The 54,062-nt window shown below is 68.1% G+C and carries 59 protein-coding genes (2 of these 59 running past the window's edge); 20 read left to right on the forward strand and 39 right to left on the reverse strand.

All coding sequences use genetic code 11. The features are described from left to right. Window positions 1–292: the 3' portion of a sugar kinase gene (locus tag ACIQTX_RS16345; RefSeq protein WP_402974048.1), read on the forward strand. 629 nt of this gene lie to the left of the window's left edge; the window shows 292 of its 921 coding nt (coding positions 630–921); the start codon falls outside the window, past its left edge; its stop codon occupies window positions 290–292. Between the two features lie 101 nt (window positions 293–393). Here ACIQTX_RS16345 and ACIQTX_RS16350 read toward each other — a convergent pair whose 3' ends face one another. Genes ACIQTX_RS16350 through ACIQTX_RS16370 form a run of 5 tightly spaced genes read right to left on the reverse strand, consistent with a single transcriptional unit; the run spans window position 394 to window position 5,892 of the window. Further along, window positions 394–1,260: a MurR/RpiR family transcriptional regulator gene (locus ACIQTX_RS16350; protein ID WP_105527353.1), complete on the reverse strand. Its 867-nt coding sequence runs from the start codon at window positions 1,258–1,260 to the stop codon at window positions 394–396. 14 nt (window positions 1,261–1,274) lie between these two features. After that, window positions 1,275–2,786, reverse strand: coding sequence for a glycoside hydrolase family 3 protein (locus ACIQTX_RS16355; protein WP_402974051.1), 1,512 nt, complete (start codon window positions 2,784–2,786; stop codon window positions 1,275–1,277). Further along, complete coding sequence (locus ACIQTX_RS16360) at window positions 2,783–3,616, reverse strand: carbohydrate ABC transporter permease (protein WP_028502208.1); 834 nt, start codon at window positions 3,614–3,616, stop codon at window positions 2,783–2,785. Before ACIQTX_RS16360 ends, ACIQTX_RS16355 begins: the two co-directional genes overlap by 4 nt. Then, entirely contained in the window at window positions 3,613–4,587 is a 975-nt protein-coding gene (locus ACIQTX_RS16365) for a carbohydrate ABC transporter permease (protein WP_028502207.1), read from the reverse strand. Before ACIQTX_RS16365 ends, ACIQTX_RS16360 begins: the two co-directional genes overlap by 4 nt. 15 nt (window positions 4,588–4,602) lie before the next feature. Further along, entirely contained in the window at window positions 4,603–5,892 is a 1,290-nt protein-coding gene (locus tag ACIQTX_RS16370) for a sugar ABC transporter substrate-binding protein (protein WP_402974055.1), read from the reverse strand. Window positions 5,893–6,042: 150 nt separating this feature from the next. Between ACIQTX_RS16370 and ACIQTX_RS16375 the strand changes: the two genes are divergently transcribed. From ACIQTX_RS16375 to ACIQTX_RS16390, 4 genes are all read left to right on the forward strand, one after another. Next, window positions 6,043–7,314: an LCP family protein gene (locus ACIQTX_RS16375; protein ID WP_402974057.1), complete on the forward strand. Its 1,272-nt coding sequence runs from the start codon at window positions 6,043–6,045 to the stop codon at window positions 7,312–7,314. A gap of 31 nt (window positions 7,315–7,345) precedes the next feature. Beyond that, window positions 7,346–8,206: a spermidine synthase gene (locus ACIQTX_RS16380; protein ID WP_402974060.1), complete on the forward strand. Its 861-nt coding sequence runs from the start codon at window positions 7,346–7,348 to the stop codon at window positions 8,204–8,206. Between the two features lie 163 nt (window positions 8,207–8,369). After that, window positions 8,370–8,897 (forward strand): hypothetical protein, encoded by a 528-nt coding sequence (locus ACIQTX_RS16385; RefSeq protein WP_105527358.1) that lies wholly within the window; start codon window positions 8,370–8,372, stop codon window positions 8,895–8,897. Window positions 8,898–8,943: 46 nt separating this feature from the next. After that, on the forward strand, window positions 8,944–9,432 hold the full coding sequence (locus tag ACIQTX_RS16390; protein WP_105527359.1) for a SprT-like domain-containing protein: 489 nt from the start codon (window positions 8,944–8,946) through the stop codon (window positions 9,430–9,432). A 7-nt stretch (window positions 9,433–9,439) separates the two neighbouring features. On the opposite strand, the gene ACIQTX_RS16395 is transcribed toward ACIQTX_RS16390, so the two are convergent. The 11 genes from ACIQTX_RS16395 to ACIQTX_RS16445 all read right to left on the reverse strand — a co-directional run bounded on the left by ACIQTX_RS16395 (window position 9,440) and on the right by ACIQTX_RS16445 (window position 19,147). Continuing rightward, entirely contained in the window at window positions 9,440–9,859 is a 420-nt protein-coding gene (locus tag ACIQTX_RS16395; RefSeq protein WP_402974063.1) for a DUF3054 domain-containing protein, read from the reverse strand. Window positions 9,860–9,951: 92 nt separating this feature from the next. Beyond that, window positions 9,952–10,611 carry a 2-phosphosulfolactate phosphatase gene (locus ACIQTX_RS16400; protein WP_402974066.1) on the reverse strand — a complete coding sequence of 220 codons (660 nt, stop codon included), beginning with the start codon at window positions 10,609–10,611 and terminating at the stop codon, window positions 9,952–9,954. A gap of 18 nt (window positions 10,612–10,629) precedes the next feature. Beyond that, window positions 10,630–12,090, reverse strand: a complete 1,461-nt coding sequence (locus tag ACIQTX_RS16405; protein WP_402974069.1) for an FtsX-like permease family protein — start codon at window positions 12,088–12,090, stop codon at window positions 10,630–10,632. Continuing rightward, complete coding sequence (locus tag ACIQTX_RS16410) at window positions 12,087–12,848, reverse strand: ABC transporter ATP-binding protein (protein ID WP_028502198.1); 762 nt, start codon at window positions 12,846–12,848, stop codon at window positions 12,087–12,089. The genes ACIQTX_RS16405 and ACIQTX_RS16410 overlap by 4 nt, the downstream gene beginning before the upstream one ends. A gap of 104 nt (window positions 12,849–12,952) precedes the next feature. Next, window positions 12,953–13,588: a response regulator transcription factor gene (locus ACIQTX_RS16415; RefSeq protein WP_028502197.1), complete on the reverse strand. Its 636-nt coding sequence runs from the start codon at window positions 13,586–13,588 to the stop codon at window positions 12,953–12,955. Next, window positions 13,585–14,757 carry a sensor histidine kinase gene (locus tag ACIQTX_RS16420; RefSeq protein ID WP_402974073.1) on the reverse strand — a complete coding sequence of 391 codons (1,173 nt, stop codon included), beginning with the start codon at window positions 14,755–14,757 and terminating at the stop codon, window positions 13,585–13,587. Before ACIQTX_RS16420 ends, ACIQTX_RS16415 begins: the two co-directional genes overlap by 4 nt. A 61-nt stretch (window positions 14,758–14,818) precedes the next feature. Then, window positions 14,819–15,610 carry a class I SAM-dependent methyltransferase gene (locus tag ACIQTX_RS16425; RefSeq protein ID WP_402974076.1) on the reverse strand — a complete coding sequence of 264 codons (792 nt, stop codon included), beginning with the start codon at window positions 15,608–15,610 and terminating at the stop codon, window positions 14,819–14,821. A gap of 22 nt (window positions 15,611–15,632) precedes the next feature. Continuing rightward, window positions 15,633–16,787: an AMP-binding protein gene (locus ACIQTX_RS16430; protein WP_105527366.1), complete on the reverse strand. Its 1,155-nt coding sequence runs from the start codon at window positions 16,785–16,787 to the stop codon at window positions 15,633–15,635. A gap of 30 nt (window positions 16,788–16,817) precedes the next feature. Then, entirely contained in the window at window positions 16,818–17,738 is a 921-nt protein-coding gene (locus tag ACIQTX_RS16435) for a 1,4-dihydroxy-2-naphthoyl-CoA synthase (RefSeq protein ID WP_402974080.1), read from the reverse strand. 79 nt (window positions 17,739–17,817) lie between these two features. Then, window positions 17,818–18,813, reverse strand: coding sequence for a permease prefix domain 1-containing protein (locus ACIQTX_RS16440; RefSeq protein WP_402974083.1), 996 nt, complete (start codon window positions 18,811–18,813; stop codon window positions 17,818–17,820). Window position 18,814: 1 nt separating this feature from the next. Next, window positions 18,815–19,147, reverse strand: a complete 333-nt coding sequence (locus ACIQTX_RS16445) for a PadR family transcriptional regulator (protein WP_036274178.1) — start codon at window positions 19,145–19,147, stop codon at window positions 18,815–18,817. A gap of 179 nt (window positions 19,148–19,326) precedes the next feature. Between ACIQTX_RS16445 and ACIQTX_RS16450 the strand changes: the two genes are divergently transcribed. Continuing rightward, window positions 19,327–20,310 carry an o-succinylbenzoate synthase gene (locus ACIQTX_RS16450; RefSeq protein ID WP_402974086.1) on the forward strand — a complete coding sequence of 328 codons (984 nt, stop codon included), beginning with the start codon at window positions 19,327–19,329 and terminating at the stop codon, window positions 20,308–20,310. 6 nt (window positions 20,311–20,316) lie between these two features. Here the strand turns inward: ACIQTX_RS16450 and ACIQTX_RS16455 are convergent, their stop codons facing one another. The 3 genes from ACIQTX_RS16455 to ACIQTX_RS16465 are packed head-to-tail and all read right to left on the reverse strand — an operon-like array spanning window position 20,317 to window position 22,965. After that, window positions 20,317–21,567, reverse strand: a complete 1,251-nt coding sequence (locus ACIQTX_RS16455) for an MFS transporter (protein ID WP_402974088.1) — start codon at window positions 21,565–21,567, stop codon at window positions 20,317–20,319. Next, on the reverse strand, window positions 21,564–22,307 hold the full coding sequence (locus ACIQTX_RS16460) for a TetR/AcrR family transcriptional regulator (protein ID WP_402974090.1): 744 nt from the start codon (window positions 22,305–22,307) through the stop codon (window positions 21,564–21,566). Before ACIQTX_RS16460 ends, ACIQTX_RS16455 begins: the two co-directional genes overlap by 4 nt. A 31-nt stretch (window positions 22,308–22,338) precedes the next feature. Further along, the gene (locus tag ACIQTX_RS16465; RefSeq protein WP_402974092.1) at window positions 22,339–22,965 is read right to left on the reverse strand and encodes a helix-turn-helix domain-containing protein; all 627 of its coding nucleotides are present in this window, start codon (window positions 22,963–22,965) and stop codon (window positions 22,339–22,341) included. A gap of 78 nt (window positions 22,966–23,043) precedes the next feature. On the opposite strand from ACIQTX_RS16465, the gene ACIQTX_RS16470 reads away from it, so the two are divergent. Then, window positions 23,044–24,474 carry an MFS transporter gene (locus ACIQTX_RS16470; RefSeq protein ID WP_402974094.1) on the forward strand — a complete coding sequence of 477 codons (1,431 nt, stop codon included), beginning with the start codon at window positions 23,044–23,046 and terminating at the stop codon, window positions 24,472–24,474. On the opposite strand, the gene ACIQTX_RS16475 is transcribed toward ACIQTX_RS16470, so the two are convergent. After that, a complete protein-coding gene (locus ACIQTX_RS16475; protein WP_028502189.1) occupies window positions 24,461–25,084 on the reverse strand; it encodes a TetR/AcrR family transcriptional regulator in 624 nt (207 codons plus the stop codon). The two genes, ACIQTX_RS16470 and ACIQTX_RS16475, sit on opposite strands and share 14 nt — an antisense overlap. A 131-nt stretch (window positions 25,085–25,215) precedes the next feature. Here ACIQTX_RS16475 and ACIQTX_RS16480 point away from each other — a divergent pair, with 131 nt between their 5' ends. From ACIQTX_RS16480 to ACIQTX_RS16490, 3 genes are all read left to right on the forward strand, one after another. Next, window positions 25,216–28,020, forward strand: a complete 2,805-nt coding sequence (locus tag ACIQTX_RS16480; protein WP_402974096.1) for an MMPL family transporter — start codon at window positions 25,216–25,218, stop codon at window positions 28,018–28,020. After that, a complete protein-coding gene (locus tag ACIQTX_RS16485) occupies window positions 28,017–29,990 on the forward strand; it encodes a YhgE/Pip family protein (RefSeq protein WP_402974099.1) in 1,974 nt (657 codons plus the stop codon). Before ACIQTX_RS16480 ends, ACIQTX_RS16485 begins: the two co-directional genes overlap by 4 nt. 147 nt (window positions 29,991–30,137) lie before the next feature. Then, window positions 30,138–30,728 carry a 2'-5' RNA ligase family protein gene (locus tag ACIQTX_RS16490; RefSeq protein WP_402974102.1) on the forward strand — a complete coding sequence of 197 codons (591 nt, stop codon included), beginning with the start codon at window positions 30,138–30,140 and terminating at the stop codon, window positions 30,726–30,728. A gap of 37 nt (window positions 30,729–30,765) precedes the next feature. Here ACIQTX_RS16490 and ccsB read toward each other — a convergent pair whose 3' ends face one another. The 5 genes from ccsB to ACIQTX_RS16515 form a co-directional block, all read right to left on the reverse strand. Beyond that, window positions 30,766–31,740, reverse strand: coding sequence for a c-type cytochrome biogenesis protein CcsB (gene ccsB, locus ACIQTX_RS16495; protein WP_105527743.1), 975 nt, complete (start codon window positions 31,738–31,740; stop codon window positions 30,766–30,768). A gap of 4 nt (window positions 31,741–31,744) precedes the next feature. Continuing rightward, window positions 31,745–33,541, reverse strand: coding sequence for a cytochrome c biogenesis protein ResB (locus ACIQTX_RS16500; RefSeq protein WP_402974106.1), 1,797 nt, complete (start codon window positions 33,539–33,541; stop codon window positions 31,745–31,747). A 52-nt stretch (window positions 33,542–33,593) separates the two neighbouring features. Then, window positions 33,594–34,379: a cytochrome c biogenesis CcdA family protein gene (locus ACIQTX_RS16505; RefSeq protein ID WP_402974109.1), complete on the reverse strand. Its 786-nt coding sequence runs from the start codon at window positions 34,377–34,379 to the stop codon at window positions 33,594–33,596. 16 nt (window positions 34,380–34,395) lie between these two features. After that, the gene (locus ACIQTX_RS16510; protein WP_402974112.1) at window positions 34,396–35,046 is read right to left on the reverse strand and encodes a TlpA family protein disulfide reductase; all 651 of its coding nucleotides are present in this window, start codon (window positions 35,044–35,046) and stop codon (window positions 34,396–34,398) included. 63 nt (window positions 35,047–35,109) lie between these two features. Then, window positions 35,110–35,514 (reverse strand): MerR family transcriptional regulator, encoded by a 405-nt coding sequence (locus tag ACIQTX_RS16515; protein WP_105527747.1) that lies wholly within the window; start codon window positions 35,512–35,514, stop codon window positions 35,110–35,112. Between the two features lie 6 nt (window positions 35,515–35,520). On the opposite strand from ACIQTX_RS16515, the gene ACIQTX_RS16520 reads away from it, so the two are divergent. Continuing rightward, window positions 35,521–36,477: an NAD(P)/FAD-dependent oxidoreductase gene (locus tag ACIQTX_RS16520; protein ID WP_402974115.1), complete on the forward strand. Its 957-nt coding sequence runs from the start codon at window positions 35,521–35,523 to the stop codon at window positions 36,475–36,477. A gap of 81 nt (window positions 36,478–36,558) precedes the next feature. On the opposite strand, the gene ACIQTX_RS16525 is transcribed toward ACIQTX_RS16520, so the two are convergent. Both ACIQTX_RS16525 and ACIQTX_RS16530 read right to left on the reverse strand, forming a co-directional pair. Next, window positions 36,559–37,188: a histidine phosphatase family protein gene (locus ACIQTX_RS16525; protein ID WP_402974118.1), complete on the reverse strand. Its 630-nt coding sequence runs from the start codon at window positions 37,186–37,188 to the stop codon at window positions 36,559–36,561. Window position 37,189: 1 nt separating this feature from the next. Then, window positions 37,190–37,564 carry a DUF5684 domain-containing protein gene (locus ACIQTX_RS16530; RefSeq protein ID WP_028502178.1) on the reverse strand — a complete coding sequence of 125 codons (375 nt, stop codon included), beginning with the start codon at window positions 37,562–37,564 and terminating at the stop codon, window positions 37,190–37,192. Window positions 37,565–37,710: 146 nt separating this feature from the next. Here ACIQTX_RS16530 and aspS point away from each other — a divergent pair, with 146 nt between their 5' ends. Next, window positions 37,711–39,492, forward strand: a complete 1,782-nt coding sequence (gene aspS, locus ACIQTX_RS16535) for an aspartate--tRNA ligase (RefSeq protein WP_105527751.1) — start codon at window positions 37,711–37,713, stop codon at window positions 39,490–39,492. Window positions 39,493–39,628: 136 nt separating this feature from the next. On the opposite strand, the gene ACIQTX_RS16540 is transcribed toward aspS, so the two are convergent. After that, a complete protein-coding gene (locus ACIQTX_RS16540; RefSeq protein WP_402975565.1) occupies window positions 39,629–40,414 on the reverse strand; it encodes a sulfite exporter TauE/SafE family protein in 786 nt (261 codons plus the stop codon). A 123-nt stretch (window positions 40,415–40,537) separates the two neighbouring features. Between ACIQTX_RS16540 and ACIQTX_RS16545 the strand changes: the two genes are divergently transcribed. From ACIQTX_RS16545 to ACIQTX_RS16570, 6 genes are all read left to right on the forward strand, one after another. After that, window positions 40,538–41,053, forward strand: coding sequence for a GNAT family N-acetyltransferase (locus tag ACIQTX_RS16545; RefSeq protein WP_105527752.1), 516 nt, complete (start codon window positions 40,538–40,540; stop codon window positions 41,051–41,053). 135 nt (window positions 41,054–41,188) lie between these two features. Beyond that, the gene (locus ACIQTX_RS16550; RefSeq protein WP_402974123.1) at window positions 41,189–42,328 is read left to right on the forward strand and encodes an ABC transporter substrate-binding protein; all 1,140 of its coding nucleotides are present in this window, start codon (window positions 41,189–41,191) and stop codon (window positions 42,326–42,328) included. Next, complete coding sequence (locus tag ACIQTX_RS16555; protein WP_402974125.1) at window positions 42,325–43,263, forward strand: ABC transporter permease; 939 nt, start codon at window positions 42,325–42,327, stop codon at window positions 43,261–43,263. Before ACIQTX_RS16550 ends, ACIQTX_RS16555 begins: the two co-directional genes overlap by 4 nt. Further along, the gene (locus tag ACIQTX_RS16560; RefSeq protein ID WP_402974128.1) at window positions 43,260–44,054 is read left to right on the forward strand and encodes an ABC transporter permease; all 795 of its coding nucleotides are present in this window, start codon (window positions 43,260–43,262) and stop codon (window positions 44,052–44,054) included. The genes ACIQTX_RS16555 and ACIQTX_RS16560 overlap by 4 nt, the downstream gene beginning before the upstream one ends. Continuing rightward, the gene (locus ACIQTX_RS16565; protein ID WP_402974131.1) at window positions 44,051–45,142 is read left to right on the forward strand and encodes an ABC transporter ATP-binding protein; all 1,092 of its coding nucleotides are present in this window, start codon (window positions 44,051–44,053) and stop codon (window positions 45,140–45,142) included. The genes ACIQTX_RS16560 and ACIQTX_RS16565 overlap by 4 nt, the downstream gene beginning before the upstream one ends. A gap of 91 nt (window positions 45,143–45,233) precedes the next feature. Further along, window positions 45,234–45,410: a YegP family protein gene (locus tag ACIQTX_RS16570; RefSeq protein WP_081663082.1), complete on the forward strand. Its 177-nt coding sequence runs from the start codon at window positions 45,234–45,236 to the stop codon at window positions 45,408–45,410. A 74-nt stretch (window positions 45,411–45,484) separates the two neighbouring features. On the opposite strand, the gene ACIQTX_RS16575 is transcribed toward ACIQTX_RS16570, so the two are convergent. From ACIQTX_RS16575 to ACIQTX_RS16620, 10 genes are all read right to left on the reverse strand, one after another. Beyond that, window positions 45,485–46,240: an amino acid ABC transporter ATP-binding protein gene (locus ACIQTX_RS16575; RefSeq protein WP_105527757.1), complete on the reverse strand. Its 756-nt coding sequence runs from the start codon at window positions 46,238–46,240 to the stop codon at window positions 45,485–45,487. After that, the gene (locus ACIQTX_RS16580; RefSeq protein ID WP_028502169.1) at window positions 46,237–47,034 is read right to left on the reverse strand and encodes an amino acid ABC transporter permease; all 798 of its coding nucleotides are present in this window, start codon (window positions 47,032–47,034) and stop codon (window positions 46,237–46,239) included. Before ACIQTX_RS16580 ends, ACIQTX_RS16575 begins: the two co-directional genes overlap by 4 nt. Before the next feature lie 34 nt (window positions 47,035–47,068). Beyond that, window positions 47,069–47,887, reverse strand: coding sequence for a basic amino acid ABC transporter substrate-binding protein (locus tag ACIQTX_RS16585; protein ID WP_028502168.1), 819 nt, complete (start codon window positions 47,885–47,887; stop codon window positions 47,069–47,071). A gap of 172 nt (window positions 47,888–48,059) precedes the next feature. Then, entirely contained in the window at window positions 48,060–48,362 is a 303-nt protein-coding gene (locus ACIQTX_RS16590) for a Dabb family protein (RefSeq protein ID WP_402974136.1), read from the reverse strand. Then, window positions 48,359–48,655, reverse strand: coding sequence for a glutaredoxin family protein (locus ACIQTX_RS16595; RefSeq protein WP_028502166.1), 297 nt, complete (start codon window positions 48,653–48,655; stop codon window positions 48,359–48,361). Before ACIQTX_RS16595 ends, ACIQTX_RS16590 begins: the two co-directional genes overlap by 4 nt. Further along, window positions 48,652–48,954 (reverse strand): rhodanese-like domain-containing protein, encoded by a 303-nt coding sequence (locus ACIQTX_RS16600; protein ID WP_028502165.1) that lies wholly within the window; start codon window positions 48,952–48,954, stop codon window positions 48,652–48,654. The genes ACIQTX_RS16595 and ACIQTX_RS16600 overlap by 4 nt, the downstream gene beginning before the upstream one ends. Before the next feature lie 78 nt (window positions 48,955–49,032). After that, window positions 49,033–49,131: a 30S ribosomal protein bS22 gene (locus ACIQTX_RS16605; RefSeq protein ID WP_003792170.1), complete on the reverse strand. Its 99-nt coding sequence runs from the start codon at window positions 49,129–49,131 to the stop codon at window positions 49,033–49,035. A gap of 157 nt (window positions 49,132–49,288) precedes the next feature. After that, window positions 49,289–49,480 carry a helix-turn-helix domain-containing protein gene (locus tag ACIQTX_RS16610; protein WP_017204627.1) on the reverse strand — a complete coding sequence of 64 codons (192 nt, stop codon included), beginning with the start codon at window positions 49,478–49,480 and terminating at the stop codon, window positions 49,289–49,291. Between the two features lie 75 nt (window positions 49,481–49,555). Next, the gene (locus ACIQTX_RS16615; RefSeq protein ID WP_402974141.1) at window positions 49,556–50,479 is read right to left on the reverse strand and encodes a cyclase family protein; all 924 of its coding nucleotides are present in this window, start codon (window positions 50,477–50,479) and stop codon (window positions 49,556–49,558) included. Between the two features lie 39 nt (window positions 50,480–50,518). Beyond that, the gene (locus ACIQTX_RS16620) at window positions 50,519–51,451 is read right to left on the reverse strand and encodes a TetR family transcriptional regulator (RefSeq protein ID WP_028502163.1); all 933 of its coding nucleotides are present in this window, start codon (window positions 51,449–51,451) and stop codon (window positions 50,519–50,521) included. Between the two features lie 103 nt (window positions 51,452–51,554). On the opposite strand from ACIQTX_RS16620, the gene ACIQTX_RS16625 reads away from it, so the two are divergent. Together ACIQTX_RS16625 and ACIQTX_RS16630 are read left to right on the forward strand one after the other, a co-directional pair. After that, entirely contained in the window at window positions 51,555–52,448 is an 894-nt protein-coding gene (locus ACIQTX_RS16625; RefSeq protein ID WP_402975568.1) for an ATP-binding cassette domain-containing protein, read from the forward strand. Beyond that, window positions 52,445–53,272 carry an ABC transporter permease gene (locus ACIQTX_RS16630; protein WP_402974144.1) on the forward strand — a complete coding sequence of 276 codons (828 nt, stop codon included), beginning with the start codon at window positions 52,445–52,447 and terminating at the stop codon, window positions 53,270–53,272. The genes ACIQTX_RS16625 and ACIQTX_RS16630 overlap by 4 nt, the downstream gene beginning before the upstream one ends. Window positions 53,273–53,434: 162 nt before the next feature. On the opposite strand, the gene ACIQTX_RS16635 is transcribed toward ACIQTX_RS16630, so the two are convergent. After that, a protein-coding gene (locus tag ACIQTX_RS16635; RefSeq protein WP_402974147.1) for a DUF2071 domain-containing protein crosses the window boundary here: on the reverse strand, window positions 53,435–54,062 show its 3' portion. It continues 83 nt past the right edge of the window; 628 of the gene's 711 nt are visible here — the last part of the coding sequence; its start codon lies off the right edge, out of view — the gene reads right to left on this strand; the stop codon is at window positions 53,435–53,437.

Genomic DNA, 54,062 nt, shown 5'->3' on the forward strand with positions numbered 1-54,062 from the left:
TGCGGAGGCCGTGTTCGGCACGAGCGATCCACAGCAGTTGCGCGCCCTCTTCCCGCAACCGCGGTATCTGCTCGTCACCGATTCGAGCGGCGCCGTCGCGTTCGACGGCACGGAGACCGCGGAGAGCGACGCGCTCGATGCCCCGGTGGTGGAGACCATCGGAGCGGGAGACGCCTTCGCGGCCGGCTTCCTCGCCGGAGTCCTCACCGGGCTGTCGCTCACGGGAAGCCTTGCGCGAGGACACCGCATCGCGACACGCGCCCTGGTGAGCACCCGCGACCACGTCGACTGAGCACATCGCCCCAGGCGGAGAACTCGCCGTGGGGAGGAGCGCCTGCGCGCGCATCACCGCCTGAGACGGAGAACTCCGCCCGACGAAGCGGATGCCGAGGATCAGGTGCGACGGCGTGCGGGCACTGCGTCGTGGGTCCGCTGCAGCGAGACGGCGACCGGCTCGCCACGGTGCTGCACCACACGCACGAACAGCACATCGACGAGGGCGAGCTGCGCGATGCGACTCGACATCGCCGCCATCCGGAACGGGGATTCGTGCGCATGCGTGAGCAGCACGACCTCCGCCGCCAGCGCCAACGGCGAGTCGGGCGCGCTGGTGACCGCGACGGCGAGTGCTCCGGCATCTCGCGCGACCTCGAGCGCACGCAGCGTCTCCGCGGTCTCGCCACCGTGCGAGAAAGCGATCGCCACGTCGTCGGCGGTCCGCAGCGAGGCGGTGGTGACTGCGAGATGCGGATCCGGCGAGTGCGAGACCGAGCATCCGATCCGCGAGAGCTTCAACAGCAGATCCTGCGCGGTCAGCGACGACGCGGCCTGTCCGAAGAGGTCGATGTGCCGCGCGGCGACGACCGCACGGGCGACCCGATCGAGGGCGACCGCGTCGAGGGCGAGTGCGGTCTTCTCGATCGCATCGATCTCCTGCGCGGCGAGCTTGGCGGCGATCGCCGTCGGCCCGTCGTCGGGATCGATCGCCGTGGTGTCGAGACCGAATCGCGCCTGCTGCGCCTGGGCGAGCGTGATCGCGCGGGCGACCGCGACGCGGAGCTCGCGATAGCCGGTGTACCCGAGTGACTGGGCGTAGCGGGCGACCGTCGACAGCGAAGTGTGGCAGAGCTGGGCGAGATCGTTGATCGCGAGGTCTACGACCAGCGTCGGGTCTCCCAGGATCGTCTCCGCGACGCGCGCCTCAGCAGCGCTCACCTTGGGGAGCGAGCGTCGCACCCGAGCGAGAACGTCATCGTCCATGGAGGGATCCTGTCTCAGCCGGCGCTGGTCATCCTCTGCTGCACCGTGAAGTGCCCCAGGAGTGCTTCGCGCGCCATCTGGGCACCGAGCCTACTGGCTGCGGCGACCTCGATCGTCGGCAGCGGCAACGGGTTCACCGTGGGAAGGCCGACATTGACGACGACCGCATCGGGGTCGCGCAGAGCAGCACGTTCGACGAGCGAGCGCTGCGCGGCGTCCGTATCCGGCCTGTCGATCAGCAGCACGGTGGTCCCGGCAGCAGCCGCGACCTCGTCGAGTACGCGGTCCTGTTCGGACACCGGGGTGGAGGCCACGTCCAGGCGCTCCCGCAGACCGTCGCCCGCAAGCGCACTCGCGACGTAGGAACCCGCACTGTCCACGGCGAGCGTCGACCGGCGACGAGCATCGATCACGGCGAGCTCGGATGCCGCTTCCGGCGCTTCGCCGGAGACGCGGACCAGACGACGCACGATCTCGGCGGCGTCGAAGTCGTCGGTCGGCTCGTGGTCGCGGTCAGCCGCGGCACGGAGCTTGACCGCGAGATTCGCGACCCGGCCGGCAGCCTCCTCGACGCGAGCCCTGGAGAGCGAGCCGTCACGGAGAGCTGCGACGATCCCGTCCCTCGTGGCGCGGAAGTCCTGCTCGTCCTGATCGGGAAGCGCAGCATCGCCAGGGTTGGTCGGATTCCCGATGCAGAGCAGGTCGGCGCCGGCCGCGAGGGCCAGTGCTGCTCCCCCGCCGAGTCCGACCGTCTCGCGGATCGCGGCCATGTCGAGCGCGTCCGTGATGATGACGCCGTCGTAACCCCAGTCACGCAGGATACCCAGCACGCGCGGGTTGAGCGTGGCAGGCTGCTCGCCCCACGCCGGGACCACGATGTGCGCGGTCATCACGGCATCCACACCCGCATCGATCGCGGCGCGGAACGGCTCCAGGTGCACGCGTTCGAACTCTTCGAGGTCGAGCGTGATCTCCGGAAGCGAATGGTGCGAGTCCATATGGGTGTCGCCGTGGCCGGGGAAGTGCTTGACGCAGGCAGCGACCGCCTCATCCTGGATGCCGTCGATCGTCGCGACGACGTGACGCGAGACGAGCGCCTCGTCGTCGCCGAACGCCCGCACACCGATCACCGGGTTGCGGGGGTCGGTGTTGACGTCGGCGACCGGGCCGAGCACGACGTTCGCACCGGCCGCGCGCACCCGGCGAGCGAGCTCTGCGCCGGTCCGCTCCGAAGCGACCAGATCATCGAGCAGACCGAGCTGGGCGGCTCCCGGCACCGTCGAACCGGTGGCGGACTCGAGCCGGGTGACGCTGCCACCCTCTTCGTCGATGCCGATGAGAGCGTTCGGATTCGCGTCGAGGATCGCCGCGCTCAGCGCCGGGAGCCCCTCGCCGACGTTCTGCCCGAAGTACACGACTCCGGCCAGACCGTCACGCAGTTCATCGCGCAGCCACTCGGGCGCTTCGGTGCCGAAGAACCCCGGCCACAGCACGCCGTTCGCGAGGCGTTCGAGCTCGTCGGTCATCCCTTCACCGCTCCTGCCACCATGCCGGAGGCGAGCTTGCGCTGCACCAGCACGAAGAAGATCATGACCGGGACGGTGATGATGGTCGACGCGGCCATGATGCTGCCCCAGTCGTTGGAGTGCAGACCGAAGAACGACTTCAGACCGATCGAGACCGTGTACTGGTCGGTCTGGGCGCCGAGGATCGTCATCGCGAAGATGAACTCGTTCCACGCGGTGATGAAGCTGAAGATGCTGGTCGCGACGAGGCCGGGCATGACCAGCGGCAGCAGCACCGAGCGGAACATGCGCCACCAGCTCGCACCGTCGATGTAGGCGGCCTCTTCGAGCTCGACCGGAACGGCGGCCACGAAGCCGCGCAGCATCCAGATGCCGAACGCGAGCGACAGGGCGACGTAGACGACCATGAGGCCGAGGATGCTGTTGAGCAGACCCAGGCTCTTGACCTGCAGGAACAGCGGGATCACGAGCGCCTCGAGCGGCACCATCTGCACGATCAGGATCATCATCAGGATCGTGGTGCGGAACTTGAACTTGAAACGCGCGACCGCGACCGCGGCGAGCAGACACACGAGGGCGCTCACGAGAACCGTGACGAGGGCCACGATCGCCGAGTTGCGCAGGTATGTGCCGAATCCGCCGTCGGTGAGCACGAAGGCGAAGTTGTCCCACGTGAACTCCTGCGGGATGAGCGACTGCCCACCGCTGGAGGCCTTGCCGTCGAAGGCGCTGGAGACCATCCAGTAGACGGGGAACAGCGTGAAGATCAGGACCGCGGCGACCGCGATTCCGATTCCGATGCGGGAGCGGAGCCTCGGACGCGGGTTCACAGCTCATCCTCCTTCATGAGGGAGCGGATGTAGACGATCGTGATGCCGATCAGCACCAGCGTGAGCAGCACGGCGAGCGCCGCACCGAAGCCGTAGCGGTTCTGACCGAAGGACTCCACATACGACCAGACGCCGAGGTTCAGCACCTGACGGTTGCCGCCACCACCGCCGGGCATCAGATACACCTGGGCGAAGACCTTGAAGTCCCAGATGGTCGAGAGGATGATCACGACCGAGAAGACGGGCTTGAGCGTCGGGAAGATGATCTTCCAGAAGCGGCGCCAGGCGCCGGCGCCATCGAGGGCTGCCGCTTCGAGCATCTCCTTCGAGACGCCCAGGAGTCCGGCGAGCACCGTGATGGCGACGAACGGGAAGCCGTGGTGCACGACGTTGAGGAGCACGATGGCGTAGAAGGACCACTGGTTCGTGAACCAGTTGACCGGGTCGTCCATGAGGCCGAGGTCGCGCAGGACGGCATTGAAGATGCCGCGGTCGGCATCGAAGATGAAGGTCCAGACGTACGTTCCGGTCACTGCGGGCATCGCCCAGGCGACCATGATGCAGCTGGAGACGATGACGCGCCACGTGGTGCCGAGGCGTGCGAGCAGCAGCGCCACGAGCGTGCCGACGGCGACGGTGACGAAGACCGCGACAGCGGCGAATCCGACCGTGTTGGGCAGCACCACCGTCCAGAGAGTCGGGTTGGTGAGCGCCTCGACGTAGTTGTCGAGACCGATCCAGTTGCTCTCACCGGTGTTGATCTCGCGCAGACCGTAGTCCTGCAGCGAGTAGATGACCACCTGGATGAGCGGCCAGAGCATGAGCACCGCGAGGATGGCCAGCCCGGGCGCGAGGAGGAGCCAGGGGCGGGCCGCGACGACCGAGAGGCCGCGTCGCTTCCGGCCGCCGGCCACGGAGGCGGAGGTGGACTCCGCCTTCGTGGCCGGCAGTGGCGCTTGCACCATCGACATGGAAGGAATGCTTCCTTACTTCTGGTTGAGCAGATCGGTCATCTCGGCGGCGGCGTCCTTCGTCGCGGTCGCGACGTCCTTCTGCCCGCTGAGGATGGCCTGGATCATGGAGTTGGTGGTCTTCTTCGCCTGCACAGCGCCGAAGTTGGGCGTGACGGGCACGGACGCGCCGCCGTCGACCATCTGCTCGGCGAACGGTGCGACCAGCGGGTCGGTCGAGGCCAGCGCCTCTTCCATCGCGGACTGGACGCCCGGGAAGTAGCCGGTCTCGTTCGACCACTGCTCGGCGAACTCGCCGGTGGTCATGAGCTTGACGAACTTCCACGCGAGGTCAGCGTTCTTGGTCGTGTTGAAGACCGAGAGGTGCGATCCACCGAGGACGGACGGAGCGATGCCGCCGTCTTCGCCGGGGATGACCGCTGCGCCGATCTTGCCCTCGAGGTCGGGGTTCGCCTCGATGAGCGACTTCGGCGTCCATGAGCCGGAGAGCATCATGGCGACGTTGCTCTGCGTGAACGCGTCACGGAGGTCGGTCTCCTTCCAGGTGGTGGCGCCTGCGGAGGAGAAACCGTGCTCGGTGGCCAGGCCCGTGTAGAACTCGATACCGGCCTGCGACTGCTTGCTGTCGAGCTCGCTGGTCCAGGTCTTGCCGTCCTTCGTGGCGATCTCGCCACCGGCGCCCCAGACCCAGGGGTAGACCTGGAACTCGGCGTCACCGGGAACCGGGAAGGGGAGCATGTCGGGCTTGGCGGCCTTGATGGCGTCACCTGCGGCGACGATGTCATCCCACGTCTTCGGAGCCTCGAGACCGAGCTCCTCGAACACGTCGGCGCGGTAGACGAGCGAGCGGACACCCGCGTACCACGGCATGCCGTACAGCTCGCCGTCGTAGGTGCCGGCGACCTCGAGGCCCTCGACGAGGTCGTCGCGGAGGCCCTTCTCGGCGTCGACGTACTCGTCGAGCGGCTCGAGCGCGCCGGCGTCGGCGAACTCTGCGGTCCAGGTGGTGCCGGTCTCGGCGATGTCGGGGGTCGTGCCACCGGCGATGGAGGTCACGAAACGGTCATGGGCGTCCGCCCACTGGATCTCCTCGATCTTGACCGTCGCACCGGTCTCCTTCTCGAAGGCGTCGGACACCTTGTCGTAGAAGGCGGACGCGTCGGGGTTGGTGCCCTTCATGATCCAGACGGTGAGCTCCTGGCCCTTGCCGTCGGCAGAGCCGGTGTCGCTGCCGCCGGCGCAGCCGGCGAGGGCGAGCGTGGCCACGGCGCCGAGCGCCACGGCCGAGAGAATGCGCTTGTGCATTGCGGGGATCTCCTCTTTGAAAAGTCCTGGCAAGCATCGGGTACTCACCGGGGGTTAGGAAAAAGTATCCACGACTAACTAATTACCTGCAAGTTCCTCTCACAATCGTCATGTGGCCGTAACATCAGGTTCCCCCGATAGGCTCCCCGGATGGCTCGCCGCACCCCTGACAAGGACCGTTCGACGGTCGCCCGCCACGCGACGCTCCCCGCTCCAGGACCCGCCAGAGGATTCCTGAAGATCGCCGGAATCACGCTGGGTGTCGTGCTGGTCTCCGCGATCGCCGTCGCCGCGTTCGTCGTCACCGACTACTTCAATCGCTTCAACGAGGGCGCTGTCGAACTGGAGGGCGCTCCCGAGGTCGAGCCGCCCTCGATCAGCGCCTACCCCGGCGAGTTCAGCATGCTCATCATCGGCACCGACGAGTGCGGTGCGGTGTCGACGGGCCTGCTGGGCGAGCGCTGCTCCGAGGCCGACGGCGGGATCCTCAACGACGTGAACCTGCTGGTGCACGTGTCTGCGGAACCGCGCAAGGTCACCGCGATCTCGTTTCCGCGCGACCTGATGATCGAGACGCCTGAATGCAACCTGGCTGACGGATCCGTCGCCTCGGCGACGAGCAAGACGCAGATCAATTCGGTCTTCCAGCGCGCCGGCCTGTCCTGCGTGGCGAAGACGGTGACCGCGCTCACGGGCGTCGAGATCCCCTTCGCCGCGAAGATCGACTTCGACGGGGTGATGGAGGTGACCGATGCGATCGGCGGGGTCGAGGTGTGCATCGGCGGCGACGGCATCCGCGACAGGCACACCAACCTCGACTGGGCACCGGGCCCGCGCACCGTCTCCGGCTACGAAGCCCTCCAGTTCATCCGCACGCGGCACGGCGTCGGGGATGAGAGCGACATGGCGAGGGTCTCGAACCAGCAGCAGTACATGTCCCGTCTGGTGAAGAAGATCATGAGCGACGAGGTCCTCACCGACCCCGGCAAGGTGCTCGGGCTCGCCAACACCGTCGTCGACAACATCGACCCGAGCGACCAACTCGCGAACCCGGTCCGTCTCGCACAGCTCGCGCTCTCCATCAAGGACGTGCCGTTCTCGGAGTTCGTCTTCCTGCAGTACCCGGTGTTCGAAGACCCGGATGATTCCGACCGCGTGATCCCCAACCGTGCGGCTGCAGCGACGATCTGGGACGCGCTGGAGGCCGGTCAGTCCGTGCAGCTGACGGGCAAGGCCAGCAACAACGGCGGCGTCGAGCTCGTCGACCCTGCTCCGGGAACCGATCCGCAGACACCGACGACAGAGGCTCCCACCACCGACGACCCGTCGACCGGGACTCCGGCGCCGCGTGCGACACTCGACTCCGCCATCTCAGGTCAGACGGCCGAGCAGGAGACCTGCGCCAACGGCAAGCAGCGCTGAGCACCGATGACCTGCGCGTAGGCTCGTGCCCATGGGCCGGACGAGATCGCGTGACACGGAGCATCCCCAGGCCCGACTGGACCACGGCGGCATCGCGACCATCGTGCCGTCGGAGTTCACCAGCGGCTTCGAACTCGTCGTCGACGGCACCCCGCAATCGCATGTCGACCTCGACGACCCGACCCACCTGCACTTCGAGTACATCGTGCGGATGGGAGCGGTGATCGATCAGCTCGCTCCCGGACCTCTGACCGCCGTGCACCTCGGCGCCGGCGCGCTGACGATCCCCCGCTACATCGATGCGACGCGCCCCGGCTCACGCCAGCAGGTCATCGAACTCGAGGCCCCGCTCGCCCAATTGGTGCGTGAGCATCTCCCCCTGCCGAAGGGCGCGCCGATCCGGATCAGGATCGGCGATGCCCGTGAAGGCGTCGGCCGACTGCCGAGCGCGCTGCAAGGGTCGTGCGACCTCGTCGTCTCCGACGTCTACTCAGGGGCGCAGACGCCCGCACACCTCACCAGCGTCGAGTTCTACCGTGAGCTCGCCGAACTGCTCGGGCCGGGTGGCGTGCTGCTGGTCAACGTCGCAGACGGGCCAGGACTCGCGTTCGCCCGGCGCCAGGCCGCGACGATCGCGGAGGTGCTCCCCGAGATCGGCGTCCTCGCCGATACCCAGGTGCTCAAGGGCCGGCGGTTCGGGAACCTCGTGGTCGCGGCATCCGCCTCTCCCCTGCCGACCGAATGGCTGCCGCGGATGTTGGCCGCGGGGCCCCACCCCGCGAAGATCGCGCAGGGCGCTGAGGCCGAAGCCTTCATCCAGGGCGCACGGATCGTCACGGACGCGGATGCCGTCGCCTCACCGCGACCGGACGCGTCGCTGTTCCTGCGCTGAACCCGCCTGGCGCGGTCGCATCGACGTCGCAGGCGACACCGTCGGCGGCCGACACGCGTGGGCTGCGGCGTGTCGAAGACCGTCTGCGGTGACCAGGGCGCGCCGCCCCGACGACGCTGCGACCGGAAGGCAGACTGGATGGGCACGCTGCGGAAGGAGAGCAATGAGTTTCATCCGGGGATACGACCAGGAGACCCTCCGCGAAGAGGTCGATCTCGACGAATGCGCGACGCGTCTCGCAGAGATCGAGTCGCAGCGGAGTCTGCCCGCTCTGCTGGAGCGCGTATGGCTGCTCAAGGTGCTCGATCGGCTCGACGAGTCGCTCGCACTGGCAGACGAGACGGTGCGTCAGGCACGCATGGCCGGGACCCGCAAAGACGTCCTGCGTGCACGCGTGCTGCATGCGACCGTCCTGCAGTACCGCGGTGCGCACGCCGCCGCCGAGCAGGAGTTGGCGACCTGTGCGACCGAGGCCGAGGGCCAGCGGTGGGCGTCGATCGCGGCTTTCGCGTATCAGCACCACGGCAAGAACGCCTATGACGCCGGCGACTACGAGACGGCACGAGAAAGCTTCAAGCAATCGCTGTTCCTGCGTCGCGAGTCCGGTGCCGAGGACAGCGAACTCGAGACCGCGCTGCTCGCGATCGAGGCGGCTGAACGCCGCCGCCCGCCGCAGCTCATCGCCGGCTGAGCCTGTCGGCGGGCGGGATGTCGGTCGTAGGGATTAGCCTTGGCGCATGGCGGAACTTGACCGTGTGCGCGTCTGGGGCGAGGCACTGATCACACTGCATCTCGACGACAGCTGGTCGTTCGGATTCGACCATGCCAAACGTCGGGCCGGGCAGTGCGACTACACGAAGAAGCGCATCACGGTGTCGCGCTATCTCGCAGCTCGCTTCGACGACGACGAGATCCATCAGGTCCTGCTGCACGAGGTGGCACACGCTCTCGCCGGGCACAAGGCAGCGCACGGCCCGGCTTGGAAGCGCGTCGCCCGAGACCTCGGCTACGTCGGCGGCACGACGCACCACGGCGAGACCGCCGTCGAACTCGCCCCCTGGGTGGGCAACTGCCCTGCCGGGCACGTGACCTATCGGCATCGCCGGCCGACGAGAGCAACCTCGTGCGCACGCTGCTCACGTACGTTCGATTCGAGGCACCTGTTCGCGTGGACACGCCGAGAGATCTCGACCGACGCGCGCCTCTCGGCGCAGATGCCGCGCTGATCCCGGCTCAGCCGATCGAGTCGTCGAGCCCTTCCGGGTCGTGGGCCGCAGCCGCTTCATGGGTTCCGGCGGATCGACGTCGTCGCAGCAGCGCCGCGATCGCGCGCCAGCCGACCAGGAAGACCCCGAGCACGAGGGTCGCCACGATGATGAACGGCACCTCCGCCGTGTCGCCGCTGAGTACGCGGATGAGCATTCCCCCCGCGACCGTCACGACCCAGACCACAGCTCCCCACAGCAGAGACCATGGTCGTCGGGGCCGACCCGGAAGCAGGGCAGCGACCAGGTGACCGACGACCAACGCGATCAGGAAGGGCCACGCGGTGAGCAGGAACCCGGCGGGGTTCTCGTCATGCGAGGCGCGACCGATCGCGGCGAAGATCAGCACGAGCACGACGTCGACGATGACAGCGGGGAGGTACCTCATGCCACGACCCTACGTGCCCGGAGCCGCAGCCACGCCTCCCCCGCGGCATCCGGCGGATATCGACGTCTCGAACGGGCTCGGTCGCTGATCGCTCAGTCGAAGCGAACGAATGAGCCGTCGCGCAGCACCGGGACGACGTCGACGGCGTCGACCGCAGCGGCATCCTTCACCTCTGTCGGCACCAGGCCCGCTGCCTCGATGCGGGCGGTCGCCGCGACACCATCGGCGAGTTCACGGCCGGATCCACTCGCACCGACCATATGCCGCAGCGCGCTGCGAAGGGCACGGAAGCCCTCGGCGGCCACAGCGGCGTCCGGGGCCGTGTGATCGATTCCCCTGTCCGAAAGAGCCGACACGATCGCACCGGCTCCGAGCTGGTCTTCGACCGCGAACCGCAGCGCGCCTGCGTCATCGAGCTCTCCTGCCGCGATGACCGCGACCGCGGTTCGTGCCTGTCGACGCTCCTGGATCGTCTGCACCACCCGCGCGACGGCCGAGGCGTTGCGGAGGCCGCCGACGAGCACGATGGCTTCCGCCGAGGCCGCGGCAGCCACGGCCGCACCGTTGCGCGACCAGGTCTCCGCCTCGCTCAGCACGACCTCGACACCGGATGCTGTGGCATCGATCACCGTGGAGGAGAAGCGCAGCACGTCCACGACCACGACGACGTCGACGGGGGCGAGACGGGCAAGACCCGCCGTGCCCCAGTCGAGGCGGACCTGATACGTGGACTGATCGAACGGCGAGGGCACCCGACCAGCCTAGAGGCGTCAGTCCGCCGCGAGCGCCTCGACGGGGGCCACCCTCGTGGCCAGCCGCGTGGGCGTCGCCGCTGCGACCAGAGTGAGGACGGCTGTCGCGACGACGATGATCGCCACCGGGATCCACGGGATCTGCGGGGCGACGAGCCCGGCCGGAGTGAAGTCAGGCAGGGTCGGCACCGAGCCGAGGAGCGACTGCGCCGCGACCCAGCCGTACACGACACCCAGCACGAGCCCGGTCAGTGTCGCCGCCACCGTGATGTGCGTGGCCTCGAGCAGCACCATCCGGCGCACCTGGCGGTTCGACAGGCCGATCGACCGCAGCAGCCCCAGCTCGCGGCGACGCTGTACGACCCCGATCGTGAGCAGGTTGACGAGACCGACCGCCGCGATCACGGCGGAGACGGCGACCAGCACCATCATGACCGCCGCGAAGGCGTCGAACGGGGCGAAGAACTCCTCCGGCACCTCTCCCGTGGACTGGCTCATCATCAGGCCCTTGGCAGATTCGAGTGCCACGGCGAACATCGTCACCAGCGTCACGCCCATCACCACGCCGATCGCCATCCTGGATGATCGCTCCGGGTAGCGCAGCGCGTTCTCGGCGGCGAGCCGCGCGGTGGCGCTCGACCCGAACATCCGCCCGACCAGGCGCAGCACCGGCGGCATGAACAGCACGGATCCGAGGGCGAGCCCCGTGAACGAGAGCACGCCTCCGACGAAGGCCACCACCACACCGAGCGGCGTCATGAGCCCGACCAAAACGCCTCCGACGAGAAGCACCGCACCGGCGATCAGCAGTACCCAGGCGCCGATGTGCCGCCCCTGCTTGCCGGAGACCTCGTCGTGCGTGCGCTCGACCGATCCACCCAGCGCCTGCAGCGGGGTCACCGAGAGCACGCGGCGGGAGCCGGCCCACGCTGCAGCCCAGGTGGTGAGCGCCACCCCGACCGCCGGCAGCACGACGAACGGCTGCGCGAGCGAGAAGCTCGATGGCGCGTTGTCGATCAGCTGCGCCCCGATCTGCACGCCGAGCGCCGCAAGCCCGAGGCCGGCGAGCACACCGATGACCGCCCCGAGGAGCCCCACGACGAGTCCCTGCTTTCCGACCTCGGCCCGCTGCGAGCGTGCCGTCGCCCCGATCAGTCGCATGAGCGCGATCTGGCGGGTGCGCCCGGCGATGATCGTGGAGAAGGTGTTCGCGGTGACGATCGCCGCGACGTACATCGCGACCACAGTCAGGAGCACCGACAGCAGCGCGACGACGAAGGCCAATGTGCCGCTGTCGCCGATGAAGGGGTCAGCTTGCAGCACCGCTCCGATGTACGCCGTGATCTCGACCAGGAGCACGCCGAACCCGGCCGACAGCGCGGCGACCAGGATGCTGGCGCCCATCCCGCGATCACGCAGCCACCCCAGGCGAGGTCCGGTCGCCCGAGTCTCGGGAACGACCGTGGCGATGGCGGTCATGCTGCCACCTCTGCGGCGAGCATGTAGGCCGAGATCTCCTCGGCGCTCTGGCGCGGATGGTCGGCGACGATGCGTCCATCGCCGAGGTAGAGCACGCGATCAGCGTGGCTTGCGGCGATCGCGTCGTGCGTGACCATCGCGATGGACTGACCGTGTTCCCTGCTCGCGGTGGCGAGCAGACGCAGCACCTCGCGGCCGGTCTTGGAGTCGAGGTTGCCGGTGGGCTCGTCCGCGAAAACGAGATCCGGAGCGGTGGCGAGGGCGCGGGCGATCGCCACACGCTGCTGCTGCCCGCCGGACAGCTGATGCGGGCGGTGGTTCAGGCGCGAGCCGAGTCCGAGCGACTCGATGAGCCCGTCGATGCGCGCACGCTCGATCGCACTCGGGCGGCGGCCGTCGAGCTCGAACGGAAGCATGATGTTGCCGAGAGCATCGAGCGTGGGAACGAGGTTGAATGCCTGGAAGATGAACCCGATGCGACGTCGCCTCAAGATCGTGAGGTCGATGTCGCCGAGACCGGTGATGTCGGTGTCGCCGATCCACACCCGTCCTTCGCTGGGGCTGTCGAGGCCCGCCATGATGTGCATCAGGGTGGACTTGCCGGATCCGGACGGCCCCATGATCGCGGTGAACTGTCCGCGACGGATTCCCACGCTGACATCGTCGAGGGCGCGCACGGTGCTTTCACCCGAGCCGTAGGTCTTCTTCAGGTGCTGGACGCGGGCGGCGAGCCCCAGGTCGGTTGTCGTGATCTCCATGACTCCGACGCTATTTCCGCCGCCCCTCGCCGGTCATCGCCCGAGGGAATCATCCGCGTACATCGCAAGGATGATCTGCTCAACGCCTCGCAGAGGCTCGATGCTCAGGCGAGGCCGTGCTCGAACGCGAAGACCACCAGCTGCACGCGATCGCGCAGCGTGAGCTTGCTGAGGATGCGGCTGATGTGCGTCTTCACCGTCGCCTCGCTCAAGTACTCGCGCCCGGCGATCTCTGCGTTCGAGAGTCCGCGGGCAGCGAGCGCGAAGATCTCCCGCTCACGGTCGGTGAGATCGGCGTACTGCGGCGGAACCGGCTTCGGTGCCTCGGCGAAGTGCTCGAACAGGTCGCGGGTGGCCGAGGCTGCGATCACGCTCGACCCCGAATGCACCGTGCGGATCGCGGCGAGCAGGAACTCCGGGTCGGCGTCCTTGAGGAGGAAGCCGCTCGCTCCCTGGCGGATGGCGCGCGCCGCTGCCTCGTCGAGGTCGAACGTCGTGAGCATGACGATGCGCGGCGGTTCCGGTCGCGCCAAGATCTCCGCGGTCGCGGTGAGCCCATCCATGACCGGCATCCGGATGTCCATGAGCACCACGTCAGGGCGCGTCGTGCGCACGACCTCGAGCGCCTCCTTGCCGTCGCCGGCTTCTCCGACCACATCGAGATCGGGCTGCGAAGCCACGAGCATCCGGATGCCGGCGCGGAAGAGTGCCTGGTCGTCGACGAGCACGACTCTGATCATTCCGAGACTCCGATCGGGAGCGTGGCGTGGACGACGAACTGTGCCCCTCGACGCTCGGCTTGCAGACTACCGCCGACGAGTTGCGCACGCTCTCGCATCCCGATGACTCCGTGTCCACCGGGTGCGACCGACACATCTCGTGCGACCGTGTTGCGCACGTCGACGTCGACGCGATCACGCAGCCAGGCGAGGTGCACGTCGACCGCGCCGTCGCCGTGTCGGATCGCATTCGTGAGGGCCTCCTGAAGGATGCGGTAGACCGCGAGCTGGATGGCTGCGGGGGGCTCTCCCGGCGGCATCGGGTCTACCGTGACCCGCGGTTCGATGCCCGCCTGTCGCACCTGCGCGAACAGCGCTTCGAGGTCGGCGAGAGTGGGCTGCGGCCCTTGGCCCTGTCGGTGCCGGAGCTGCGTAAGCAGCATCCGCACATCGCTCAGCGCCCCGCGTGCCGTCTGCGCGATCGTGCCGAGCGCTTCGGTCGCGACGTCCGGATTCACCGCCGCGGCGTACCGAGCGCCATCGGCTTGGGCGATCACGACCGCCAGGGAATGGGCGACGACGTCGTGCATGTCGCGCGCGATGCGCACCCGCTCCTGCTCCTCCGCGGCGAGGGACTCGGCCTGCAGCTGCGCCGCTCTGGTGCCGCGAGCACGCAGCACCACCCGCCAGAGCAGCCCGCACACCCACGCGAAACCGAGCGCCATCACCGAGACGATGAGGAGGAGCGTGCCCGCCGTGACCTTCTCCCACCCGGTGCCGGTGCCGAAGGCGACGCCGTTCACGATCACCATGAACACGGCAGCGACGAGCCCGCCGAAGAGCGCGGAGCCGAATCCCCACCAGAGCACGCGCCTCGTGCCCCAGGCAGAGGTGGCGTACAGCACCAACAAGATCGCGAAATCGATCGGCAAGGGCCCGAATCCGGCCAGCATCTGCAGCACTGCACCGGCCCACGCCGCGGCGAGCGCCCATCCCGGGGCGAGCCGGCCGATGGCGACACCTGCGGACATCAGCACGCTCGCGAAGACGACGAGCGCGATCGAGATTCCTCCGATCGGCGTGTCCGTGGTGCCGTAGAAGACGATCGATATCGGCGCCAGGACGACTAAGAGCAGCGCCGCCCCGACGATGTCGAGGGTCAGCGCCGTGCGGGAGAGCGGGCGGATCACTCCCCCACGCTACGCGAGGGCTCCGCAGCAGGCATCCCTCGCAGGATGTATCCCTGCCCGCTCAGGCGCGGGCGAGGATCTCGCCGTGCGGCACCAGATACCAGCCGTCACCGTCGTCGGCCCAGCGCTTCCAGGCGTCACTGATCTCCTGCAGATCGGCACCGGTCGCCATGCCACTGTCGACGAGCTGCCGTGCGAGCGCGGACTCGAGGATGCGGTCGGCCCACATCCCGCCCCACCACGCACGCTCCGAGGGAGAGGCGTAGCACCAGGTGGATGCCGTCGCCGTGACGTCTGTGAAACCCGCGGCGCGCGCCCACGACAGCAGCCGTCGTCCGGCATCCGGCTCGCCTCCATTGGCCTGCGCGGCGGCCCGATACAGAGCGAGCCAGCGGTCAAGCGCAGGCAGCACGGGGAACCAGACGAAGCCCGCGTAGTCGGCGTCGCGAGCGGCGACGATCCCGCCGGGCGCGGCGACACGACGCATCTCGCGAAGCGCCTGCACCGGGTCGCCGACGTGCTGGAGCACCTGGTGCGCGTGCACGACGTCGAAGGAATCGTCGGGGAAGCTCAGCGCGTGCACGTCCTCGACCGAGAACGCGAGGTTCGTGAGGCCGCGCTCGGCTGCGAGACCTCGTGAGAGCGCCAGGGCGTCGTCATCGATCTCGGTGGCGGTGACGTGCGCGACGACGCCGGCGAAGTCGACCGTGATGCTGCCGGGGCCGGCCCCCACGTCGAGGAGACGGGTGGTGGCCGTGAGGTGCGGGCGAAGGTACTCGGCGGAGTTCGCGATGTCGCGCACGTTGTGCGACCGGAGGACGGATTCGTGGTGTCCATGCGTGTACGAGGCCATGCGGTTCAGTCTGGCAGAGGGCTCAGCGCAGGTCGGCGACCATGCGGCGGATGGCCTCGCGATCGGGCTTGCCGGAGGACAGGACGTCGAGCTCATCGACCAGGATCAGCCTCGCCGGGCGGGCGTGTCTGCCGAGTTCCTCCTCGACCGCATCGCGAGCGTGCGCGAGCTGCTCGGACTCGCTGCGCCGCAGCACCTCGCCACGGGCCGCGACGATCACGGAGGCCTCGCCCCAGCGCTCGTCGTCCACCCCGACCACCACGGCCTCATGCAGGCCGGCGATCCGGCGGACGGCCCGTTCCACGCGGTCCAGCGAGATGTTGATCCCGCCGGAGACGATCACGTTGTCGGCGCGGCCATGCACCCGCACCACCCCGTCCTCCACGAGACCGAGATCACCGGTGCGGTACCAGCGGATGCCGTGCTCATCGCGGACGAAGGTGCGCGCGGTCAACGAGCCATCACCGAGATATCCCTCCGCGAGCATGGGGCCTGCGATGCGCAGCTCGCCGTCAACCGTGCGCACGCCGACCGTGTCGAGGGGAACGCCGTCGTAGACGCACCCGCCGCTGGTCTCGGTCGAGCCATAGGTGCGCACCAGCCGCGCCCCGAGGTCGGCTGCCCGCTCCCGCAACGGCTCCGGAAGGGACTGGCCGCCGACCAGGATCGCGCGATAGGCCGTCAGCGCGGCGCGGACGGCGGTGTCATCCGCCGCGTCGAGCAGCGTCGCGACCTGCGCGGGTACGAGCGAGGTGTAGAGCTCGGGGATCCCCGCGCCTGCCGACGGCCGCAGCATCGAGAATGTCGCCTCGGCGAACGACAGCGGTGAGAATCGTCCCTCGAGCACAGTCGGCCGGGTATCCGCGAGGATCGAGCGCACGATCACCTGGAGTCCCGCGACGTAGCTCGCCGGAAGCGCGAGCAGCCAGCGTCCACTGCCGATGCGCGCCGCCGTGGCCTCGGCACTCGCCCGCAGAGCCTCGCCGCTCAGCGCCACCCGCTTCGGGATGCCGCTCGATCCGGACGTCGCGATCACGGCAGCGAGTCCGTCTGCTACGTCCTCGGGAGCACCGGTCACCATCCCGAGCCCCAGAGCGGGACCACCGTCGAGCGCACGCTGCAGGGCCTCCCGCAGCAGCACCGGATCTTCGGCATCCGTGGGGATCAGGGCGGTCATGCGCGTCTCCGACTCAGTGGTGCGGCGGGCTCAGTAGTGCCAGGGGAACGATGACCAGTCGGGGTCACGCTTCTCGAGGAACGAGTCGCGGCCCTCGACGGCTTCGTCGGTGCCGTAGGCGAGGCGGGTGGCCTCACCGGCGAAGACCTGCTGGCCGACCAGCCCGTCGTCGACCGCGTTGAAGGCGAACTTCAACATGCGGATCGCCGTCGGCGACTTTGTCAACACGGTGCGCGCCATCTTCAGCGCCTCGTGTTCGAGCTCGGCGTGCGGCACGACCCGGTTCACGGCGCCTGCCTCATAGGCGCGCTGGGCTGAATACTCCTCCGCGAGGAAGAACACCTCGCGGGCGAACTTCTGCCCGGTCTGGCGCGCCATGTACGCCGAGCCGTATCCGGCGTCGAAGCTGCCGACGTCGGCATCGGTCTGCTTGAACTTTCCGTGCTCGGCCGAGGCGATCGTCAGATCGCACACCACGTGCAGCGAGTGCCCGCCGCCCGCCGCCCATCCCGGTACGACCGCGATGACGACCTTGGGCATGAAGCGGATGAGTCGCTGCACCTCGAGGATGTGGAGGCGTCCGACCGCCGCGCGGCTGGCCCCGTCGACGATCCCGGTCTCCGCGTCGGAGTACTTGTACCCGTCACGACCTCGGATGCGCTGGTCGCCACCCGAGCAGAACGCCCAGCCGCCGTCCTTCGGGCTCGGCCCGTTCCCCGTGAGCAGCACCGCACCGATGTGCGCATCCTGTCGGGCGATGTCGAGCGCGCGGTAAAGCTCGTCGACCGTGTGGGGTCGGAACGCGTTGCGCACCTCGGGACGGTTGAACGCGATGCGTGCGACCCCGCCGTCGTGCGAGACGTGCGCGGTGATGTCGGTGTAGTCCTCGGCGCCGGGCGCGAGCACCCATTCGGCCGGGTCGAAGAGATCTGAGACGAATGCGGTGGTCACGGCGTCCAGCCTATTCCTCGGCTCGTCTCGTCGACGGAGGAAGCGCCGCCCCGAAGGGACGGCGCCTCCTCGACCGCCGTCAGCTGCGACGGGCACGGACCGTCTTGATCCAACCGTCGACGATGTCCCACACGACTCCGGCCGCGACGCCGAAGCCCAACAGCACGGCGAGGATGCGGAACACTCCGCCTTCGCCGGCCGATTCGGCCTGCCCCGCAGCGAAGCCCTCTCCGCCTGCTGCGGTGACGTAGGCGAGGAAGTCCGGATTGACGAGTTCGCCGCTCAGCAGCAGCACGAGCACCCACGCGAGGAACGCCAGCGCGAGGATCGTGTTCGCCACAGCCAGGCCCGTGCTCCATCGGCCCTTGCGGTAGAGCACCACGGCGAACACGGCCTCTGCGGCGATCAGCAGGAACAGGACGCCCATACCCCACGGCCACAGCTGCGGGTCGAGGATGGGAAGGCCCTCGCCCTCGACGACCACGTAACCGCGGAAACGGTCCCAGAGCAGTGCGCCGACGGCGATGCCGAGGAAGACCAACGAGGCGATCAGCTCGCTGCGGCCCGCGGCGTTCTGCGTCGGCTCCGGGAGCTGATCGAGATCCCACTGCTCGATCGCCGTCGAGCTGTTGCTGCGCTCCAGGATGACGAACACGAGCGTGGTCCAGAAGCAGATGTGCAGGACGGCGCCTCCGGTCGCGAGGAGCGACGTGGAGATGATCTCGCCCACCGGCGCCCCGGAGATGGTCTGTCCCAGCGCGACGGCGCCGAGCACGCACACGGGCACGATGACCAGCAGCAGCTTGAGCAGTCGCCACCAGGTCAGGTAGAAGCGCGGACCGATGAGGTACAGGGGGCGGTCGGCGTATCCTGCGGCGAGGACGCCCGGATCGCCGAGCTCGGTGAGCACCGCGCGCTCGGCGGCATCCGGCGTCTCCCCTTGGTCGACCCGCGCCTCGATCGCGTCTGCGATGGAGGCTTCGAGCTCGGCGCGGACGTCGTCCTGTGCCTCTGGGCGCAGGCTGCGGATCGTCGCGCTGACGTATCGCTCGGTGAGCGTGGTCGTCGTGGTCATGTCAGATCTCCTCTGTCGTGAGGGATGCGATCGCCGTGGTGAGCGAGCGCCATTCGTCGGTGAGGGTGTCGGCGAGGCGGATGCCGGCATCCGAGGTGCGGTAGAACTTGCGGGGCCGTGCCTCGTCGGTGTTCCACTCGCTCGTGAGGTACTCCTGCTTCTCCAGCCGTCGAAGCAGCGGATACAGCGTGTTGGCGTCGGTCGCGAACCCCTGCCGCTCGAGCTGCTCGAGCAGTCCGTAGCCGTAGCCCGGCGTGCGCAGCAGCTGCAGGCACGCGAGCACGATCGTGCCGCGACGCAGTTCCTGCAGATGCGTGTCGAGGGTCTCGTTCATGTCGATCACATTACTGTGCGTCACACACTATTGTCAATCGCACGTCGATGGTTGACCCGCTGTCCACGTCGGCCGAGACTCTTCGCGCAGACGAGCTGCCGAAGCACCGGGACTGATCGCCCGCGACTCACCCGACCGACGAGCGGCGCTCCGAGGCGCGCACGGAGCAGAATGGGCACATGATCCCGCCGCTCGCAGACCTGCTCGACTCGGCCAGGGTCGTCGCCCTCCCCCTGCACAGCCGCTTCCGCGGCATCGACGTGCGGGAGGCGCTGCTCTTCGAAGGACCGGAGGGATGGGCGGAGTTCTCCCCGTTCCTCGAGTACGAAGACGCGGAGGCCGCCACCTGGCTCGCCGCCGCGATCGACTTCGCCTGGCACGAGCAGCCGACACCGCTGCGCGATCGGATCGGGGTGAACGCGACGATCCCCGCGATCGAGGCCGCACGCGTGCCGGAGCTCCTTGCCCGCTTCCCCGGATGCCGCACGGCGAAGGTCAAGGTCGCAGAACCCGGCCAGACGCTCGCCGACGATGTCGCCCGTGTCCGGGCCGTGCGCGAGGTGATGGGCCCGGAAGGACGCATCCGCATCGACGCGAACGGTGCGTGGAACGTCGACGAGGCCGAGCATGCCGTCCACGCGCTGGGCGAGTGCGACCTGGAGTATGTGGAGCAGCCGTGCGCGACGGTGCCCGAACTCGCCGATCTGCGCATGCGCGTGAAGTACATGGGCATCCCGGTGGCCGCCGATGAGAGCGTGCGCAAGTCGTCCGACCCGCTCGCGGTCGCGCGCGCGGGTGCTGCCGATCTCCTCGTGATCAAGGCGCAGCCGCTGGGCGGCATCACGCACGCCTTGCAGATCGTCACCGCCGCGGGGCTCCCCGTCGTGGTCTCGAGCGCCCTGGACACCGCGATCGGCCTCTCTCAGGGAGCCGCGCTCGCAGCGGCGCTGCCGACGCTGGACTACGACTGCGGGCTCGGCACGGCCTCGCTGTTCCTCGACGACGTGGCCGACCTGCGCCCCGTCGACGGCTCGATCCCGGTCGGGCGCCTGACGCCGGATGCCGAAGCGCTCAGCCGTCTCGCCGCCTCCGACGAGCGCCGCGAATGGTGGCTCGCCCGCCTCGCCCGCTGCCACTACGAGCTGACGGCAGCCACGCACTGAGCCGGACTACGGCGCCGCTGCCACCTCTGCTGCCTGCCGGAACCGCGGGTGCAGCCAGACGAAGAGAGTGACCAGCCCCATGATCACAGCGCCGATGATGATCGGCAGCGCCGGCCACACCCCGTAGAGCGCGGTCCCGAGCGTCGGCGCGACGACGAACGTGAGTCCCGTTGTCGCTCCGATGAGTCCGGCGAGTCCGCCCTGTTCGTCACGGCGCACAAGCAGGGTAGGACCCGCCGTGTAGCCCGGCATCGCGGTGCCGAGGCCCAGCCCGATGAGCAGGATCGCCGCGAACAGAGCCACGGCGCCGAGATCGACGATGAGCAGGCCGAAGCCGACGAGGGCGGTGAGCCCACCGACACGGAGCAGGGTCGGCGGCGTCCATCCGCTCCTCGGAACGATCACGGCCTGAGCCGTGACCATGCCCACCCCGGCTGCGAGGAGCGCCCCACCTGTGACCAGACCGGTCTGCGCCGCGGCGAGGTGCAGCCGGTCCTGGACGATGAACCCGGTGATCACCTGGATGAACCCCAACGCGGTGAACATCCCGAACCCTGCGACCAGGAACGGCCAGACGCGCGTGTCGAACGGACGGACCCTGGCGGGCTTCTCGATCAGCTCCGTGCGGGTCTCCCTGCGGAGCCGAAACGCCACGACACCGAGGCCGGCCAGAAGCAGGAACGGGACCACGATCAACGGGGTGATCAGCCCGAAGGCCGAGAGCACACCACCGACCACGGATCCGGCGATCATCGCGATCCCCTGCACCGCACCGACCCCGGCCATCCCCTTCACGCGCGCCTGCTCGTCGGTGGTCACATCGGCGATGTATGCCTGTGCGGTCGGTGGAACGGCCGCGATCGCCGCGCCGAACCCGATGCCGCGAAGCAGGACGAAGAGGAGGAAGAGCACCGTTCCGCTGATCGCGCCGCTCATCCCCCAGAAGGCGGCGAGCGCGAAGAGTGCCATCGTGACCACCGCCAGCGTGAAGGCGAAGACCAGGACCGGCTTGCGCCCCCACGACTGCGAACGCCGACCCCAGAACTGGCTGGTCAACACGATCATCACCGCGGCGACGCTGATCGTGACGCCGATCTGCCACTCCGCGAGTCCGACCTCGCGGGAGAGTGGCGCAATGATCGGGTTCAACGTCATCTGTGCGAGGTAGGCGAGGAACACCGCCCCGAGCAGGAGCGGCACCTGTGAGCGCGGCGCCCCGTCGACTGTGGGGACGGATGCGGTGTCGGGACTGGTCATCGGGATGTTCCTGTCGTTCTGGTCGATTCGTCATCGTGAGACCGCTCGCCGTCGCCGGCCAGCTCGTGTGCGATCCCTGCGAGTACCACCCGGAGCTTCCCGCGGAACCAGTCGAAGGGATCGGCGGTGATGGCGAGGATCATCTCGTCGTGCACCTGCGCCTCGACGCTGTCCGCCCGCTCTGTGGGCGGTGTCCGCCACTGCTTCTCGAGGACCTCGCGGACCCTGCCGTCCTGAGTGACCATGGGAGCGTCGAGGATCTCGACGCCTCTCCTGCTGTCCGCGGTGAGATCGAACACGAGGTCGACGGCCTGCACTGCGGCGCGAGCGGTGAACCCGCGCTCCACCAGTGCCGTACCCACTCGGTCCGAGAGCATCACGATGGACCACGGCACCACGCCTCTGGTCAGCTCCAGCACGGCACCCGGGTGCTGTTCCCAGACGTGCCAGGCAGCGACGGCCCACCGTTCGAGCAGCGGACGCCACTCCCCGTCCGCGTCGGGCCATTCTGCGGTGCGCAGCACCTGATCCAGCCCGAGCCGCACGAGCTCGTCGCGGTTGCTCGCATGCCGATACAACGTCGCCTGCCCCACACCGAGCTTCTCGGCGACGGCAGCGAAGGTCAGGTCACGGAAGCCCACCTCGATCACGGCGGTCGCGATCGCCGCAGCATCCACCGCCGGCGGTCGCCCGGGGCGTCGACGTGGCAGGGGCTGGTCATCCGGCGCGGTTAGGGTCACCTAACCATGTTATGAGAGTTAACTCTCATAATCAAGGATTCCCTACGTCCCCACCGAGAACCTCGGCGAGATGGCGCGTCGCCAGTGCGGCATCTCGGGCGCCGTGATCACCGTTCGTCCCGAAGATCGTCAGGATCTCCGCATCATGCTCCCCGTCGGCTCCGAACCAGTGCGGCGTCCGCGTATCGAACTCGGCGACCTCGCCCGCCTCGAGCATCACGTCACGATCGCCCACGATGAGCCGGATGCGACCGGCGAGCACGTACATCCAGGAGGCGCCTTCATGCGACGTCAGCTTCGGCTCCGACGCATCTCGGGGCACGATGATCTTCCACGCATGCCTCTCGCCGGGCTGGCGGGTCAGCGCCACCACCGTGCGGCCGTTCACACGGCGCGGACGCAGCCGCACCCGCGGGTCACCCGTCTCGGGCGCACCGACGAGGTCGTCGAGCGACACCCGGTACATCCGCGCGAGCGGCAGGAGCAGCTCGAGGCTCGGACGCCGCTGACCGGTCTCGAGGCGCGACAGCGTGCTCTTCGAGATCCCCGTCCCCGCGGCGACCTCGGCCAACGTCGCTCCTCGGCGAGCGCGCAGCGCCTGCAGTCGCGGACCGACCTGTTCCAGCGTGACTCCGACGACCACGTCCTGCTCATCCATGACCTCATGACACCACGTCCATCCCGGTTTCAGCAACGCGAGTTGCCATTCGAACGCAACGAGTTCGATGCTGAAGACATGACGGAGATCCCCCGCACCGCGTCCCCCCTTCGCTCCGGAACGGCCGGGCTCGCCCTCAGCGTGCTCGTCGCGTCCATCGGGACCAGCGCTGCCAATGTCGCCCTCCCGACGATCGCTCGGGACCTCGACGGGACCTTCGCGCAGACGCAGTGGGTGGCCCTCGCGTATCTGCTGGCGATGACGGCGACGAGCCTCACGGTCGGACACCTGGGAGACCTGCTCGGTCGACGCCGCGTGCTGTGGATCGGCATCGCCGTCTTCACCGTCGCCGCCGGCCTCTGCGCGCTCGCGCCGACGCCGTGGATGCTGATCGCCGCACGCGCCCTGCAGGGCATCGGCGCCGCGGTCATGATGGCACTCCCCCTGGCGCGTGCTCGCGACATGGTCGCCCCGGAACGACTCGGCCGGGTGATGGGCCTGCTCGGCACGACAGCCGCTGTCGGAACCGCTTCCGGTCCCGCGCTCGGTGGCCTGCTGATCTCGGCGGCAGGGTGGCCGACGATCTTCGCCGCCATGGTGCCCCTCGGCCTCCTCGCCGCAGCCCTGACCGGCGCCACCGATCGCGATGCAGACGGCGAGCGCGCCTCTCGTCGCGCATTCGACGTCGGCGGCGTGCTGTTGCTCACAGCAGCGGTGGCCTTCTACACCCTCGGCGTGACCACACCCGGTGCCGAAGGGTCCTGGCCGACATTGCTTCTCCTCGGCGGCGCTGTCGTCACGGTCGCCCTGTTCCTGCTCCGCGAGAGCCGCGCCGCTCACCCCCTGCTGCCACCCGCGCTGCTGCGGAACCGCAGCGTCGGCGTCGGTGCGATCCTCAACCTCATCGTCGGCACGGTCATGATGAGCACGCTCGTGGTCGGCCCCTTCTTCCTCGCGGGCGGACTGCACCTCGCCCCGGCCGCCATCGGCGCGACGATGGCGGCCGGCCCCGTCGCGTCGATCTGTACGGGAGTCATCGCCGGCCGCGCGGTCGACCGGTTCGGCACGCGCCTGATGATCACCTTCGGGCTCACTGCCATGATCATCGGCGCGCTCGCCCTCGCCCTGCTGCCCACGTGGTGGGGTCTGCTCGGATACATCACCGGCACCGTGCTGCTTGCGCCCGGCTACCAGCTGTTCCTCGCCGCGAACAACACCGGGGTCCTGAGCGCGACGCCCACCGAGCGACGAGGTGTGACCTCGGGGCTGCTCGCCCTCTCCCGCAATCTCGGGCTGGTCACCGGCGCCTCCGTGCTCGCGGCGCTCTTCGCCGCGGCCTCCGCTTCACCCGACATCACGACAGCCTCGCCGGAAGCACTCACCTCCGCACTGCGGGCGACATTCCTCGCGACTGCCGCACTCCTGACAGCCGCCGCCGTGCTCTCACTCGCGGCGAACCACGACGGCTCGAAGGCTCGGGAACCGGCGGTACCGACTACGGCTCGATGAGCAGCTGCACCAGACGGCCGAGTTCTTCCCCACCGGAGTGCCGCAGCTGCGCGTCGTCCTGGCCGGCCATCGCCCCTCGCACGGTCATGCCCTCCCAGATGATCATGAGCATGCGCGCCGCGGTCTCCGCCGGCAGGCGCAGACGCAGCAGTCCGGCGGTGACGATGTCATCGACGATCTGGGCGATGCTCGAGACCATCTCGCGTTCCTGTGCGAGATACGCCTCGCCGAACTTCGCATCACGGAGCGCGCGGATGCGGATCTCGCTCAACAGCATCACTCCGAGGCGGTCGTCGCCACCCAGCTCCATGATCTGCTGCACGAGATCGATCGGATCGCATCCTTCGACCAGGGCGCCCGCAGCGGTCAGCTCCTCGACGCGGGTGCGCACGGCGCTCACGCGCACCTCGGAGACGCTGGCGGCGAGCATGAGGAACAGCTCGTCCTTGGACTCGAAGTTCGAATAGAAGGCACCGCGGGTGAAACCGGCGCGCTCACAGACGGCCTCGACCGACGCTCCATCGAGGCCGACCTCGGCGAAGACCTGCGCTGCAGCGTCGAGCAGACGGGCGCGCGTGTTCTCGCGACTGCGGGTTGCTGGTGTCGACATCGAAACCTCCTGACCCTTCACTCTCGCATGATTCACACCCCGCACACAGGCTTGGCCGGGCGGGTCACCTTACGATACATCTATGTATTGGATACACCTGTGTATCCACCTCGTACCCCTCGGAGGAACGCGTGTCCACACTCCTGTCGTCGCTCGGACGCTGGTCCTTCCGGCACCCCTGGCGGGTTCTCGTCTCCTGGCTGCTCGCCCTCGGCATCGCCGGCGCGGGAGCACTCGTCCTGGGAGCGGGAACGGACAACACGTTCTCCATCCCCGGTACGGAGTCGCAGGCGGGGCTCGAGCAGCTCTCCCGCTCGTTCCCGCAGGTGAGCGGCACGAACGCGCAGTTCATCGTGGTCGCCGCCGACGGCGACAAGATCACGGATGACGAGTACCGCGACGACATCGAGGGGGCGGTCGACGAGCTCGGCGACCTCGACGGTGTCCTCGCAGCCACATCGCCGTATGACGAGATGGTCAAGGGCATGATCAACGACGACGACACCGCCGCCATCGTGCGCGTGCAGTTCGACGGCGAATCCACCGACGTCTCGGACACCACGAAGGATGCGCTGCGCTCCGTCGTGAGCGACCTCGACGCAGAGCTCCCCGAAGGCTCGCAGACCTCCCTCGGCGGCGACCTCTTCGCGATCTCCATCCCCGGGGTCACTCTCACCGAGGCGGTCGGACTCCTGATCGCACTCCTGGTGCTCATCGTCACGTTCCGCTCGTTCGTCGTGGCGGGCCTGCCCCTGCTCACCGCGATCCTGGGCGTCGGCATCTCGATGGCGGGCATCTTCACCGCGACCGCGTTCGCCACCGTCTCCTCGACCACCCCGCTGCTGGCGCTCATGTTGGGCCTCGCGGTCGGCATCGACTATGCGCTGTTCATCATGGCGCGACATCAGGATCAAGTGCGCGAAGGCATCGATCCTGAGGAGTCCGCCTCGCGCGCCGTCGGCACCGCAGGTTCCGCCGTCGTGTTCGCCGGTGTCACGGTGCTCATCGCGCTGATCGGCCTCGGCTTCGCGGGCATCCCGTTCCTGACCACGATGGGTATCGCCGCCTCCGCCGCAGTGGCCGTCGCCGTGGCGATCGCCGTCACCCTCACCCCTGCCCTGCTCGGATTCATGAAGGGCAAGGTCGTCGGCCGCCCGAAGAAGGTCAAGGCGCCGAAGACGAAGAAGAACACCGACGGCTCGACCGACGAATCCGCCCCGTCGAAGCCCGCCGCTCCGGTCAAGGGCAGCGCCCGCTGGGTCGGCGGCGTCATGAAGCATCCGGTGCTGGTCTCGATCGCCGTCGTCCTCGGACTCGGGATCGTGGCCGTCCCCGCCCTGAGCCTCGACCTCGCACTGCCGAACGCCGGAGTGCTTCCGAAGGACTCCGAGGCCCGTCAGAACTACGACCTCGTGGGCGAGGAGTTCGGGCCCGGTTTCAACGGCCCGCTGATCCTCACCGGCACGATCGTCACCTCCACCGACCCGCTCACCCTGATGGAAGACCTCGGCGACGCGGTCGCGAAGGTCCCCGGTGTCAAGGAGGTCGCCCTCGCGACCCCGAACGAGACCGCCGACACCGGCATCGTGCAGATCATCCCGGAGACCGCCCCCGACGACCCGGCGACCGCCGACCTCGTGCGAGAGCTGCGCAGCCACCACGACGAATGGCTCGACGAATTCGGCATCGACCTGAAGGTCACCGGGTTCACGGCCGTCGGGATCGACATCTCCGATCAGCTCGGCAATGCGCTCCTGCCGTTCGGCATCTTCGTGATCGGCCTCTCGCTGATCCTGTTGACCATCGTGTTCCGCTCGCTCTGGGTACCGATCACCGCGGCTCTCGGATACCTGCTCTCGATCGTCGCCGCCTTCGGCGTGGTCGGCGCCGTGTTCGAGTGGGGCTGGTTCGCCGACCTCCTGCACGTCGCCAAGGTCGGACCGATCATCAGCTTCATGCCGATCATCCTGATGGGCGTGCTGTTCGGTCTCGCGATGGACTACCAGGTGTTCCTCGTCTCCCGCATGCGAGAGGACTTCGTGCACGACAAGGAATCGACGAGCCCGAACCGTGCGACCAGACGTGCCGCCGCACTCCGCGCCGTGCGCAGTGGCTTCACAGGATCGGCGAAGGTCGTCACCGCGGCCGGACTCATCATGTTCGCGGTGTTCGTCGCGTTCGTCCCCGAAGGCGACTCGTCACTGAAACCGATCGCGCTCGGCCTCGCCGCCGGCATCGCGGTCGACGCCTTCCTGGTGCGGATGACGCTGATCCCCGCGCTCATGGCGATCCTCGGCGAACGCGCCTGGGAGCTCCCCCGCTGGCTGGAGAAGATCCTCCCCCGTGTCGACGTCGAAGGCGAGGCCGTGGAACGCGAACGCCACCTGGCCGCATGGCCGGGCGACGGATCGGTCGTAGCCGCAGACGACCTCGAGATCAGCGCCGATGCGCCCGTCATCGAGGGACTGTCGATGCGCATCCCTGCCGGCGGTGCGGTCATCGCGACCGGCAGCGACCTGCGGACACGCCGGGCTCTCGCCCTCACGGTCGCGGGACGCCTGACCCCCACCGACGGACGCCTCCGCGTCTCGGGCCACCTGCTCCCCGGCCGTGCGGCGTGGGTGCGCTCGCACGTCGGCTGCGTGCTGGTCGACGACGCGGATGCCGCGCTCGATGACCTCGCCGAAGCCCTGCGCGGAAAGTCGCAGATCGTCGTGATCGACGGGATCGATCGCCTGATCGGCGGACAGCGTGACCAGGCGACGGCGATGCTGCGCGATGCCGCGGCCTCCCGCACGCTCGCGGTGTTCGCCACCGCCTCCGATGCCGACTCGGCACGGACCACCCTCGCCGAGGCCGGATGGCCCGACGCACAGACTCTCGACACGCGTGCTCCTCGCCGGAGCGCCGCAGAATCCACCGAGGTGACCGCATGACCCTCCCCATCGAGCGCGCGCGCTCCCGCAAGCCCATCACGTGGCTGACCATCCTCGGCGTGCTGCTGCTGCCGGCGGCGGTCGGCGGCATCCTGGTCGCGGCCCTGCAGAACCCGACCGAGCGTCTGGACTCGATGACCGCGGCCATCGTGAACCTCGACGAGCCGGTGACCATCGACGGACAGCTGACCCCACTCGGACGCCAGCTCGCCTCGGGGCTCGTGGAGGGGTCGGACGACCTCGATTCGAACCTCACATGGGTGATCTCCAACAAGGACGACGCCGCCGACGGGCTCGCCGACGGCTCCTACCAGGCCGTCATCACGATCCCCGAAGAGTTCTCCGCAGCAGCCACGTCAGCCGGCACCGCGATCTCCGACGGCGGCGGCAAGGCCGAGCAGGCCACCATCACCGTGACCACTCCTGATGACGGACTCGTCGCCGACGACCTCATCACGGGTCAGATCGCGGACGTCGCCGCCTCGACCATGGGCACGATGCTGTCGGAGGCGACGACCGAGAACATCCTCGTCGGATTCACCACGATCGGCGACCAGATCGGCGATGCGGCGGACGGCGCGCTCAAGCTCGCGAACGGCGCGCGTGATGCCGCGACCGGAGCCGCCGCGATCCCTGACGGCGCCACGAAGCTGGCATCCGGTGCGGGTGAGCTCGGCGCGGGTGCGTCGTCGCTCGCCTCGGGACTCGACACGATCTCTGGCAAGACCCGTGAGGCCGCGGCCGGTGCGGCGCAGATCGGCTCGGGACTGACCGCCGGCGGAGCGACACTGCAACAGAACGTCGGCGGCACTCAGAAGCTGGTCGAGGCGATCCAGGGCGCATCCGCATCGGCACAATCGGCTGCGAGCGGCTCGGTAGCGCTCGCGCAGCGACTGGGAGGCCTGGCTCAGACAGCATGTACGCCGCCCATCACCGACCAAGCGCAGTGCGACCTGTATTCCTCCCTCGCCGCCGACGCAGGAGCCGTGGCGACGAGCGCAGGCACGGCATCCGGCATCCTCAGCAACGACGATGTCGCCGGTGGCGTCGCCGCGCTTCCCGGCACGTTCAGCACTCTCGCGTCGAGCATGACCCAGGCCGGCGCCGGCGCCACCCAGCTCTCCTCCGGCCTCACCCAGCTGGCCGATCAGGGCATCGGCGCATCCGCCACCGGTGCGCGCGGCCTGGCCTCCGGTGCGACGCAGCTGTCCAGCGGAGCGACCGCTCTCGCCGAAGGCGCCACCGAGCTCACGACCGGGCTTGACACCCTGGCGACCGGCACCGGCGACCTCGCTGGCGGGCTGCGCACGGCATCGGACTCGCTCCCCTCGTTCAGCGACAACGAGTCGAAGTCGATCGCCTCGGTGATCGCCGACCCCGTGTCGTCGAACTCGTCGATGAACACGATCTTCGGCCCGACCGCCATCCCGCTGCTCGCTGCCGTGGTGCTCTGGTTCGGCGGACTCGCGACGTTCGTGGTGATGCGCGCCCACACCGCTCGCACCCTCACCTCTCGACGGTCGTCGGCCACCCTGACGCTGCGAGCCTTCGCGCCCGCCGCACTGATCGGTGCAGGACAGGGTCTGCTGGTGTCACTCATCGTGCAGATCGTGGCGAGCTACGACGCGGGAACCTGGTGGGCGTTCGCGGGCACAGCAGTGCTCGCCGGTGTGGTGTTCGCGGCAGTGAACCAGGCACTCGTCGCCCTGTTCGGCGGCGTCGGACGCTGGATCTCCGCCCTCGTCGGTGTCCTCGCCGTCGCGACCGGCCTGATCTCGACCGTGCCCGGCTGGTTGGCCGGGATCGGCGCCGCCCTTCCGACAGCCCCAGCCTTCGCCGGCCTGATCGCGGGCAGCGGTTCCGCGGTCGCAGCCCTGGTCGTCTGGGGCGTGCTGTCGCTCGTGGCCACGACGCTCGCGGTGACGCTGCGACGCACCACCTCGGCCAAGGCGGTCCTGGCCACAGCCTGACCCGCCCGCCCTCTGCCCTCCAGCCGCCCTGCCAAAGCGGCAGTCCATCCACTTCCGGTCCGGCGCATCGAAGTATATGACGCGCCGGGCCGTTCGTGTGTCAGTCACTGTTTTCGCGCGCACGACGCCGCGTCCTAGGCTCGGGCCATGCGTCGACCGTTCATGGACACCCGCGACCAGCTCGAGAGCCTCGAAGGTCAGCAGTACCTCGTGCTCCGTCCCACCGCGGGCGTCGGCACGGTGTATCGGAGCGTCCAGGACGCCGCGCTCGAACGCCTCGGCATCCCGGCGCGGCGTCCGCACACCGGGCACGTCACGCTCCGTGGGTTCTACGAGCCGGAACGGCGCGAGGAACTCGCCGAGCTGATCCGCACCTGGGCGGCACAGCAGTCGCCGATCGAGGTCAGGGCCGAGGCCGTCGACGAGTTCCCCGCGCCCTGGCAGATCCTGATCGTGCGCCTCGCCCGCAGCGCCTCGCTGGTATCGGCGTATTCGAGCCTGACCGCCGCGCTGGATGCCACGGACTTCCGACGCCTCGGCGAACTGCCGTTGGAGGACTGGACCTTTCACCTGTCGGTGCTCTACGGCAAGACGCTCGACCCAGCGGAGTGGTCGCGATTCGCCCAGGCCGAGACCCGCACCTTCGCCTCAGAGCCGGTGGAGATCATCACCGAGGCCGAGCTGGTCTGGTACCAGGGCGGCATCGAGCACGCCGAGATCCTGACCTTCGGCGGCTGACAGCCGTCGGGAACCCGACTCAGCTCGGGCCCGAGGCTCAGCTCAGGCCGGAGTAGGCGTGCAGGCCCTTGAAGAAGACGTTCACGATCGTGAAGTTGAAGATCACGGCAGAGAAGCCGACGATCGCCAGCCACGCCGAGGGGTTGCCGCGCCAGCCGCGGGTCGCGCGGGCGTGGATGTATCCGGCGTAGATGACCCAGATCACGAACGTCCAGGTCTCCTTGACGTCGAAGCCCCAGAAACGGCTCCAGGCGTAGTACGCCCAGATCGATCCGGCGATGAGCGTGAAGGTCCAGAGGATGAAGCCGATGATCGTGAACATGTACGCCAGGCTCTCCAGGCGCACCGAATTCGGGAAGGTGCGGAGGAAGCCGGGACCGGTCTTCGTGGCACCCTCGCCGAGGAGACGCTCGCGGCGCGACTGCATGAGCTGGATCACCGAGAGCGCGAAAGCGAGTGCGAAGAACGCGGTCGCGAGCGAGGCGACGAACACATGGATGACGAGCCACACGCTCTTCAGCGGGTCCATCAGCGGCGAGACCTCGACGTAGAAGTTCGTCGCCCCGAGGCCGAGCAGCACCACGACGAGACCTGTGATGAACGTACCGAGGAACCGCAGGTCGATGCGGGTGAGGACCACGAGGTACACCGCGATGATGAGCAGGGTGCCCATCATGGCGAACTCGTACAGGTTCGCCCACGGCACTCGTCCCGCCGCGAGGCCACGGGTGACCGCAGCAGCGAGGTGGAACAGGAAGCCGAGCACGGTCAGCGAGGTGCCGATGCGGGCCATCACGAACCGTTGCGGAGCGGGGGTCGCGTCGGAAGAACCGGCGGAGGCGGTGACGCTCCCACCGCCTGCCCCGACGAGCACCGACTCCTTGACGGTCTGCGCATCGGCCGTGGCCTGCGAGCGCCGCGCGAGATCGAAGGCGTAGGCCACGAAGGCCGCCGCGTAGATCGCGATCGCCGTCCAGAGCAGGACCGGCGAGATCACGTTGAGCTCGAGCATGGTGTCAGTCTACTTTCCGGGTGTCGGTTGCCGGGGCTTCCGGCTCGGCGGACTCGTCTGCAGACGTGTCGGCGGTGTCATCGATCGTGGGGCGCACCGTCGTGCCGCCGGCCGCGTCGAGCAGCCGGGTGTGACCGGCGACGAGGTCTTCCACTGCTGCGGCGAGAGTCGGGTCTTCGCCGCGAGCGAGAGCGGCGTATTCGAGTGAGACCGCATCGTCGTGCGCCGTCGCCTTGACCCACACCCGTCGACGGGGCACGAACAGGGCGATCATGAGGCCGCCGAGTGCCAGCAGCGCGAAGCCGAGCACCCACACGCCGGACTCGTCACGATGGATCTGCAGCGAGGCGAAGCGCTTCACCGACTGCGAGGCGTCGGTCGCGCCGGCCGGAGAGTCATCCTCGAAGGTCACCGAACCGAGGCCGTTCGGGAGCTGGGCCGTCTGGCCGGGGGCGAGCTCGATCGATTCGACGTCGGTGCTGCGACCGGTGAGCTTGGTCATCCCGGTGGTGTCGAGCACGTAGACCGACCGCGGCACGCCCTCGTTGATCCCGAGGTCTCCCGTGTAAACGTCGAGCGTGAGCGTCGGGTTGGTGAGGTCGCCGTATGCGGAGAAGAACGCGCCAGTGTCGAGGACGCCGGTCGTCGGGTAGAAGAATCCGACCAGCCCGACCTGCTCGGCCAGTCCGTCCGGAACCTTGAGCACACCGAGCGAGGTCATGTTGTTGTCCTGCGGGAGGAACGGCGTGCTGTTGGTGAACACGACGTTGCCTTTCGGATCGCGCACAGTCACGGTCGGCGCGTAGCCGTTGCCGAGCAGGAACACGTCGTCGTCGGCGACCCCGAGCGGCTCGTTGACCTTGACGGAGCCCGTACGCTCCTCGCCGTTCTCCTTCACCGTGACGTTCGCGGAGAAGTTGCCGGCCTGGCCGGAACCCGGCTCACCGAACGGCTGGTACGTCACGTCGAACGAGTCGAGGCGCATCGAGTACGGCGAGAAGGCGTCGTCGCTCACGAAGCGACCGCGGTTCATGGAGTCGTAGTCGAGGAGCGTGTTCGCGAAGGTCTCGCCCTCGACCAGCACGCGCTGACCGGTGTACGAGAACCCGCCGCCGATGCCGACCGTGACCAGCACACCCACGAGCGCGAGGTGGAAGAGCAGGTTGCCGGTCTCGCGCCAGTAGCCACGCTCTGCGGAGACCGAGAAGGTGCGTCCACGGTCATAGCGCTCGACACGATAGCCGAGCGCTTTGAGCTGTTTCGTCGCTATCTCGATCGACGCCGCGGCCTCCGCCTCGGCATCCCCGGTCTTGGTGCCGGAATCGGCCGTGGCATCGCGCGTGATCGCACGGTAGTCCTCGAGCCGCTGCAGCCTCGCGGGCGTGCGGGGCGGACGCGCACGCAACGCCTTGGCGTGGTGCTTGATGCGCGGGATCACGCAGCCGACGAGCGAGGCGAACAGCAGCAGATAGATCGCCGAGAACCACGGCGACAGGTACACGTCGAACATCTTCAGTCCGTCGAGCACCGGGAAGAGATCGGGGTTGTCGCGCTCCCACTGCGTGACACCGTTCGGGTCGGCCATCCGCTGCGGGAAGATCGAGCCGGGAATCGCCGCGATCGCGAGCACGAGCAGCAGGATCAGCGCCGTGCGCATCGAGGTCAGCTGACGCCATCCCCAGCGCAGCCAGCCGACGAACCCGAGCCGCGGCTGGGCGATCGAGTCGTCGCCGTCGACGTGGTCGGACGGACGGAGCGGATCGCTGGAGTCGCTGTTCGCGTCACCCTTGTTCTTGGTCATGGCCTTCTCAGTGCGGGGGTTCTTCTCAGAGCTGGTGGATTTCACGGGGCGGTCAGAGCGGGAGGAGGACACTGCCGATCACCGCCATCAGCCGGGACATGATCTCGGTCCACAGGCCGGTGGCCATCAGGACGCCGAGCAGGATCAGCATCACTCCGCCGATGATGTTCACGACGCGGATGTGACGACGGAGGAAGCCGATCGCCTTGGTCGCCCACCCGAAGCCGAGCGCGACGAGCAGGAACGGGATGCCGAGGCCGAGCGAGTAAGCGAGCCCCAGGAAGCCTGCGCGTACCGGATCCCCCGCGTTGAACGAGAGGGCGATGATGGCCGCGAGAGTGGGCCCCATGCACGGCGCCCATCCGATGCCGAGTGCGATTCCGAGGAGAGGGGCTCCGACGATACCGGCCTTCGAGTCGACGTGGAAGCGGAACTCTTTCTGCGCGAACCCGAACAGACCGAGGAACACCAGTCCCATTCCGATGATGACGACGCCGAGGATGCGAGTGATGAGGTCGCCCCACTGCAGCAGGAACACGCCGACCGTTCCCCCGAGCACCGTGTAGGCGATGAAGACGATCGTGAAGCCCAAGATGAACAGCAGCACGCCCAGCACGAGCCGACCGCGTGTCGCGGTCTCAGTGGTCTGGGTCGTCGTCTGGCCCGGTGCTCCGGAAGCGGCGGCCGACCGCGGCGCGACCGCACCGCCGAGGAAGCCGAGGTAGCCGGGAACGAGAGGCAGCACGCACGGAGAGAGGAACGAGACGAGTCCCGCGAGCATCGCTACCGGGATGGCGATCCAGAGGGCCCCGGAGCCGATGATCGCTTCGGGATTCATGAAGTGCCCTGGCCGCTCACGAGTCCTCCGCCAACGCGTCCTTGACGAGCGTGGAGAGGATCGACTTCCCATCGATCGGACCGATGATGCGCGCGGCGACGCGGCCCTGCTTGTCGAGCACCAGCGTGGTCGGCGTCGCGGCGATCGGCGTCTCCTTGGCGAACGCGACCTTGGCCTCGGCCGTGTCGACGTCGATCAGACTCGGGTAGGTGATGCCGTATTCGTTGGCGAACGCGACGGCGGTATCCGCCTGATCGCGGGTGTTGATGCCGATGAATGCGACGTCCTGATCGCTGAAGTCCTGCCAGACGCCTTCCAGATCGGCGGCCTCGAGACGGCACGGCGCGCAGCCGGCGTACCAGAAGTTGATCACGGCGACCTGTCCGGCGATGTCCTTGCTGTCGAACTCCTCGCCCTTCTCGGTCACCCCGCTGAAGACGACGGGTTCGCCGCGATCGGCGACGGGGATCTCGACGATCGCACCGTCGGCTGCGACGTAGCCGGTGTTCTCGCCGTTCAGGAAGGATTCACTGACCGGATCGGGAGCGCACGCGCTCAGACCGATGGCGAGCACCGCAGCGAGCGCGGCACCGACCGCACGACGCGAACGCCGGGTGCGGGAGGAGCGGCCGCTGCGGATAGGACGGACCGTCGAATCGCTTGGCACGACTCCGAGTTTACGCAGAAGATCCTATGCACGAGCCGGAAACGAGCCCTCCGCGGAGGGGCGTCAGAAGCGCGCCAGAACGTCATCCACACCTGCCCGGAAGCGCGGGCAAGTGGCGATGTCATGGGCCCGGCAGCCCATCGCGTGCTCGGTCATCTCTCGGGATCTGCGCATCTCCTCCATGCGTCGATCGAGGTCGTCCAGGTGCTGCTGCAACACCTGATGCCGCCCGGCACTCCCGTCGTCGAGCAGCACCGCGATCTGTTCGAGGCTCATCCCCGCGGCCTTGCTGCGTTGGATTACGGCGATGCGTACAACCTCGTCCTCGCCGTAGCGCCTCCGCCCCGCAGAGTCGCGCGGAGGAGTGAGCAGCCCCACCGACTCCCAATGCCGCAGCACGTTCGTCGGCAGCTCGAAACGGGCCGCGACATCGCCGACGGACCACGGATGCTCGGAACTTGACTTCATGTTGACATGAAGTCACAGACTGGCGTGGAACGCAACATCCAGCGGGAAGGACCACCCATGTACGACGCCATCGTGATCGGCGCAGGACCGGCAGGACTGCAGGCCGCCCTGACCCTCGGACGGATGCATCGATCGACGCTGCTCCTGGATTCCGGCGAATACCGGAACGGCACAGTCCTGCACATGCACAACATGGTCGGTGCCGACGGCGCTCCCCCGGCCGAGTTCCGCGCGACCGCCCGAGCGGAGCTTTCCGCCTACGACGATGTGGAGATCCGCGACGCGGCAGCGACGAGCGTCTCGGGTGCCGAGGATGCGTTCGTGGTGGGCATCGCCGACGGGTCGGTGGTCGAAGCGCGCCGGGTCATCATCGCCACGGGGGTCACCGACGACCTCCCAGACGTCCCCGGACTGCAGGACCTGTGGGGAACCCTCGCGTTCAGCTGCCCGTTCTGCGACGGACACGAGCATGCCGGCAAGCCGATCGCCATCATCGGCGCAGCTCCGCGGGCCGAGCACCTCATCGGCCTGTTGGGCCGGATCGTCGGAGAGATCACCGTCTTCCCCGTCGCTGAGTTGTTCGCCGACGACGACATCCGGATGCTCGAGGCGAAGGGCGTGCGGGTGAGCTCCGCCCCGGTCTCCTCCGTCGAGAAGGTCGACCACGGGATCCGCATCCGCACGGATGACGGTGAGCGCGTGGTCGCCGGCGTCTTCGTGGCGGCAGGATCGATGCGTCAGCGATCGCCGTTCGCCGCGCAGCTCGACCTGCAGATGCTCGCGTCCGGCTGCATCGAGATCGACGAATTCGGGCGCACCTCCGTGCAGGGCGTCTTCGCCGCGGGCGACCTCGCCCACCGCGCGACGCTCCCCGGCCCGATGGCGTCGGTGCTGCTGGCTGCTGCCGCCGGTCAGCTCGCCGCGGTCGGCATCATCCAGTCGCTCCTGGCGGCCGAGCACTGACCTCGGCCGTTCGAATCGCGCAACTGGTCGCATCCATCGTGGAGATGGGGCCAGTTGCGCGATTCGAAGGCGAGGAGCGGGTCAGACCGCGCCGACGTCGACCGCGCCGCCGGTCGCCGCGGGCTCCGCGTACGCGACCTCGCGCCAGACGTCGCCGACGCGCTCGAACGAGGTGACGCTCGACAGAGCGCAGCGACGGGTGCGCGGATCGTGCCGCAGTGGCAGGCCTGCCACGCGCAGGTGGGTGATCCAGATCGGTGCCTGGTGCGAGACCATCACGACGTCGCCGTCGGCTGACGCATCCCACGCCTCGTCCATGATGCCGAGCATCCGCTCCGCGATGGAGGAATACGGCTCACCCCAGCTGGGGACGGACGGCTGGCGCAGGTGCCACCAGTTCAAGGGGTTCATCAGCGACCGGCGCATCTGCGTACCCTCGAACACGTTCGTCGGCTCGATCAGACGGATGTCAATCTCGGGCACGAGGTCGAAACGCTCGGCGAACGGTTCCGCCGACTCCTGCGCACGCTCCAACGGCGAGGCGTACAGCGCGGCGATCGGCCGATCCAGCGAAGCCACATGGTCGGCGGCCGCTGCAGCCATCTCCCGGCCCGCGTCGCTCAGGTGGTAGTCGGGAAGCCGACCGTAGAGCACGCGAGCCGGGTTGTGCACCTCGCCGTGTCGGACGAGGTGCAACCGCGACGCCGTCATCTCACGCCTTGCTGTAGCGCGCGTCCCCGAAGCCGAGGATCAGGTACCCGATGTAGGGGAAGAGGAGCAGCAGGAAGAACGAGAAGACCCCGCCCTTTCCGAAGCGCGCACCGAGCTTGAACGCGACGATGATCGCGAGGACCAGGTTCACGATAGGGACGAGGTACAGCAACGCGAACCAGCCGGACATACCGGCGATCTTCACCAGGAAGACGAGGTTCACGAACGGGATGATCGCGAGGATGCCGGGGTAGCCGGCCTTCGTGAACACCTTCCACAGCCCGACCGCGACGAGGATGTAGAAGACGAGCGCGATCAGACCGGTGGTGCCGGAGAAGATCGATGCATAGAGATCGGAGATGCCGTTGTTGTCCATGGGGGTGCACGCTTTCTGTGTAAAGGCTGTGTCGTGGCGATCATACTGATCCGGCGACTCCGGCACCGCCAACGGGGCCGATGGCGTTCTGCCCGCCCCCGTAGAATGGGCGGGTTCCCCATTTCCCAGATCAGAAGGAATACTCCGTGCTTCGCACCCACTCGGCAGGCTCACTGCGAGCCGAGCACATCGGTCAGACCGTCACCCTCGCGGGTTGGGTCGATCGCCGTCGTGACCACGGAGGAGTCGCTTTCATCGATCTGCGGGATGCCTCGGGCATCGCCCAGGTCGTCATCCGTGACGAGGAGATCGCCCACCCGCTGCGCAACGAGTTCGTGCTCCAGGTCACCGGTGTGGTCTCGCAGCGCCCTGACGGCAACGCGAACCCGAACCTGCCCACGGGCGAGATCGAGCTCATCGCGAGCGACGTCGAGGTGCTCAACGAGTCCGCGCCGCTGCCCTTCCAGGTCTCCACGGCTCTCGCCGAGACCGAGACCGTCGGCGAAGAGGCACGCCTCAAGTACCGCTACCTCGACCTGCGCCGTCCCGCGCCGGCATCCGCCCTGCGCCTGCGCTCGAACGTCTACAAGGCGATCCGCGACGTGCTGCACGCCGACGACTTCACCGAGGTCGAGACTCCGACGCTCACCCGCTCGACCCCTGAGGGCGCCCGCGACTTCCTGGTGCCCGCCCGCCTCAGCCCGGGCAGCTGGTACGCGCTGCCGCAGTCGCCGCAGCTGTTCAAGCAGCTGCTGATGGTGGGAGGCGTGGAGAAGTACTTCCAGATCGCGCGCTGCTACCGCGACGAAGACTTCCGTGCCGACCGCCAGCCGGAGTTCACGCAGCTCGACATCGAGATGAGCTTCGTCGACCAGGAAGACGTCATCGCACTGATGGAGACGCTCATCCAGGCGATGTGGGCGACGATCGGCGTCGAGGTCGCCACCCCGCTGCCGCGCATGACCTACGCCGAGGCGATGGCCAAGTACGGCTCCGACAAGCCCGACCTGCGCTTCGGACTCGAGCTCGTCGAGATGACCGAGTACTTCAAGGAAACCCCGTTCCGGGTGTTCCAGGCCGAGTACGTCGGCGCGGTTCGCATGCCCGGCGGTGCCTCGCAGCCGCGCAAGCAGCTCGACGCGTGGCAGGACTGGGCGAAGCAGCGCGGCGCTCGCGGTCTCGCCTACGTCCTGTTCAACGAGGACGGCTCACTCGGTGGCCCCGCTGCCAAGAACCTCTCCGAGGCGGAGCAGGCCGGACTCGCGGCGTTCGTCGGCGCTGAGCCGGGCGACTGCGTGTTCTTCGCTGCCGGCTCCACGAAGGAGAGCCGTGCGCTGCTCGGTGCTGCGCGCGTCGAGATCGGTCGCCGTCTCGGCTACCTCAACCCCGACGAGTTCGCCTTCACCTGGGTGGTCGACGCCCCGATGTTCGAGCCTGCGGCGGATGCCGTGGCATCCGGTGACGTGGCCGTCGGCGCCGGCGCCTGGACCGCAGTGCACCACGCGTTCACCGGTCCGAAGCCGGAGTTCCAGGACACGTTCGACACCGACCCCGGATCTGCTCTCGCCTACGCATACGACATCGTGTGCAACGGTTCCGAGCTCGGCGGCGGGTCGATCCGCATCCACCGCGAAGACGTGCAGAAGCGCGTGTTCGAGGTCATGGGCATCAGCGACGAGCAGGCCGATGAGCAGTTCGGCTTCCTGCTCGACGCGTTCAAGTTCGGCGCACCGCCGCACGGCGGGATCGCGCTCGGCATGGACCGCGTGCTGCAGCACCTGACCAAGACCGAGTCGATCCGCGAGGTCATCGCGTTCCCGAAGTCGGGCAACGGCTACGACCCGCTGACCTCCGCTCCGGCACCGATCACCGACGCGCAGCGCGCCGAGGCCGGAGTCGACTTCGAGCCCGAGGACGACGAGGCCTGACCTCCCCGCCCTTCGCAGGCACAGGTACACACGCCGGATCAGGCGGTTCCGCGAGGAACCTGCCTGATCCGGCGTTTCTGCCTGATCCGGCAGGCCGCACGCGCGGCAGGGCATCGCGCGGCAGAGCATCGTGAGCCTAAGACGAGAGCGCCGCGAACGCGGGCACGATGTTCTCGTTCCACACGTCGACACCGAGCTTCGCGATCAGTGCGATGACGACCACGAGGAACACCACGCGGATGAACGTGGTCCCGCGCGAGATCGCCATGCGCGACCCCAGGTAGCTGCCGGCGACGTTCGCGACCGCGAGGATGCTTCCCAGCAGCCACAGCACGGCGCCGTGCGGGATGAACAGCATCAGGGCGCCCGCGTTCGTCGCGAGGTTCACGATCTTGGCCTTGGCGCTCGCCTGCAGGAAGTCGTAGCCGAGCAGGGCGACCAGGGTGATCACGAGGAAGGTTCCTGTACCCGGCCCGATCATCCCGTCGTAGAAGCCGATGCCGAGTCCCGCCACGCCCGCCATGATGTGGTGTTTGTGCCCGTGGAACCGCAACTGGGTCGCCGCGCCCATCTGCGGCTTGAACGCGGTGAACAGCGCCACCACGAGCAGCGCGATCACGATGATGGGTTTGAACGCGGCCGGCGGCAGCACGGTCGCGACCGCCGCTCCACCGAAGGAGCCGATCAAGGCGATGATCGCCATCGGCAGGGCGGTGCGCAGGTCGGGTTTCGCGCGGCGATAGTAGGTGACGCTGCTGGTCGCGGTGCCGAAGACCGAGGCGAGCTTGTTCGTCGCGAGCGCCTGCACCGGGGAGATACCGGGAATCAGCAGGAGAGCCGGAAGCTGCAGCAGCCCTCCCCCACCGACGACCGCATCGATCCAGCCGGCGCAGAAAGCGGCGATGACGACGAGCAGCAGCATCCCCCAGGTGAGCTGCTCGAGTCCGAGCACGGCGCCGATATCCACCTCGCCATGATTCCAGAGAGTCGGCGTTGCCCTCGCATCGGCGCCGGGAGTTACAGCGCGCGCTGGCAGACTGGAGCCATGCTCGATGCACTCCCGCTGCCCCACTCGTTCGAATCGCGCATCGGAACCGCGCTCCTCCGCCGTGCGACGGCCGACGACACGGATGCCGTGATCGCTCTGCTCGCCGACGATCCGATCAGTGCAGCACGCGGTGATGTGGCGTCCGACGAAGACCGTCCCGCATACGAGCAGGGGCTCCTCGAGATCCTGGCCGAGCCGTCGAACGACCTGCTCGTGGTCGAACTCGACGGTGCGATCGTCGGCACGCTGCAGCTCACATCGATCCCGGGGATGGCGCGGCGCGGCGCACGGCGACTGCTCGTCGAGGCCGTGCGGGTGCAGAGCAGCCTGCGCTCGTCGGGCATCGGCTCCGCCGTGATGCGCTGGGTCGGCGAAGTCGCAGCCCCCGCAGTCGGCGCGACCATGGTGCAGCTCACCTCCGATGCCGCCCGCACCGACGCCCACCGCTTCTACGAGCGCCTGGGCTACGTCGGCTCGCACCGCGGATTCAAGTACACGGTCCCCCAAGGCTGAAACCCGGCGGCCCCGACCGGCCACCGCCTCGCCACCATCCGTTCACCAGACCCGCGACGGGCGGCAACCTCCGCCTCATAGTGTCCTCTCGCAACCCGAAACCGGCTCACAGCGCCGGACACCGAGAGGACACTCATGGCTCGCTTCACCCGCCGCGCGCGCATCGGCGCCGGCATCGCCCTGGCCACCACGGCCGTACTCGCGCTGACCTCCTGCGCAGGGGCGACCGACGCTCCCGCTGCCGGCGACTCCGACGTGGACGCTTCCGCCGCGACCGCCGTCGCGGACTTCGGCACGTTCGCCGACCTCGAAGCCGCTGCCAAGGCCGAGGGCTCGCTCAACGTCATCGCGCTGCCCCGTGACTGGGCGAACTACGGCGAGATCCTCGATCTCTTCGCCGAGAAGTACCCCGAGATCACGATCAATGAAGCCTCCCCCGACGTCTCGAGCGCCGAGGAGATCCAGGCCGCGAAGACGAACGAGGGCCTGGACACCGCCCCCGACGTGTTCGACATCGGCCTCACGGTCGCCCTGCAGAACACCGATGTCTTCGCGCCGTACAAAGTGCAGACCTGGGATGACATCCCCGACGAGCTGAAGGAGCCCACCGGTCTCTTCGTCGGCGACTACGGCGGATACATGTCGATCGGCTACGACTCGTCGAAGTTCGAGGCTCCCGCCGAGCTCTCCGACCTGCTCTCGGCCGACTACAAGGGCGCCGTCGCGATCAACGGCGACCCGACGCAGGCTGGTGCCGCGTTCGCAGCGGTGGGCCTCGCCACCGTGCAGTCCGACGGCACGCTCGACGACTTCCAGCCGGGCATCGACTTCTTCTCGGAGCTGCAGAAGGCCGGCAACCTGCTCAAGGTCGACGTCACGACCGCGACCATCGCGAGCGGTGAGACCCCGGTCGTCTTCGACTGGGACTACCTGAACGCCTCGCACACGGCCGACAACAAGGACTGGAAGGTCGTCGTGTTCGACGGCACCGGCTATGCCGGCTACTACAACCAGGCCATCAACGCCGACGCCCCGCACCCGGCCGCCGCGCGCCTGTGGCAGGAGTTCCTCTACAGCGACGAGGTGCAGAACCTCTGGCTGAAGGGTGGCGCCCGCCCGGTGCGCATGGAGGCCATGACCGACGCCGGCACGATCGACGCCGACCTGGCAGCCGCCCTCCCCGAGGCACCGGAGGAGACGGTCGTCCCGACCGAGGAGCAGTCGACGAACGCCGGCACGCTGCTCGGCGAGAAGTGGGCCGCGGCGGTCCAGTGACCACCCTCACCGCAACGGGGGCGGATGCTGCGGCGTCCGCCCCCGCCACCCCCGCCGGGTCCTCGCAGCACGCGAGGGCCCGGCGGTCCGCTCCGTCCCTCGCCTGGCTCGGGCTCGTCCCGTTCGCCGCCTATGTCGTGCTCTTCCTGGCAGTCCCGACGATCCTGTCGATCGGCTCCGGCTTCTTCACGAAGGACGGCACGTTCACGTGGGCGAACCTGTCGGCCCTCGCCGACCCCGTCGTGCTGAACACCTTCGCCAACTCCGCCGGGCTCTCTCTGCTCACCGCCGTCGTCGGCGCACTGGTCGGTGCACTCGTCTGCTACGCGCTGCTCGGCATGGACCCCGAGGGCAGAACACGCTCGGCGGTGGATGCCGCGGCGGGTGTGCTCGCGCAGTTCGGCGGCGTCATGCTGGCGTTCGCCTTCATCGCGACGATCGGCATCCAGGGCGTCGTCACGGTCTTCCTGAAGGACTCCTTCGGCGTCAACATCTTCGAGAACGGCACCTGGCTCTATGAGCTGCCGGGCCTCATCCTCCCCTACTTCTACTTCCAGATACCGCTCATGGTGATCACCTTCATGCCCGCCCTCGCCGCTCTCAAGCCGCAGTGGGCAGAGGCCAACCTCACCCTCGGTGGCACGAGATCGAGCTTCTGGGTCCGCATCGGCATCCCCGTACTCGCCCCGTCGTTCCTCGCCAGCCTGCTGCTGCTGTTCGCGAACGCCTTCTCCTCGTATGCCACGGCCGCCGCCCTCGCCAGCCAGGGTGCGCAGATCGTGCCGCTCCAGATCCGCACCGCTCTCACGAGCGAGACGGTGCTCGGCCGCGAGAACCTCGCCGGCGCCCTCGCGCTCGGCATGATCGTGATCGTCGGGATCGTGATGGCGCTGTACTCCCTCGTGCAGCGACGCGCTGCGAGGTGGCAGTCATGAACCGCCTCGGTCCCTCTCTCGCAACCCGCTGGATCATCGGCATCCTTGTCGGCGCGTTCTTCGCGATCCCACTGGTATCGACGTTCCTGTTCACCCTGCGCGACCCTGAGGGCGGATTGTCATTCGCCCGCTGGATCGCGCTGTTCGACCCAGCGGCCGCGGCGACCCTCAAGCCGATCTGGACGGGGCTTGGCAACTCGATGATCCTCGCGGTCGTGACGGTCGCCATCGTCCTGCTGCTGCTCGCACCGACCATGATCCTGGTGAACCTGCGCTTCCCGAAGCTCAAGCCGGCCTTCGAGTTCGCGGTGCTGCTTCCCATCTCGATCCCGGCGATCGTGCTCGTGGTCGGCCTCGCCCCGATCTATCTGCAGATCGGCCGCGCGTTCGGCACCGGCACCTGGACGCTCGCCTTCGCCTACGGGATCACGGTTCTCCCGTTCGCTTTCCGCTCGATCCAGGCATCGATCGATGCGGCGGATCTGCGCACGCTCTCCGAAGCGGCGCGCTCGCTCGGCGCGAGCTGGCCGACGGTCGTTTTGAAGGTGCTCGCCCCGAACATGCGCCAGGGACTGCTCGCGGCATCGCTGATCTCCATCGCCGTGGTGCTCGGGGAGTTCACGATCGCCTCGCTCCTGAACCGCCAGGTGTTCCAGACCGCCATGGTCGTCGTGAACAAGCAGGATCCCTACGCCCCGGCGATCTTCACCCTGCTGGCGCTGCTGCTCGTCTTCCTCCTGCTCCTCGTCATCGGCCGCGTCGCCCGCGGCTCCGGAAAGGCCCGCTCATGACCCTCGACCACGCGCTCCCGCGCACCAAGGACAACCTGCTCCTCGCTCAGGCCGGCGAGGGCACCCGCGTCGAGCTGCAGGGCATCGTCAAGAGCTACGCCGGCAACCGGGTGCTGCACGGGGTCGACCTCGACATCGCGCCCGGCGAGTTCGTCTCCCTCCTCGGCCCTTCCGGTTGCGGCAAGACGACCCTGCTGCGAGTTCTCGCAGGTCTCGAGGGCGCCGACGAGGGCGCGGTGCTCCTGGGCGGCGGTGACGTGTCGCGAGTGCCGACCAACAAGCGCGACATCGGCATGGTCTTCCAGTCGTACTCCCTGTTCCCGCACCTGCGGGTCGCCGAGAACACCGCTTTCGGCCTGCGTCGACGCGGCGTCGGCAAGGCGGAGGCCGCACGACGGGCCCTCGACGCCCTCGCGCTGGTCGGCCTCGCCGACTTCGCCGACAGGTTCCCGCACCAGCTCTCCGGCGGGCAGCAGCAGCGTGTGGCGCTCGCGCGCGCACTGGTCACCGAGCCCAAGGTGCTGCTGCTCGACGAACCGCTCTCGGCGCTCGACGCGAAGGTGCGGGTTCAGCTGCGCGACGAGATTCGCCGCATCCAGCTGCGTCTGGGGATCACGACCGTCTTCGTCACGCACGATCAGGAAGAGGCGCTGGCCGTGTCCGACCGGATCGCCGTGATGAACGCGGGTCGCATCGAGCAGATCGGCTCGCCGGAGCAGCTCTACACGATGCCCTCCACGGCCGGGGTGGCGGCGTTCGTCGGCCTGTCCAGCGTCGTGTCGGGGGTGGCCGAGGGCGATCACGTCATGGTGTGGGGACAGCGGCTCCCCCTGCAGTCACCGGCAGACGGTCCGGTCGACGTGTACCTTCGGCCGGAGAACGTCTACTTCGCGTCAGAGGCCGACGCCGCAGCCGACGCCCTCGTCGAGGAGAGCACGTTCCTCGGCAGCATGCGTCGTACGCTCGTGCGCACCGAGTCGGGTGAGCTCGTGCGGGTGCAGCACTCCCCGGGGACCCACCCCGCGTTCGGCGATCGCGTGCGCATCGCGATCGCCCCCGAGCCGGTCGCCGTGCATCCGCGGGGCTGAGTCATCGCTCTTCCCCCGGGCCCGCTCTGAGCGCTAGCGTGAGGCCCGAGGGGCGGGGTTCCCTCTGTTCAAGAGAGAGAAAGGACGCCTCATGGCAGGCAAGTTCGAGTTGTACACCGACAAGTCCGGCGAGTACCGGTTCCGTCTGAAGGCCGGCAACGGCGAGACCATCGCGGTCAGCGAGGGATATTCGTCGAAGTCCGCCGCGCTGAACGGCATCGACTCCGTCCGCCGCAACGCCGCAGACGCCGAGGTCGTCGAGGCCTGACCTCACCGATCCACGTTTCACGACGAGACCCCCTGTCACAGACATCTGTGACAGGGGGTCTCGTCGATTTCGGCTCAGAGCACGCGCGAGAGGAAGTCCTTCGTGCGCTGATGCTGCGGGTTGCCGAGCACCTCGCGCGGATCGCCCTCTTCGACGATGTGCCCACCGTCCATGAAGATCAGGCGGGATCCGACTTCGCGCGCGAAGCCCATCTCGTGCGTGACGACGAGCATCGTCATCCCCTCGTCGGCCAGCGAGCGCATGACCTGCAGCACCTCGCCGACCAGTTCGGGGTCGAGCGCCGATGTCGGCTCGTCGAACAGCATCATGTCCGGGTTCATGCACAGCGCCCTGGCGATCGCCACACGCTGCTGCTGTCCGCCAGACAAGTGCCCGGGGTAGGCATCGGCTTTCTCCGCCAGGCCGACCCGATCGAGCATCGCGTGCGCGATCAACTCGGCTTCCTTCTTCGACCTCTTCTTCACCCGCTGCTGAGCGATCGTGAGGTTGCCCAGCACGTCGAGGTGCGGGAACAGGTTGAAGCTCTGGAACACCATGCCGATGCGGGTGCGCACGCGGTCGATGTCGACGTCGGGGTCGGTGATGTCGATCCCCTCGATCAGCACCTTGCCGCCGGTGGGCTCCTCGAGCAGGTTGACCGAGCGCAGCAGGGTCGACTTGCCGGAGCCCGACGGCCCGATCACGCACACGACCTCGCCCTTGGTGACGGTGAGGTCGATGCCCTTGAGCACCTCGTTGTCGCCGAACGACTTCACGAGCCCCTGCAGGTCGATCGCCGGGGCATGGACATCAATCAGGTCCGTGATCATCGCTGCCTCGCCATCCGACGCTCCAGCCACGCGCTGAAGCGCGTGAGCGGGATCGTCACGATCAGGTAGAGGACCGCCGCCATGATCAGCGGCGTTCCGTTCGCGTTCTGCGTGCTCGCATCACGGGCGAAGTTCGTCAGCTCCTTCGACCAGATGAACGAACCCGCGATGAAAAGAAGCGAGGTGTCCTTCAACAGCAGCACGAACTCGTTGGTCAGCGGCGGGATGATGATCCGGAACCCCTGCGGCACGACGATCCAGAAGGTCGTCTTCATCGGCGACATGCCCAGAGAGCGTGCTGCCTCCGTCTGCCCCTTCGGCACCGCCTGGATGCCGGCGCGGATCGTCTCGGCCATGTAGGCCGAGGCGACGAGCACGAGGCCGATCAGACCGAGCACCACTGGTCCGCCGAGCTTGGTCCCCGGAACGCCCAGGGCGATCGGCAGGATGAATGCGATGGCGAAGATCGTGAGGATCGCGGGAAGCCCACGGAACAACTCGATCCAGCACGTCGCGATCCACCGGAACGGTGCGATCACCGAGAGCTTCATCAGCGCGAGTACGACGCCGAGCAGCAGCCCGCCGGCGAACGCCACGGCCGTGAACCACAGTGTGTTCACCAGAGCGGTCGTGATGATCCCGGGGAACATCTTCGCCGCGACTTCAGGATTGAAGAACAGCGGTCCGATCTTCGCCCAGTCGGTGCTCACGATCGCCCAGACGGCGATCGCGATCAACACCACATAGACCGAGTACCGATACAGCCTGCTCTTGGTGGTACGCCTCAACGCCATCGTCGAGGTCCTCCCGCTCTACCGACGCCGCCGGTCACTTGGCCGCAAGGTACTCGTCGTAGATCTTCTGGTATCCGCCGTCGTCCTGGAGCTCCTTGAGCGCCTTGTTGACCGCGTCGCGCAGCTCGTCCTTCTCGCCCTTGGCGAAGGCGAAGCCGTACGTCTCGTCGGTCGGGTACGTCTCGACGATCTTGTAGTCGGGGTCGTCCTGCTCGTGCACGTAGTTGACGGGCTGGTCCTGCAGGATCGCGTCGATCTGACCGGCCTGCATGGCCGGCCACAGCTCGCCGTCCGAGGGGTACTGAACCAGCTGAGCCCCGGGAGCGTTCTCGCCCGCGTAGGTCTCGCCGGTGGTTCCCTGCTGCACGCCGACGTTCTTGCCGTCGAGGTCGTCGATCGACTTGATGTCCGAGTCGGCACGCACGAGAAGCGACTGCAGCGAGTCGACGTACGGGTCGGAGAAGTCGATGTTCGCCTTGCGCTCGTCGGTGATCGTCATCGCGGAGGCACCGATGTCACACGTGCCGGCGGCGAGAGTGGTTCCCGACTGCAGAGCGTCGAAGCCCACGTCCTGCACAGCGAGCTTCAGGTCGATCTTCTCGGCGATCGCGCTGAGCAGATCGATGTCGAAGCCCGAGTAGCCGGTCTCGGAACTGGTGTCCTCGACCTCGAACGGCGGGTAGGGGACGTCGGAGCACACCGTGAGCGTTCCGGCCTCGACGAGACCGTACTTGTCGTCGGCGGCGGGAGCGTCACTGCTTCCCGCGTCGGATGATCCGGTGGCGCAGCCGGCGAGCGCGAGGGTGGCCGTCGCCACGAGGGCGAGACCGGCGATGAGGTTGCGACGAGGCATGTCGGCTCCTGTGAGTCGAGGGCACGGAGGCCCGCTGACGGATAGGAGTTCATCTAAACATGCGGCTCGTCGCGTGACCAATGACATCGGCACCCGCGCGCATTACGTTTGTGTTGCAAGTACGCCCCGATCACACACGGAAACCGAGTTCCGGGGCCGGTGCGACGCAGTCTCAGACCTCGAAGTCGACGGCGACACGCGAGGAGACCACCGAGCGGATGCAGGCGGCGACCTCCTCATGCGCAGGGTGCACCTGGTACTCCTCGATCGCCGCGACGGATGCGAAGTCCGCGACGAGAGTGACATCCCAGTTCGTCTCCGTGTATGCCACGTTGGCGCCTGCCGAGATCGAGAGGAGCTGGGGCACAACGCCATCGAGAGCGTTGAGGCGGCGGGCGACCTCGAGGGCCTGCGCACCGCGCTCTGCGGCGTCTTCGGCGGCGAGCTTCCAGGTCACGACGTGGCGGATGGTCACAGAGATTCCTTCGTTCCGGTCAGCGCGTCTGCGCGAACAGACTCCTCGAGTGCTTCGCGCAGTCGATCAGGCGCCACGCGCCAATGTGCGTGCAGTTCGCCGTCGATCAGCACGACCGGGATCTTCTCCCACCACAGCTCGTAAAGTGCAGGGTCGTCGTGGATGGAGGCCTCGACGATCTCGATCTTCTCGGCCGCTGCGTCAGGCAGCTCGGCGACGACAGCATCGATGACGTCGGAGGCGACAGCGCACAGGTGACAGTCCGGCTTGCCGATCAGAGTCAGCGTGGTCACGCCGCAGGCACCTCGACCGCACGCCCCTGCGAGATCCACTCGCCGGTGCCGCCTTCGACGTTCGTGGCATCGAAGCCGCGGGCTTCGAGCGCCTCGACGACGCGTGCCGACCGACCACCCGCTTGGCAGATGACGTCGAATGCCTCTGCCGGAAGATCTTCGAGTCGATTGCCGATCTCAGACATCGGGATGTTGACGGCACCGGGCACGTGGCCTGCGGCGAACTCGTCCACCTCCCGCACGTCGATGAGTGGGATACCGGTGCGCTCGGCGAGTTCGGTGACGGTGATCGACTTCATGACATCCTCTCGGCAGGGCTGAGCTGCGGGCAGAGACACAAAGCGCCCGTCCGAAGACAGGCGCTCGTGTCTGGTCGCTTACTTCTTGTTGCGACGCTGGTGGCGAGTCTTACGAAGCAGCTTGCGGTGCTTCTTCTTCGCCATGCGCTTGCGGCGCTTCTTGATGACAGAACCCACGGAAACCTCACTAAGTCAGTGGCTGGGTGTCGCCGAAATCGGACACCCGGGTACGGGCACGGAAAATGCCTCGGGTCAGTCTAGCAAACCCGGCGGCCTCGGCTGTCACACTCATCGACCGCCCGAAGGCTGTCGAACGGTGAGACAGCTGCCGACGTCAGCCGACGTCGGCGATCGGGCGCTGCAGCGCGTCGGCCACAGCGGACTCTGGAACGCGATAACTGCGTCCGAAACGGACGGCTGGCAGCTCCCCAGCATGAACCAGCCGATACACGGTCATCTTGGACACGCGCATCAACTCTGCGACCTCAGCAACGGTGAGGAATCGGACGTCTGGAACCTCGGGCATCCCACGTACCCCTTTCTCGATGTGCACACTCTATGTGGTAGCTGGGACGCGTGTAAACCCATGTGGCCCATGTGATCAGTGAGGCGCCGACACGGTGGCGAAGGCCCGAACCGGGAACGTGCCGAACCCTCGTACCGCCGGCGGCGCCGCAGTGAACCTCGCTCCGCGCGCCGGAACCTCGTCGAGATTCGCCAGATGCTCGACCACATGCACCCCTCCGGCGAGCAGGATGCTGTGCGCCGGACGCTCCCCTCCGCTCTCGGTGTCGTCGATGTTGAGCGAGTCGATGCCGACGAGACGCACTCCGGCATCGACCAGGAAACGGGCGGTGTCCTCGACGAGGAAAGGGGCTCCAGAGGCATACTCCGGCCTCCCGAAGTACCGATCCCACCCGGTGTCGAGGAGCACGGCCGCACCATGAAGCTCCCGATCCGCGAGGGTGGTCGCCTGGATGCCGCGACGCTCGGGCGCCCACGCGTCGCGAAGATGGAACACCTCGGCCGGCAGACCCACGAGGGTGCGCAGCTCCAGCGAGGCGAGATCGCCACCGTCTGCATATCGGTGGAACGGAGCATCCAGGTAGGTGCCGGTGTTGCCGATCATCGTGATGACATCCATCTCGAACTCGGTTCCCGGCGCGTATCGCGCGCGAGAGTCCTCACGCGTGAGGTAGGGCGTGATGATCGGCGCCGGGAGACCGGGGTACGTCACGAGTCCGGCCTCGATCGGATGACTGAGGTCGATCACCCTATCCTCGACTGCGTCGCCGACGACATCCACGCCACGGCTCCCCCGGTGCGGCTCTTCGACTATGCGGAGATCGTGGAGCTGGACGGTGCTCACCAGCGCCAATCCGAGGTGCCGGATGAGGAGCGCACCGATCTCCTGCGCCGACACGTCCGCGCGAGGGAGGTCGAGGCGGAAGCCATCGCCCTGCATGCCGCCGCCGTTGGCGAAGGCGATCGTGAAGTCGAAGTGCGCTCTGCGGTCGGCAGTCATGCCCACATCATGGCAAGAGCCGACGACATCGAGGCCGAATCAGCCGGACTTCTTCGCCTTCGCCAGTCGATCCCCGGCTTCGCGCAGGGTCTGCCGTTCGATCTTGCGTGCCGCGCGAAGCATCTTCTCAGCTTCGCGCACCGCCTTCTGCGCCTCTTTGAGTCGACGGTCGCCCGCCAGCTCGGCCGGATCGATGTCGATCCACTCGGTCACCTCGGCGTGAGCTTCACCGCGGTCGAGCCCCGCGATGTAGCCGGCGACACCGTCGAGAGTTCGCTCGACGGCGAATCTGAACGGATCGGCTTCGGAGAGGAAGACGTCGTCCTCGATCGCGCGCCGCAGGGCAGGGAACTCCTCTGCCGTGATCACCCGATCGAAGAGAGCCGCTTCGCGCGCCGCCACTTCGTCGGCGGTGATCCCGCTCCGCCGGGACTCCTCGGTGTAGCCGGCCTGCACGATCCCGCACCAGCGGGCATGCCCGGTCACCGCGAGCGCGACAGCCATCCGCTCGTCCGCCGACAGCGGGGTCTCCTCGAGGGAGGCGAGGCCGGCATCCAGCCACGCCGAGCTGTTGGGCGTGATCGGAGAACCTGCGATCGGCAACGAGAGCATCCACGGATGACGGAGATACAGCAGGACCTGCGCCTCGTACAGGGCGAGCATCCGTCCACGCCAGCCGTCGACTTCGAGGTGGCTTGCCGGAGGGAGCCCGGTCGCCTCTTCCTGCATGAGCAGCAGCAGGTCGTCTTTCGCGGTCACGTATCGGTAGAGCGACATCGGGGTGAAGCCGAGGCGCGCGGCCACGGCGGCCATCGACACGGCGCCGATCCCCTCGGCATCCGCCAGCTCGACGGCGGCGTCGACGATCTTCTCGACGCTCATCTCACGCTTCGGTCCGCGCTGCGGATTCGCGGCGACTCCCCAGGCGAGCGCGATGCCCCTCGGCAGCTCCGGCGGCTCGATGTCAGTCATGCGATCATCCTACTTCTGTTTATTGAGTAAACAGTGTGTTACGGTCATACACAGTTGCGTTGATAGTACACAGTTTCTCACATACACAGAAAGGGGAACCATGATGGAGACAGCAATCGAAGTGCAGAGTCTGCGCAAGGCCTTCAAGGAGAAGACCGTCGTCGACGGGTTGGATCTCACGGTCGCACGCGGCGAGGTCTTCGCCCTGCTCGGGCCGAACGGGGCCGGCAAGACGACGACGATCAACATCCTCACCACCCTCGCTGCCGCCGACGCCGGCTCGGCGAAAGTCGCGGGATGGGATATCCGGACCCAGGCGATCGAGGTCCAGCGACGGATCAGCCTCACAGGACAGGCGGCCGCGGTCGACGACGCGCTGACCGCGACCGAGAACGTCGTGATGTTCGCCAGGCTGGCCGGTCTCGGCCGGGCGGCGGCGAAGCGGCGTGCCGCCGACCTCATCGCACAGTTCGACCTGACGGATGCTGCATCCCGCATGGTTCGCACCTTCTCCGGAGGCATGCGTCGTCGCCTCGACCTCGCGCTCAGCTTCGTGGTCACCCCCGAAGTGCTGTTCCTGGACGAGCCGACCACGGGTCTCGACACCCGCAGCCGCCGCGCGCTATGGGACATCATCCGCATGCTCGCGAGCGCGGGGACCACGGTCTTCCTCACGACTCAGTACCTGGAGGAAGCCGATCAGCTCGCCGACCGGATCGCCGTACTGCACGACGGCAGGATCGCCGCGCTCGGCACCCCTGCGGAGCTGAAGGCGCGAGTGGGCGGCGACACCGTGGAGCTGCACGACGGCCACGGCGACCTCCTCAGGGAGATACCCACCGACGGCACGGTCACCGACCTGCGGCGAGCGCTCGATCTACTGGACGAAGCCGGAGAAGACGGCGTCGTCACCCTGCGCCGCCCCACCCTCGACGACGTGTTCCTCGCCGTCACAGACCCCGCCGAAAGCACCCGCCCCGTCAAGGAGCTCGCATGAACGTCACCGTCGCCGCGCCTCGAGCCACGGCATCCGCCCTTCCGACTCCCTCACCCCGTCCGCGCCTGCGCGGCATGACCGCCGAGGCCGTCTTCGTCGGCCGCAGTCTCCGGCACTCGTTACGCGACGGTGAATCCCTGCTCATGGCGATCATGCTCCCCGTGATGCTCATGCTCATGTTCACGTGGGTGTTCGGCGGGGCGATCGATCCATCCGGCGCCTACGTCGACTACGTGGTGCCGGGCATCATCCTCACGTGCGCCGGCTTCGGCGCCTCATCCACGGCCGTGTATGTCGCGAACGACATGCGCACGGGCATCATCGACAGATTCCGCACCATGCCTCTTCGAGCCGGCGCCGTGCTGACGGGGCACGTCGTCGCGAGCGTGCTGCGCAACCTCATCGCCACCGCGATCGTGATCGGCGTCGGGGTGCTCGTCGGTTTCCGTCCGAGCGCGAACGGCTGGGAGTGGATCGCCTTCACCGGCCTCATCGCGCTCTACATCCTCGCGATCACCTACCTGTTCGCCGCGATCGGCCTCGCGGCGGGGAGCCCGGAGGGCGCGAACGGCTATGGCTTCGTGCTGCTCTTCCTCCCCTACCTGTCCAGCGCATTCGTCCCGGTCGCGAGCATGCCGGAATGGCTGCAGCCCGTGGCAGCCAATCAGCCGATCACGCCCATCGTCGAGACGATCCGCGGGCTGCTCATGGATGCTCCGCTGCAGGGCGAGGCATGGTGGGCGATCGGCTGGTGTCTGGCCATCCTCGCGATCGCGGCGACCTGGGGCGCGTGGCTGTTCCGCCGCAAGGCCGGACGCCGCTGACTGGGCCGGAGATGGTCTTCATCACAGCTGAGGCATAGACGTTCTCCGGCTTTCGCCCATCCGGGACTGCCAATGTGCAGGAAGGACTCGTGTGGGCACCGCCGAGTCCGCCCCCTGGGTCTGGGGACCCGCACCTCGCCCCTGACGACAAGCCCCCTGTCGTCAGGGGCGAGTCATGCCCGGCGCCTGCCAGGTCACGGGGATGTCGCGCATCACCAGAACGCTGTCGATCTCGGCAGACCCGCTCGGAAGGCGATCGAAGAACGAGGAAGACACCTCTCTCACCCGCCCGGCCTCGACCTCCCACCGCGTCGAGGTCAACTCCAGCGCTTCGGCGCCTCGGTCGTCACGGCGCGGTGACCAGCCGATCGCACCAGCCCGATAGAACTGCGAGGCGTCATCGATAGTGGAGAAGAGCGTGCTCTCCCACTCGTCCGTCAGCTCGATGTCGGCCTCGACGTGCGCTCCCGGTGCGTCCATCCGAACCTGGAAGCGCGATCCGCTCTCCTCGACATCGAATCGTGCTCGCTGCTGCACCCCGGGGAAGAACCGGCCTCCCCCGATGACAGGAACGACGCCAGAGGTGTGGCGTTCCATGACGTAGACGCCCGTGCGAGTCTCTTCGCCCTCATCCCATTCGACCGCGAATCGGTGCGCGGCATTTTCGGCGGAAACACCGATTCGCGGCAGGACCCAGCCAGGACGGAGCTCGGTCAGCGCGATCAGGCAGACGCCTCCTACGGCGCTCCCGTCGACGATCTGCGGGCGGAACGGCGCGGGAATGACGCTC

It is taken from the genome of Microbacterium sp. NPDC090281, from assembly GCF_044769635.1.
In the GTDB taxonomy this organism is placed as follows: Bacteria; Actinomycetota; Actinomycetes; order Actinomycetales; family Microbacteriaceae; genus Microbacterium.

What these genes read in the sequence shown, in the direction of transcription:
- ACIQTX_RS16470 (WP_402974094.1), top strand. Translation starts at nt 23,044, where the DNA reads ATGACGGAGATCCCCCGCACCGCGTCCCCCCTTCGCTCCGGAACGGCC.
- ACIQTX_RS16500 (WP_402974106.1), bottom strand. Translation starts at nt 33,541, where the DNA reads ATGACCAAGAACAAGGGTGACGCGAACAGCGACTCCAGCGATCCGCTC.
- ACIQTX_RS16445 (WP_036274178.1), bottom strand. Translation starts at nt 19,147, where the DNA reads ATGAACGAGACCCTCGACACGCATCTGCAGGAACTGCGTCGCGGCACG.
- ACIQTX_RS16515 (WP_105527747.1), bottom strand. Translation starts at nt 35,514, where the DNA reads ATGAAGTCAAGTTCCGAGCATCCGTGGTCCGTCGGCGATGTCGCGGCC.
- ACIQTX_RS16450 (WP_402974086.1), top strand. Translation starts at nt 19,327, where the DNA reads ATGATCCCGCCGCTCGCAGACCTGCTCGACTCGGCCAGGGTCGTCGCC.
- ACIQTX_RS16615 (WP_402974141.1), bottom strand. Translation starts at nt 50,479, where the DNA reads ATGACTGCCGACCGCAGAGCGCACTTCGACTTCACGATCGCCTTCGCC.
- ACIQTX_RS16610 (WP_017204627.1), bottom strand. Translation starts at nt 49,480, where the DNA reads ATGCCCGAGGTTCCAGACGTCCGATTCCTCACCGTTGCTGAGGTCGCA.
- ACIQTX_RS16575 (WP_105527757.1), bottom strand. Translation starts at nt 46,240, where the DNA reads ATGATCACGGACCTGATTGATGTCCATGCCCCGGCGATCGACCTGCAG.
- ACIQTX_RS16405 (WP_402974069.1), bottom strand. Translation starts at nt 12,090, where the DNA reads ATGACCGCCATCGCCACGGTCGTTCCCGAGACTCGGGCGACCGGACCT.
- ACIQTX_RS16560 (WP_402974128.1), top strand. Translation starts at nt 43,260, where the DNA reads ATGAACCGCCTCGGTCCCTCTCTCGCAACCCGCTGGATCATCGGCATC.
- ACIQTX_RS16365 (WP_028502207.1), bottom strand. Translation starts at nt 4,587, where the DNA reads ATGTCGATGGTGCAAGCGCCACTGCCGGCCACGAAGGCGGAGTCCACC.
- ACIQTX_RS16620 (WP_028502163.1), bottom strand. Translation starts at nt 51,451, where the DNA reads ATGACTGACATCGAGCCGCCGGAGCTGCCGAGGGGCATCGCGCTCGCC.
- ACIQTX_RS16570 (WP_081663082.1), top strand. Translation starts at nt 45,234, where the DNA reads ATGGCAGGCAAGTTCGAGTTGTACACCGACAAGTCCGGCGAGTACCGG.
- ACIQTX_RS16585 (WP_028502168.1), bottom strand. Translation starts at nt 47,887, where the DNA reads ATGCCTCGTCGCAACCTCATCGCCGGTCTCGCCCTCGTGGCGACGGCC.
- ACIQTX_RS16390 (WP_105527359.1), top strand. Translation starts at nt 8,944, where the DNA reads ATGGCGGAACTTGACCGTGTGCGCGTCTGGGGCGAGGCACTGATCACA.
- ACIQTX_RS16475 (WP_028502189.1), bottom strand. Translation starts at nt 25,084, where the DNA reads ATGTCGACACCAGCAACCCGCAGTCGCGAGAACACGCGCGCCCGTCTG.
- ACIQTX_RS16485 (WP_402974099.1), top strand. Translation starts at nt 28,017, where the DNA reads ATGACCCTCCCCATCGAGCGCGCGCGCTCCCGCAAGCCCATCACGTGG.
- ACIQTX_RS16375 (WP_402974057.1), top strand. Translation starts at nt 6,043, where the DNA reads ATGGCTCGCCGCACCCCTGACAAGGACCGTTCGACGGTCGCCCGCCAC.
- ACIQTX_RS16550 (WP_402974123.1), top strand. Translation starts at nt 41,189, where the DNA reads ATGGCTCGCTTCACCCGCCGCGCGCGCATCGGCGCCGGCATCGCCCTG.
- ACIQTX_RS16380 (WP_402974060.1), top strand. Translation starts at nt 7,346, where the DNA reads ATGGGCCGGACGAGATCGCGTGACACGGAGCATCCCCAGGCCCGACTG.
- ACIQTX_RS16415 (WP_028502197.1), bottom strand. Translation starts at nt 13,588, where the DNA reads ATGATCAGAGTCGTGCTCGTCGACGACCAGGCACTCTTCCGCGCCGGC.
- ACIQTX_RS16430 (WP_105527366.1), bottom strand. Translation starts at nt 16,787, where the DNA reads ATGACCGCCCTGATCCCCACGGATGCCGAAGATCCGGTGCTGCTGCGG.
- ACIQTX_RS16565 (WP_402974131.1), top strand. Translation starts at nt 44,051, where the DNA reads ATGACCCTCGACCACGCGCTCCCGCGCACCAAGGACAACCTGCTCCTC.
- ACIQTX_RS16520 (WP_402974115.1), top strand. Translation starts at nt 35,521, where the DNA reads ATGAAGTCACAGACTGGCGTGGAACGCAACATCCAGCGGGAAGGACCA.
- ACIQTX_RS16540 (WP_402975565.1), bottom strand. Translation starts at nt 40,414, where the DNA reads ATGCTGCTGCTCGTCGTCATCGCCGCTTTCTGCGCCGGCTGGATCGAT.
- ACIQTX_RS16425 (WP_402974076.1), bottom strand. Translation starts at nt 15,610, where the DNA reads ATGGCCTCGTACACGCATGGACACCACGAATCCGTCCTCCGGTCGCAC.
- ccsB (WP_105527743.1), bottom strand. Translation starts at nt 31,740, where the DNA reads ATGCTCGAGCTCAACGTGATCTCGCCGGTCCTGCTCTGGACGGCGATC.
- ACIQTX_RS16465 (WP_402974092.1), bottom strand. Translation starts at nt 22,965, where the DNA reads ATGGATGAGCAGGACGTGGTCGTCGGAGTCACGCTGGAACAGGTCGGT.
- ACIQTX_RS16530 (WP_028502178.1), bottom strand. Translation starts at nt 37,564, where the DNA reads ATGGACAACAACGGCATCTCCGATCTCTATGCATCGATCTTCTCCGGC.
- ACIQTX_RS16355 (WP_402974051.1), bottom strand. Translation starts at nt 2,786, where the DNA reads ATGACCGACGAGCTCGAACGCCTCGCGAACGGCGTGCTGTGGCCGGGG.
- ACIQTX_RS16395 (WP_402974063.1), bottom strand. Translation starts at nt 9,859, where the DNA reads ATGAGGTACCTCCCCGCTGTCATCGTCGACGTCGTGCTCGTGCTGATC.
- ACIQTX_RS16385 (WP_105527358.1), top strand. Translation starts at nt 8,370, where the DNA reads ATGAGTTTCATCCGGGGATACGACCAGGAGACCCTCCGCGAAGAGGTC.
- ACIQTX_RS16600 (WP_028502165.1), bottom strand. Translation starts at nt 48,954, where the DNA reads ATGAAGTCGATCACCGTCACCGAACTCGCCGAGCGCACCGGTATCCCA.
- ACIQTX_RS16625 (WP_402975568.1), top strand. Translation starts at nt 51,555, where the DNA reads ATGGAGACAGCAATCGAAGTGCAGAGTCTGCGCAAGGCCTTCAAGGAG.
- ACIQTX_RS16455 (WP_402974088.1), bottom strand. Translation starts at nt 21,567, where the DNA reads ATGACCAGTCCCGACACCGCATCCGTCCCCACAGTCGACGGGGCGCCG.
- ACIQTX_RS16505 (WP_402974109.1), bottom strand. Translation starts at nt 34,379, where the DNA reads ATGAATCCCGAAGCGATCATCGGCTCCGGGGCCCTCTGGATCGCCATC.
- ACIQTX_RS16630 (WP_402974144.1), top strand. Translation starts at nt 52,445, where the DNA reads ATGAACGTCACCGTCGCCGCGCCTCGAGCCACGGCATCCGCCCTTCCG.
- ACIQTX_RS16350 (WP_105527353.1), bottom strand. Translation starts at nt 1,260, where the DNA reads ATGGACGATGACGTTCTCGCTCGGGTGCGACGCTCGCTCCCCAAGGTG.
- ACIQTX_RS16410 (WP_028502198.1), bottom strand. Translation starts at nt 12,848, where the DNA reads ATGGAGATCACGACAACCGACCTGGGGCTCGCCGCCCGCGTCCAGCAC.
- ACIQTX_RS16440 (WP_402974083.1), bottom strand. Translation starts at nt 18,813, where the DNA reads ATGACCACGACGACCACGCTCACCGAGCGATACGTCAGCGCGACGATC.
- ACIQTX_RS16545 (WP_105527752.1), top strand. Translation starts at nt 40,538, where the DNA reads ATGCTCGATGCACTCCCGCTGCCCCACTCGTTCGAATCGCGCATCGGA.
- ACIQTX_RS16370 (WP_402974055.1), bottom strand. Translation starts at nt 5,892, where the DNA reads ATGCACAAGCGCATTCTCTCGGCCGTGGCGCTCGGCGCCGTGGCCACG.
- ACIQTX_RS16490 (WP_402974102.1), top strand. Translation starts at nt 30,138, where the DNA reads ATGCGTCGACCGTTCATGGACACCCGCGACCAGCTCGAGAGCCTCGAA.
- ACIQTX_RS16580 (WP_028502169.1), bottom strand. Translation starts at nt 47,034, where the DNA reads ATGGCGTTGAGGCGTACCACCAAGAGCAGGCTGTATCGGTACTCGGTC.
- ACIQTX_RS16525 (WP_402974118.1), bottom strand. Translation starts at nt 37,188, where the DNA reads ATGACGGCGTCGCGGTTGCACCTCGTCCGACACGGCGAGGTGCACAAC.